This window comes from Catellatospora sp. KI3, assembly GCF_029948125.1.
GTDB lineage: Bacteria > Actinomycetota > Actinomycetes > Mycobacteriales > Micromonosporaceae > Catellatospora.
Genome location: NZ_JASAMB010000023.1, coordinates 57,672 through 114,196, shown reverse-complemented (window position 1 = coordinate 114,196; position 56,525 = coordinate 57,672). Strand labels below are relative to the sequence as shown.

Here is a 56,525-nt window from a genome sequence, read left to right as displayed (position 1 = left end):
GGCATCTCCGCGTCGGGGTAGACGTCGGCGCAGAGCCAGTCGACCTGGTCGTCGCCCGGGTAGTAGGGCTGGGCGCGGCCGTCGACGAAGCCGTCGGCGTGCGGGCACCAGACCCAGCCCGCGTTGGTCGCGCCGACCTCGGTGAAGATCTGCCGGACGTGCTTCCAGGCGGCGATGAAGTCCTCCGGCGAGTGCACCACCGGCTGCAGGTTCGGCCGGTCCATCTCCCACCGGTAGCGCAGCAGGATCGGCGCCCGGAACGCCAGCACCGCCTCGGCGCGGCGGCGGATCTCGTCGTCGTACACGCCGGTCAGCAGCGAGCGGGTGTCGGTGCCGGCCCAGGACAGCAGCAGCAGCTTGCCGCGGTGCACCAGCTCGTAGTCGTACGTCGAAGGGAAGTCCTCGCGCCACGGGTGGAACGAGTGGGCGATCGTCAGCTCGCGCCCGATGGACTGCTCGAACGCGCCGATCGCGTCGAGCCGGTCGCCGGTGCGCTGCGGCGCGTCGACGTACGCGCCGAACCAGGCGCCGTCGTCGGGCACCTCCGGTCCCCGGCCCGTGGTGGCGAACGGCCCTGTCGACGGCGGCGGCATCACGTTGGCGGTGCTGCGCGGACGCGGCGTCCGCGTGGCGACATCGTTGTCTTTGCCCGGCGCGCACGCGCCGAGGCCCGCGGTCAGGGCCAAGGTCAGCCCGACCGCCGGAATCGCTTTCCTCATCGCAGTGTCTTCTCCCCAGAAACCGCCGCATCCCCCAGCGACAGACTCTCCGGCTCGGACTCGGGTTCCGTCGCGCGCGCCGCTTTCCCGCCCCGGCGGCGCAGCCCCCGCAGCCCGGCCAGCTGCAGCGTCTGCCGGTTGTACCAGACCAGTGCCGCGTACGCGACCACGGCGACGAGCACCGCGGCCAGGTCGACCAGCACGTGGTCGCCGAGCACCGCCCGCGCCGCGAGCGGGATCGCGGCGAAGCAGCCCACGGCCGACCCCATCGCGATGAACCCGGCCCGGCACAGCGGCGACAGCTGGTGCCGCACCTGCAGCTGCACCAGCGGCAGCAGGTTCTTCAGCAGCAGCGCGGCGGCCCAGCCGAGCGCCGCGCCGAGGATGCCCAGCCGCGGGATCAGGATCAGGTCCAGCACCACGTTCACCGCGAGCGCGAGCATGGTCTGGAAGAAGGCGACCCCGGTGTTGCCCGCCATCTCCTGCACCGTGGAGACCATGCCGCAGGCGGTGGCGACCAGCATCGCCAGCGACAGCACCACACCGACCTGGCCGGCGGTGGCCCCGGCGGCGTAACCGTCGCCGAAGACCGCCATCAGCTGCGCGCCGAAGATCGCCCAGAGCAGGTAGAACGGCCACATCAGCGTGATCAGCCAGGTGGTCGTCATCTTGTACATCTGGTTGGCCTCGTCGTGCCGGTCCTGCGCGAGCAGCCCGGAGAACCGGTGCTGCACCGCCGTCGCCAGCGACTGCCCGCCGAGCTGCCCGATCACCAGGAACCGGGTGGCCGCGGTGTAGAGCGCGGCCTCGACCGGGCCGCGCAGCGCGGCGATCAGGACCACGTCCAGGCGCTGCAGGGCCAGCTGCGCCAGGCCGGTGCCGGCGCGCGGGGTGCTGTAGCGCCAGAAGCGCGTCCAGTCCTCCCGGACCGGCGGCTGCGGGCGCGGACCGCCGCGCACCGCGCCGCGCTGGAGCCGGACCGACCAGGCCAGGGCGATGACCACGCCGAGGGCGTACGGCAGGACCCAGGCCAGGGCCAGGGCCACCGAACCTGTCAGCCCCGCCGCGAGCACCGCGGCCGTGCCGACCAGCTGCATGCCGGGGCGCAGCACGCGGTCCACCAGCACCAGCGGGCGGGTGGTGCCCAGGCCCCGGCCGACAGCCAGGAACACCGAGGTCAGCGCCGAGGCGGGCAGGAAAACCGCGAACACCCGCACCGCCGCGACCGTCCCGGACGGGGCGTCGGGCAGCGTCGAGGCGACGAACCAGGGCGCGGCGAACCACAGCCCGGCCGCCAGCACGATGCTCGCCGCGGCCACCGGCGCGGCGGCCACGCGCACCGTGGCCCCGATCCGGTCGGTCGCGCCGGTCACCCGCTGCTGGGCGAGCAGGTACACCACGCCCGTCTCCGCGCCGAGCACAGCCGCCGCGGACAGGATCAGGAAGACCGAGGTGAGGCTGAACAGCACCCCCGCGACGTCGGCGGCGAAGCCGCGGGTCACCACGACCGTCAGCGCCAGCCCGGCGACCGCGGAGACGCCCGCGCCCACCAGGTTGAAGATGCCGGTGCGCATGATGCGCCCGCGGTCGACGCCGTACGTCGCCTGATGGGCGGGGGCCTCGGTGCTCATCGGCGCCAGCTGGGCGTGCGCCCGAGCCAGGCGGCCAGCCGCTCGTCGTACGGCGCGAAGTGCTCCTCCAGCCGCTGCTTCAGCTCGTCCGACATCGGGGTGCGGGAGCGGGCGTTGTGCTGGTCGTGCACGATGCCGGCCACGTCCGGGATGCCCAGGAACCGGCACACGTCGGCGAAGACCGCCTGCGGCTGGGCGAAGTAGTCCTCGCTGTCGATCACCAGCAGCCGCTCGCGGCCGACCAGCGACTCCAGGTGCAGCAGCTGGTCGATGTACTCGCCCCGGCCGAGGTGGGCCAGGTGCCGCACGGCGTGGCTGTGGTAGTTCGGGTCGGCCTTCATCCGCTCCCGCTCGCCGGCCATCCGCTGCGGCTCCAGCTCGACCGCGCGCTCGAAGGTCTCTGTCTCGAAGCCTCGGGCGTACTCGTGCGACCAGCCCGAGTAGGCGCGGCCGACCGGGTCGCGCAGCAGCACGATGAGCTTCACGCCGGGCAGGTCCTTGGCGATGCGCTCGGGCGCCAGCGGGTGCCACATGTAGTACGGGCTGGCCTCGCCGGTGATGGTCGGGTGCCCGGAGGCCTGCGCCAGCCGGGCCGCCTTCGCCCGGCTCGGGAAGTGGCCCAGGAACCAGCGGTGCCCCCGCTGGTAGTCCATGTCGAAGTAGTGCACGCCCTTGCGGAAGCGCGCCGGCAGGAACGACGGGTGCTGCGCCAGCGCCTTGTGCAGCGACGTGGTGCCGCCCCGCTGGGTCCCCACGATCAGGAACGACGGGGTCATCCGCCGGTCCGCCGTCAACCGCCCCGCCGAGCGGGCCAGCACCCCTGCCTGATGCGACAGGATCTTCCGTACGCGGCTACTCGCCATCGTTTTCCTCCCCCACCGGGCTCTTCCCCGCCAGAGCCGCCCAGTCTCTTCCCAGTCCGGCCAGTGCCGGTCGGATCCATTCGTCCACTCGGCCCATCGGCGTGCCGAAGCCGTCCTGCCGGTCACCGAGGTAGCGGCTGCCGATCTCGGTGAAGTACAGCGCCGCCACCATCGGGGCGACGTCGGCGTCGACCCCGAACGGTGCCAGCAGCTCGGCCGCGCGGGCGGCCACCTCGGCCCCGGCGACAGCCGGGACCGCGCCGTGCACGGTCACCGCCTCGTGCAGCTCGAAGTGCAGCACGTCGTAGCCGACCGGCACGTCGGCGGTGAACCGTTCGAAGTCCCACAGCAGCACCTCGCCGCCGCGGATCGACATGTTGCCGCCGTTCCAGTCGCCGTGCCAGCAGCCGTACGCCAGCTCGGCGCCGGCGCAGGCGGCGAGCACGGCCCGCATCAGGTGCGCGGCCGGGCGCTCGCCCAGCGCGTCGACCTGGGCGGCCAGCCGACCGGCGTAGGAGCTGCCGCCGAAGCGGGCGGCGTCGACGCCGCGGACGCGGGCCAGTGCGTGCATCGCGGCGACGGTGGCCTCGGCCGGGTCGAGCCGGGCGCCCTCGGTGTGCCATACCGGCAGCGCCTTCATGACCAGCAGCGTCGCGTCGCCCCACGGGCCGAAGTGCAGCAGCTCGGGGATGCGCGCGGGGGCCAGGTCGCGGTCGGCCAGGTCGGCCAGGGCCGCGTGCTCGGCCCGGATGAGCCGGGTGGTCAGCTCGTTGACGCCGACCTTGGCGTACGCGACGGTGTGCGCGTTCGCGTCGATCAGCTGGAGCACCGGCTTGCGGTTGGCGCGGGGCGGGCCGAAGCGCACGCTCATCCGCACCGGCGTGCCGACCACCTCGCTCAGGTGCTCGGCCAGCGTGCCGCCGCGGCGCACCGCGACCTGGTCCCGGAAGACCAGGCCGCCGACGCCGGTGGCGAAGACGCCGGACAGCACCCGCTGGCGCAGCCGGTCCTTGGCCGACCGGGGCGCGCTGGTGTGGCTGATCGCGGCGCTGGCGGCGCGGCGGTCGCCGTGCGGCACCAGCAGCCGGGGCGAGCCCGCGTTGGGCACCACGGTGTAGGTCTCGGCGGCGCCGGGCGCGCCGCGGCCGACGAAGACCTCGCCGGACGCCCCGTCGCCGCCCAGCAGGCGGCCGAGTTCGTGCAGGTATTCGCTCACCGATACGCCTTCGTCGTCGCGTTGCGCCACATCAGGCCCAGACCGGCCATCATGATCACCAGCGTCATGCCGCCGGAGTTGTAGATCGTCATGAACCACAGCGACAGGGGGACGACCAGGCCGCCCGCGATGCCGATCCAGGAGTGCTCGCGCCGGAACCGCCAGCCCATCCACAGGAAGAACACGATGTAGAGGGCGGCCCCCACGAAGCCCTGCGTGATCAGCAGCGCCCAGAGCTGGCCGTCGCTGCCGATGTCGCGGTTGCCGCACTGCTCGCAGCTGGCGCTCTGGCCGATGGCGATCGAGCGCTCGCTGCCGATGGTCTCCGCCTGCCCGCCGTACCCGATGATGGGCGAGCCCAGCGCGGCCGTCACCGCGGCGCCGTTGAGCGAGGCCCGGCCCTCGTTGGAGTGCGGGGTGTTGATCCGCTCCATCACCGTGTCGCCCAGCGGGGTGGTCAGCGTGATGATGCCGACCAGGGCCACGCCGACCATCACCCCGACGACGGGCAGCACACTGCCCCGGATCGCCAGCCGGACGGTCAGGTACGCCACCGCCAGGCCCAGCCCGACCCACATGCCGCGGTTGAGCGAGAAGACGGTCGGCACCATCGACAGCACCAGCACGCCGATCGCCCAGAAGCGCCGCCACAGCGACTTGGTGTTGTGCAGCGTGGCGATGAGGAACCAGGGCAGCAGCAGCACCAGGCACTGGCCCCAGGTGTTGGTGTACTGGAACGGCGCCGCCGGACGCGGCCGGGGCGCCTCCTCCAGGATGCTCTGCCACTGCGACAGCTCGATCTTGACCGAGGAGCGGACGAAGCCGTTGCTCATCAGGAACTTCGGCAGCACCTCGGCCAGCGGCGTGCTGATCGCGAACCGCGGCAGCACCATGCCCGCGATGCCGCCGACCACCAGCACCACGAACAGCCCGGCGAGCATCTTCACCACCCGCTTGGTGGGCAGCTCCCGCTCGGTGAGGTTGCCGATGTACAGCAGCACCACCCCGGCCGCGGCCAGGTCAGACATGCGCTGGACGTAGGCCAGGATCCGGCCGATGCTCATCTCGGGCGGCAGCGCGTCGGGCGGCTGGGTGCCGAGCATGGTCGAGCTGACCAGCCCCAGGAAGATCAGTAGTGCCCACAGCGCGAACGGGGCGGGCAGCTTCACCCGGCCGCGCCGGAACAGCTCCAGCGCCATCGGGACCGCCAGCAGCGGGATCCAGACCAGGGTGAGTCCGAGCAGCCAGCCGACCGGGTACAGCACGATCATGGCGAACAGGGCCCACTCGCGCAGCGGCATCGGGTCGCGCTGCCGGGCGCGGTGGCCCAGCAGCGGCGGCGCGGCCAGTGCCCGCGTCGGGGCCGCCGCGACGGCGCGGACCGACGAGTCCGGCTCGGGCGAGCGGGAGGGTATGGCGGTGGTCACGACACGGTCACCTTGGCGGTCGCGGGCAGCAGCAGCACCCAGGTCGGGCCGGTGGCCAGGCGCACCAGCGACTGCGACGGGCCGAGCAGGTTGAGCGCCGAGTCGAGCCCGCCCACCTTGCTCCAGGTGCTGGTCACCACCTGTCCGGCGCCGAACACGCGGGCGGTGCCGGTGCCGCCGATCTCGGCCAGCGAAACGGTCCGGTGCAGGGCGTTCACCTGCTTCTTCTTGTACGGCACCGTCATCAGCACCAGGTTGGCCGTCGCGACCGGCACCCCGCCGACGGTGGTCTGCCAGCGCTTGGTGGCCTCGTCGAAGCGCCAGGTCAGCGTCGCGTGCCCGGCCACCTGCACGGTGACCGCCGTGACGGCGTCGAGGCCGGTCGCGGCCAGCGACTCGCCCCGCTGGGCGTGCTGGAACAGCGCCGAGGGCAGCGCGCTGGCGGACGCCGTCGGGGACTGCAGGCTCGCCGCGTTCGCGTACACCCGGCCGGAGACCGTGGTGAACGCGGCCTTGCGGGTGCTCGGGGTGCCCGCGGGCAGGTTCGTCGACTTGAGCGTGTCCAGCCAGCCCTGGGCCACCGTGTGGTCGTGCGCCACGAACGGGCGCAGCTGGTTGAACAGCTTGAGGTCGGTCGGGCGCACCGCGGCGACCGGGCCGACCTTGGCGGCGGCCTGCGACTGGTACACCGCGGTGGCCCGCAGCAGGCTGCCCTCGGCGTACTCGAGCCCCACGAGGTCGGCCTTGTCCAGGCCGACCGGCGCGGCGGCGCCGGTGCCGATCTCGATCGGCACCAGCACCGACGTCCGGGCGGCGGACGCCTCGTCGGTCTCCACCCCGGTCAGCGGTGCGCGGGGCAGCGCCGCCGCGGGCGAGGGCAGGCTGAAGGTCGGCTGGGCGCTGGGGGCGCCGCCGGGCTTGGTCGGGTCGTCGATCGAGCAGCCGGCGGCCAGCAGCGTGACGGCGGCCAGCACCCCGGTGTACGCCCGCAGCGTCCGGCTCATCGCACGTCGGCCGAGGACTGACCCGTGCCGCTGTGGCTCTTGCCGCTCACCGGCTGCGTCTCGTTCTCGTCCGCGCCCGGCTGCCAGAAGGCGATCGGCTCGAACTCCTCGGAGGCGGCGGGCACCCGGTCCATGACCATCGTCATGTCGTGGTCGCGCACCGGCGGCAGCTTGGCCGGCTGGGGCGCGGTCAGCTGGGCCGGCACCGGCTTGGGCGCGCGGAACTTGCGGGTGTTGCGGGCAGCGCGCGGGTTGCGCACGACCAGCAGGCCCGCCAGCGCGCCCTGAACCCGGGCGATCTGCTCGATCGAGGACTCGACGTCGTCCATGCGCGCGGCGCGGGTCTCGACGACCAGCAGCACCGCCGCCGCGATCTCGCTCAGCGCCTGCGCGTCGACCGCGCTGCTGGGCGGAGCGGTGGCCAGCAGCACCCGGTCGGCCCGCTCCTGCAGCTCGACGAGCAGCTGGGAGACGACCGCGACGGGCAGCTCGACGCGCGGGTCGAGGTGGCCCGGGGTGAGCAGCGACACGTTGTGCATCGTCGGCACCTTGGTGAGCGCCCGGTCCACGTCTGCGGTCCCGGCGATCACGTCGCCGAGGCCGACGGAGGCGTTGACGCCCAGCATGCCGGGCAGGAAGGACTCGGGGTCGGTGGAGACCACGACCACCCGCTCCCCGGAGCGGGCGAACGCGGCGGCCAGGTTCGCCACCACGAACTCGACCGCACCGCCGCGGGCGGCGCCGCAGATGAGCAGCGCGTCGGTCGGCGACGGGCGGCCGCCGCGCGCGGTGCCCGCGGCGACGCGCAGCGTGTTGCGCAGCAGGCTGAACTCGCGGCCGAGGTGGGTGGCGGCGTCGGCGACGGCGGTCTTGTCCCGGCCGCGCTGCAGCTCCATCAGGATCGGCACGTCGACGCGGTAGGGCAGCTGGCGGCTGTTGTAGATCCGGCTGTCGAGGCGGTCGACCACCAGCGCGCCGGCCAGGCCGAGCAGCAGGCCGATGCCGATGCCGCTGATGAGGTACAGCTTCATGTCCGGTTTGGCCGGAGAGTCAGGCTTCGTGGCGGCAGAGAGGATGCTGCCCGGTTTGACCACTGCGGCCAGCAGCGGGATCATCCGGTTGTTCAGCGTGTTGATCTGCTGCGTCAGGATCTGCTGCTGCTGGATCGCCTGCTGCTTGTCGACCGAGTTGCCGACCAGCGCGGCGATGCGGCCCGCGACGTCGTTGAGCTGCTTGGTCAGCCCGGAGATCTCGTCCTTGAGCGAGGCGATCTGCACCTCGATGTTCTTGTTCGCGTCGGCGGCGCGCTGGTCCAGGTACGCCTGCGCGAAGGCCTGCGAGCCCGCCTGGGCCTCCTCGGCGGTCGGCGCCTCGAAGGCGATCGCCAGCACCGACGTGTTGGCCGGCACGGTCACCGCGACCCGCTCGATCAGCTCGTTGACCGGGGTGGAGCTGTTCAGCAGGTGCTGCGCCGACTCGGCGACGGTGGTGGAGCTGACGACCTGCGACTCGGTGTCCAGGTTCACCTTCACGGTGGTGTCGAGGCCGACCTGCATCACCAGGACCTTGGTCTCCGACACGTAGACCTTCTCCTGCACGGCGGCGACCACGAGGCCGCCCACGCCGCCCAGGAACAGGGTGAAGGCGACCAGCCACCAGCGGCGTACCAGCCATCCGACGTAGTCACCGATGGATGCCGTCTGCACCGAGGGTGAATTCGTTGCCATGTGCTCCCCTTGTTCACAACCTGTTGACACTCGGCTCGGTCGGCACTCGGCTGGTCCGGCCCTGGGCTGCTGCGCCCCTGGACCTCACCGGAGAGTGGCCACACGCAGGCGGTCATCCTAGGTAGACAGGGTTTCACGCTAGTCACCGGCTTGCATCACCCGGTCAGCCAAACGGCCACTTCTGTTCAGACCGGAGTTATTGGACGTCGCCGTGTCGTGGAACACGGCCCATTCCGCCCTCATCCGAACGGATCGCCCGCCGGTTAAACCGCAGGTCGTGCCCGTGTGCCCGAAATACGTACTGGCAACAGGGTGTTCGATGTCGGTGTACCGACAGTACACCGAGGCGAAATGTTAAATGGTGCCGTTAAGCTGCGGTCGTCTCTGAGAGGAAACTGGGATGGCCGAACATAAACACGCCCGCCACGTACTGCTGGTGGGGTCGTCCGGTGGCCACCTCGCGCAGCTGTACGCGTTGCAGCCGTGGTGGACCGACCGAGCCCGCACCTGGGTCACCTTCCCCACCCCCGACGCGCACAGCCTGCTCGCCGAGGAGAATGTCGTCTACGCCCACTATCCGACGACTCGCAACATTCCGAACCTGGTGCGCAACTTCTTCCTGGCCTTCGGCGTGATGCGGCGCACCCGGCCCGACGCGGTCGTCACGACCGGCGCCGGGGTCGCGCTGCCCTTCTTCGTGCTGGCCAAGCTGCGCCGGATCCCGACCGTGTACATCGAGGTGTACGACCGGCTGGAGACCCGGACGCTGACCGCGCGGCTGTGCCGCCCGTTCACCACGCGCATGCTGGTGCAGTTCAGCCAGCAGCTGTCCCTCTACAAAGGAGCGACGCTGGTGGGGCCGCTGCTGTGACCGCCGCCGAGACCCAGCGCGAACTGGTCGTTCCCGCGCAGCGAAACCCCGAATCCCCCCAGACCGGACGCGCGCCCCTGCTCGTCGTGGTGGGCACCGACGTGCACCCGTTCGACCGCCTGCTGGACTGGACCGCGCGGTGGGCCGAGGAGAACGGGGTGCCGTGCGTGATGCAGTACGGTTCATCCGCTCCGCGTGACCTGCCCGGCTCGTCCGCCTTCTTCGACCACGCCACCCTCGGCGTACGGCTGCGCGAGGCGGCCATGGTGGTCTGCCACGGCGGCCCGGCCACCATCACCGAGGCCCGCCGCGCCGGGCACATCCCGGTCGTGGTCCCCCGCGACCCCACCCTGGGCGAGCACGTCGACGACCACCAGCAGCGCTTCGCCGCGCACATGGGCGAGGCGGGCATGGTGCGGCTGTGCCGCACCGAGGAGTCGCTGCGCGCGGTGCTCGACGCCGCGCTGGTCGAGCCGGAGGCGCTGCGGCTGGACACCGCCGAGGCGAGCGCCGAGTCCGCCGCTGCGGTGCGCCGCGTGGGCGACCTCATCGACACCCTGGCCTCGGCCAGGCGCCGGCACGCCGACGAAGAGGTGCGGGTGCTGTTCATCGGCGGCTGGGGGCGCAGCGGCTCCACGCTGACCGACCGGCTGCTGGGCCAGGCGCCCGACGTGTGCGCGGTCGGCGAGGTGACCCACACCTGGGAGCGGGCGCTGCGCGACAACGAGCGCTGCGGCTGCGGCGTGCGGTTCCGCGACTGCGACTTCTGGGGCCAGGTCGGCAAGGTCGCCTACGGCGGCTGGGACACCCTGGACGTCGAGCACGTGCTGGCGCTCAAGCACCGCGTCGACCGGATGCGGTTCGTGCCGCGGCTGGCGCTGCCGTTCTGGGCCAACCGCCGCAAGCGGGACCTGCGCACCTACGGCGAGCTGCACCGCAAGCTGTACCAGGCGGTGGCCGAGGTGTCCGGGTCCTCGGTGGTGGTCGACTCCAGCAAGCACGCCTCGCTGGCCTTCGCGCTGCGGCACGCCCGCGGCATCGACTTCCGGGTGCTGCACCTGGTGCGCGACGGGCGCGCGGTGGCGTACTCGTGGAGCCGCGAGGTGCTGCGGCCGGAGATCGTCGACGCCGAGGTGTACATGCCGACGTACTCGACGGTCAGCTCGGGCCTGCACTGGCTGGTCCACAACGCGCTGTTCCACCTGCTCGACTGGGTCGGCACGCCGGTCCTGCGGATGCGGTACGAGGACTTCGTGGCCGCCCCCGCCGACGGCCTGCGCCGCATCCGCGGCTTCAGCGACCTGCCGACCGGGAAGATGGACATGCTGGACCGCCCGGCCGCCACCGCCGAGGGCCTGCCCACGGCGCAGCTGGCCGCGACGCACACCGTCGCCGGCAACCCGATGCGCTTCACCACGGGCGCCCTGACGCTGCGGCTCGACGCCGCCTGGCGGGCCAAGCTCGCCGCCCGCAAGCGCCGCGTGCTCAGCCTGATCACGTGGCCGCTCCGCGCCCGCTACGGCTACCTGGACTGGAGAAAGAAGTGACCGCGAAGGTCTCGGTGGTGGTGCCCACCCGCAACCGGCCCGAACTGCTGGCCAAGGCGCTCGACGCCATCCTCGGGCAGGAGTACCCCGGCCAGGTCGAGGTGATCGTGGTCTTCGACCAGAGCGAGCCCGACCTCTCGCTGCGCCGCGACGACGCGCACCGCCAGGTCCGGGTCATCACCAACACGCGCACCCAGGGCCTGGCCGGCGGCCGCAACACCGGCATCGATGCGGCCACGGGCGAGTTCGTCGCGTTCTGCGACGACGACGACGAGTGGCTGCCCGGCAAGCTGGCCGCGCAGGTGGCGCTGCTGGACGCCCGGCCGGAGTCGGAGCTGTGCTGCGCCGGTGTGGTCATCGACTACGACGGCCGCGACGTCGAGCGCACCCTGGGCAAGGACAGCATCACGCTGCCGGACCTGCTGCGCGACCGGCTGACCGAGCTGCACCCGTCGGGCTTCCTGTTCCGCCGCGACGCCCTGGTGAACGGGATCGGCCTGGTCGACGAGAACATCCCGGGCAGCTACGCCGAGGACTACGAGCTGCTGCTGCGCGCGGCGCGGCGGGCGCCGATCGCCAACACGCCTGGCGTGGGCGTGCGGGTGCGCTGGCACAAGCAGTCGTACTTCACCGCGCGCTGGGCCACCATCGCCGAGGCGCTGCAGTGGCTGCTGGAGCGGTACCCGGAGTTCGACACCGCGCCGCGCGGGCACGCCCGGATCACCGGGCAGATCGCCTTCGCCCAGGCCGCGGGCGGGCACCGCAAGGACGCCATCCGGTGGGTACGCAAGACGATCCGGCACAGCCCGCGCGAGGCGCGCTCGTACCTGGCGCTGGCCGTGGCCACCCGCCTCGTCTCGGCCGACTCGGTGCTGCGCAAGCTGCACAAGCGCGGCCGCGGCATCTGAACCTGGCGAAAGAGAGCGGGGCCGGAGGGTGATCCCTCCGGCCCCGCCCCCTTTCCTCAGCTCACCGGTCGCAGAAGTCGCGCCAGGCTCGCTGTGAGGCCGCGTCCCGCAGGCGGAAGTCGGCCGTCGACCAGTTGATGTCGAAGTACGTGATCCACAGGGCCCTGCCCGTGATCGCCTTGCTCGCCATCGCGGTCAGCCAGCTCGCCCGCCCGCTGCCGGACGTGTCGGTGGAGATCCGGGCGCTGCCCATCTCGGCGATGCCCCAGGGCTTCTTCTCGCCCTCGGAGATCGCCTGCACCCGTCCGACCAGGTCGTCGGCGCTGGTGTACTTCTTCTTGTCCCAGTTGTAGACGTCCCAGCCGAGCACGTCGATGACGTCGGCGCCCGGGTAGAAGTCGCGCCACTTGCGGCCCGACTGCGACATCAGGGTCCAGTCCATCAGCACCAGGGTGGCGTGCAGCTTCGGGTTGCCCGCCGAGTCGGCCAGCCCGGCCAGGCGCCGCCAGGCGGCCCGGTAGTCGGCCGCGGTGAAGACGCCGGACTCGATGTTGTCCTCGGGCTCGTGGTAGTAGACCCAGTACACGTCGCGGTCGCGGGGCGCGCCGGCGAACCAGCCGCGCAGGTACGAGTCGCGCGAGCCGTTCAGGATCTCCTTCGGGTTGTACTTGAACGACACGATCACGGTCCGCTTGGCGTTGCCCGCGCTGCCGGGCCAGTTGGCCGGCGCGCCCGGGTAGAACACCCGCGCCGCCTCCATCCCGCCGAAGTAGCCGTCCTCGCGCGCCAGCGCCTGCGTGTACGACTCGCCGTTCTCCTGGTAGAAGGAGGCGCCGCACAGCGTGGAGCCGGTCGGCAGGTTGGGCGGCGGACCGGTCCCGGTGGACGGGCTGGCGCCCGGCTCCGGCGTGCCGGACGGGGACGCCCCGGGCGACGGCGTGCCGGAGGGCTTGCGGCTCGGGTCGGGGCTCTGCCGCCCCTGGACCGCCTCGCGCATCTCCCGGTCGGTCGCACTGGCCTCGATGTAGGTCACCTCCAGCACCGCCCGCCCCTCGCCGTGCTCGCCGGCGTACAGGGTGAGCGGCTTGCTGTCGCTGGCGTTGGTGACGGCGAAGGAGTACTGGCTGGAGGTCGGGACCGGCTGCGTGAACGGCTGGATCGCGTTGTCGACGTTGAACGTGATCAGGTTCGAGTCCGACACGGTCGGGGTGTCGTTCAGCACGTCGCCCAGGCCGGGCCGGTGCGCGTAGGCGAGCTCCTTCTGGGTCCAGTCGCTGGACAGCACCGAGCGGGCCTTGACGTGGCCCGGCGGCTTCTCCTGCGCCTGCACCAGCAGCGACATCGCGGCGACGCGGTAACCGGTCGGGATGGGCACGTCGAACTTGAGGTAGGTCACGGCGTAGTAGTCGGGCTTGGAGACGGCGACCAGCTTGTCCTCGGCGCCGAAGGCGCTGTCGGGCTGCTCCCGTACGACGTAGGTGTCCTCACTGACTTTGATCTTCAGCGTCGTCGTCGCGGGCGGTTCGTCCCCACCGGCCAGCACCACCGCGGTGCCGATGAGGGCCGCACCGGCGACGGTGGCCGCGATTGCCGCCACGAGCATCCGGCCGCGGAACAGGCCCGCGGCCGGGCGTCTCGGCGGCCGGCGTAAGTCTCGCGGCGGGGGTATGCGACGTCGGGTCCGGTCTGTATAGGTCACTGTTGAGACTCCGAGCAGTTCCAGCGGCACGCGACCGCTTTCGAGGGATGGTGCACGGCAGCCTTGTGCGGCGCCACCGCGGGTGATCACCCGCAGCGCGCCGCACAGTGCACCGCCGCATGCCGATCACATTCGTGATCGTTGATCAGAATCGCGACTCCGACCAGGTTCACGGCAATGGGAAGAAAGCTATCCTTCCATGGAACTCGCCATGAACTGTATCGGTGTCACTGGCTATCCACAGCCCGGCCGCCGTGGCGTAGATGTCCTCCGTGCCCACGCCGCGGTCCTTGCCCGGGTTCCACGCCAGCGCCTTGCCGGTCACCGGGTTGATCGCGCCGACGCCCTCGGCGGGCACCGCGCCCGGCCCGGCGTCGTTGTGCCCCTGCGGATTGTCGAGCCAGCGCTGGTGGCCGCCGACGTACACGGCCGCCCCGGCGACCGAGACCGACAGCAGCGTGTCCCGGCCGGTGTAGTTCACCCAGGTCGGCTGCTTGCCCGAGGTCGCGGTGCCGAAGTCCCACCGGGCCGCGGTGTCGCACAGCGCACCGGTGCGCCCGCCGCCGCTGGTCACCACGGCGAACCAGCTGCCGTCAGCGGAGATGTCCACCCCGCGCATGTACGTGGGGAACGTGGCCAGGCACTGCTCGCGGTAGCGGACGGTGGCCCACGGCGACAGCGTCGCGGCCGTGCCGGTGAGGTTGACCACAGCGATCTGCTCGCGCAGCTGCCCCGCGACCCGGCTGAAGTTGCCGATGACGACCAGCCGGGTGCCGTCGGGCGTGATGTCCAGACCGGTCACCTTGATCGCCGAGGTGACTCCGGTGGTGGTGACCCGGGCGACGTCGACGTTCACGTTGAGGAAGTCGTCCCGGGCGCCGGTGGTGGCGTTCAGCGCGGCCAGGGCCCGCCGGGTGGCCCCGCCGACGGTCTGGAACCGGCCGCCGATGACGAGGCGGTTGCCCGACAGCTTCATGTCGTCGACGCCGCCCGCGATGTCGGGCACGGTGAAGCCCGCCCAGGACGCCCCGGTGGCCGCGTTGATCCGCTCGACGCCGCGCGAGCGCACGCCGTTGACGTTGGTGAAGTCCCCGGCCAGGTAGAGCGACTGCCCGTCCGGCGCCGCGACCAGCGCCCGCACCGCGCCGTCGACGACCGGCCGGAACGCGGTGTCGAGCGCGCCGGTGGCGGCGTTGAACGCGAACAGGCGCGGCTGGGCCGTCGCGGTGTTCGAGTTGTACGGCCGCACCCGCGTGAAGGTGCCGCCGACGTAGACGCGGTTGCCGATGGCGAGCACCTTGTACGCCGTGCCGTCGAGGGCGTGCGGCGTCCAGTTGACCGGGTCCTGCCCGACCAGCCTGGTGTGTTGCGCCGACACGGCCGAGGCGGAGGCGCCCAGGGCGACCGCGACCAGCGTCGCCGCCGAGGTGAGCGCGGCGAGCACGACGCGTCGCCGGCTCCTGGGGCGTACCAGTGAGAATCCGGACATGGCTCGGATGCTGCCAGTTCACAGATGTTAAGGCTGTCGCCGAACCGACTTGTGGACAGCCGTAACTATTGCCCTGAAACGGGATTCACGGCGCGAATCGACGTACCAAATCGGATCAGAAGCGACATCGGGTATCGGAAGTCGGCCGGACGGACCGTCTCCGCCGGACCGGTCGGGCCCCGAAACGTGCCGGACCGGCCACCAGAAGGTGGCCGGTCCGGTTACTGCGTACGGTGCTGCGTCAGCCGCGGATGAACGCGCCCGGCGAACGCCAGTCGACGCCGCCCAGCGACGGGCCGCTGACCGCGACCGCGGTGCCGCTGAACGCGGTGCCGTTGAACGCCCGCTTGATCAGGCGGCCGTCGGTGCCGCCGCGCGACCAGTACAGGTTCCCGCCGGAGAGGAACAGCACTCCGGAGGTGTCAGCCAGGTACTCCAGCGACGTGGCCGTACCGCTGCCCGCGATCTCGAAGCGCTGCGAGCCGGCGATGCCGCTGTCCGGGCTGAACCAGCGCCAGAACAGCTTGTTCTGCCCGGCGATGGTGTAGAAGAGCTTCCCGCCGCTGTAGAACATGCTGCGCACGTTCGGCAGCTCCGTGTAGAGAGCGGTCTTCACGCCGGCGTAGGTCACGCTGGTCGCGTCCTTCTCGTCCACGTGGATCGAGTCCCACCGCGGGTCCGAGTGCGGGTTGAGCACCGCGGCCGGACCGAAGGTGGTGCCGTCGAAGCTGCGGACGTACATGGTGCCGTTCGACATGCCGTAGAACAGCTTGTTGCCCACCAGGAAGGCGCCGCGGACGTTCGCCCACACGGTGCCGTCGGCGCCGCCGACCGGGGTCAGCGCACCGGCGGTGGTGCCGTCGTACGACCGCTTCGCCACGCCGCTGCCCGTACCGCCGCTGGTGCGGACGATCTCGATCGCTTCGATGCCCGGGTTCAGGGCCACGTGCCCGAAGTCGATGTTGACCGTGCCGTCACTGGTGACCGGGAAGGTCAGCGTGTGCCCGACCTTGTAGCCCACCTGGGCCACCGTGTCGTAGTCGTCGGCCTTCAGCACGCCGTCGATGCTGATGTCGAACACCCGGGCGCCCGGGTCGTGGTAGGCCCAGTCACGGGCGACGAAGGAGAGGCGCACCTCCACCTGCGTCCCGGTCGCGACCGGGAAGGACCAGCTCATCTCGGGAGCGGCCGCGGCGTCGTACCGCTGGTCGTTGAAGACCGCCAGCGGCGTGCTCGCCGCCACCGACCCGTCCAGCGTGATCGTGTTCGACGCGACCGTGTTCGGCGTGCTGCCCGTGTTGTGGTACGGACTCGGCGACACCGCGGTGTCGATGGTCCACGGCAGACCGCCGTCGGTCGCGGCGACCTCGGGACCGCCCGCGTTGACGCGGTACAGCACCTCGTTCGCCGGGATGCTGACGGTGTTGTTCGGGAAGAACACGTCGGTCGGCAGGTCGCCCACCGTGTCGGCCTGCGGCGTGTAGCCACCCGCGAGCGGGAAGTACGCGATCCGCTTGCGCTCGTACTCGAACGGGCCGATCCACTCGGTGTCCGAGCCGACGTACAGGCCGGTGTCCGACGCGTACAGCGCCGTGGCGCCGTAGCCGCGCGGGTGGCGACCCGGGTTCCACGCCTGCGGCAGGCCGCTCGCCGGCTCGAGCGCGGCCAGGCCCGGACGGGCCACCGCACCCTGCGCCGCCTTGTCGGTACCGTCGCTGTTGTTCAGCCAGCGCTGGTGCCCGCCGACGTAGACCGACGTACCCGTCACGGCCACCGACAGCAGCGTGTCGCCACCGGTCCAGTCGACCCAGGTCGGCTGGAGGAAGCTGGCGTTCGGGTAGGTCTCCCAGCGCGACGCGCTGTCGCACAGCGAGGTCACGCCGAACGGCGAACCGGTGGTGACCACGACGAAGTAGCTGCCGTCCGGCGAGAAGTCGACGTCGCGCACCCACTTGTCGAACGCCGTGCGCTTGCACACGTCGTCGAAGCGGTTGGTGTGCCACCACGCGATCGTGGGGGCGGCCGCACCCAGATTGATCTGGACGACCTGGTCGTAGTCGCCGCCGTTGGCCGTCTTGAAGTTGCCGATGACCACGGCGCGGGTGCCGTCGGGCGTGATGTCCAGGTCGGTCGCGCCGACCGAGGAGCTCGTCCCGGTGCCGTTGTAGTTGTGGTGCCCCACCAGCGGGATGTTCATGTACGGGTCGAACGCGCCCGTCGTCGCGTCCACCGTCGCCAGACCGTTGCGGGTGACGACCGTGCCGTTCGTGGTCACCGTGGTGAAGAAGCCGCCGACCAGCAGCCGGTTGCCGAACTGCTTAACCGTGTTCACGGCGCCGTTGAAGGCCGGGGCCTTGAACGTGGTGACCAGCGAGCCGTCACTGGTGTTGAGCAGCACCAGCTTGGCGTAGCCGCCGCCGGTGGTGTTGTTGACGGCGGTGAACCGGCCCGCGACGAGCACCGTGTTCGCGACCGGACCAGGCATGACCTGCATGACCTCGTCGTTGATGACCGGGGCGAACGCGGGGTCGACCAGACCCGTGGCGGCGTCGAACGAGAACAGGCGCGCCTGCGCGTAGCTGGTTCCCGAGGCGCCCTGGTTGGTCACGCCGGTGAACGTGCCACCGACGATGACCTTGTTGCCCACCTTCACGATGGAGTTGACCAGGCCGTCGTTGATGTTCGGCGTGGCGGTCGACGGGACAGCGGTCGGCAGGCTGGTGTAAACCGGCTGAACCGCCTGCGCTGGCCCGATGCCAAGCAGTGTGATGGCAAGGGCCGACAGCCCTGCCACCGAGGTGCGAGTAAGCCTTCGCACAGTTTTCTCCCACCCAGCACATAGAGAAGGGGTCGGCGTGGGCCAACCATTGCCCATACGCGACGACACGCGTCGGGGCGAAACACTAAACCTGAAGCTTCCGTGAGCCGGGTGCCCCAGGCAAGAGGCGAGCAGGCAAAGTGTCTGTTCGGCCGAGCCGCACAGACCGGCACGGCTCACCTCGCCATATGAACGCCCGCCCGACGCGAACCGCCCGTCGGCCGAGGTCAGCGGCCCGCCGTCGACCAGCGGCGGAACCGGCTACGCCGTTATCAACATGGCGACAGAACCGGTCGCGGACGCTTCTCGATAGGTGTGTCGGCGAACTGCCGAACGCCATTACACCGTCCAATTCGGAATGATGTACACGCCGACTTGCCGATAAAGGCGAGAGTTCTTGCAGAAGTTATCAGACCGCTTGCACCAGCGCGACCGCGACGGCCGCCAGCCCCTCGCCCCGCCCGGTCAGGCCGAGGCCGTCGGTGGTGGTGCCGGAGACGGTCACCGGCGCGCCGGCGGCCTCGGAGAGCACCCGCTGCGCCTCGTCCCGCCGCTTGCCGATCTTGGGGGCCACGCCGATCACCTGGATCGAGATGTTCCCGACGGCGAAGCCCGCCGCGCGTACCCGGCGGGCCGCCTCGGCGAGCAGCACCACCCCCGCCGCGCCGGACCACTCCGGCCGGTCGGTGCCGAAGTTCGCGCCCAGGTCGCCCAGGCCCGCCGCGCTGAACAGCGCGTCGCAGGCGGCGTGGGCGGCCACGTCGGCGTCGGAGTGGCCGGCCAGGCCAGGCACGTCCGGCCAGTGCAGGCCCGCGACCCAGCAGGGGCGCTCGGGGTCGAAGGCGTGCACGTCCGTACCGATACCGACTCTCACTGCCCGTCCCCCAGCTCCCGATGCCGAAACCGGCACCCCCGCACCCTAGAACACCCGCCGCCGCACCTCGCCTGACCCCGGCCGCCCGGTTCGTCCCGGCCGCGCGGGCGCCGCGGTCGTGCAGTTTCGGGGAAAGTGCAGGAATGCGGCTCAAGATTCGCGCAGTTTCCCCGAAACTGTCGCTTCCGTCGGCCCGGATGCGGCCTGGCGCACGCACGGACGCGGCCCGAACGCCGCGCGGACGACGCGCGAGGGTGAGGGTGAGGGTGGGACGGCGGGGCGGCGCAGAGTGAGGACGGCGTCAGAGGGAGAGGAGCGCGGCCGCGATGGCCAGGTCCAGCGGGCGGGTGATCTTGAGGGCATGGTCGGAGCCGGGCACGCAGTAGACAGGCAGGCCCAGCCGTTCGACCATGCCCGCGTCGTCGGTGTGCTCCGAGGCGGCCTCAGCGTGGGCCTTGGCCAGCACGCCGCGGCGGAAGCCCTGCGGGGTCTGCACCACTCGCAGCGCGGCCCGGTCGACCGTCTCCAGCACGGCGCCGGTGGCGTCGACCCGCTTGACCGTGTCGACCACCGGCAGCACGGGGATGACCGCGTCGTGGCCCGCGCGCACTGCGGCGGCCACGGACTCCACCAGCTCGGGCGGGGTGAGGGCACGGGCGGCGTCGTGCACCAGCACGATGTCGATCCCGGCGGGCACCGCCGCCAGGGCGTTGGCGACCGACTGCTGGCGGGTGGCCCCGCCGGGCACCACCGTGGCGTCCGGCAGCAGCTCGCGGACCGCGTCGACCTGGTCGGCCGGGGCGGCCACGACGATCAGCGCGACCGACGGAGCCTGCGCCAGCCGCGCGCAGGCGTGCACCAGCAGCGGCTGCCCGGCCAGCTCACGCAGCGCCTTGGGGACACCGCCGCCCAGGCGCAGACCCTGGCCGGCCGCAGGAACGAGAACCGCGACGTCCCGATGCTGCGGGACGTCGCGGTCTTCGATGTGTGAGGACATTGTCGATGGAACGGTCACGCCTCGGCGAGCACCTTGTCGAGGAGAACCTCGGCCCCGTCCTTCGTGCTCTTCTCAGCGAGCGCGACCTCGCCGACAAGGATGTCCCGGGCCTTGGCGAGCATCCGCTTCTCCCCCGCAGACAGACCGCGCTCCCGCTCGCGGCGCCAGAGGTCACGCACCACCTCAGCCACCTTGAGCGGGTTACCCGAGGCGAGCTTCTCGAGATTCGCCTTGTAACGCCGCGACCAGTTGGTCGGCTCCTCGGTGTGCGGGGCGCGGAGGACGTCGAAAACCTTGGACAGGCCCTCTTCGCCAACCACCTCTCGCACGCCGACGATCTCGGCGTTCTCGGCGGGCACCCGCACCGTCAGGTCACCCTGAGCAACCCGAAGGACGAGGTACAGCTTTTCCTCGCCCTTGATGGTGCGGGTCTCGATAGCCTCGATGAGTGCGGCCCCGTGGTGGGGGTAGACAACGGTCTCGCCGACACTGAAATCCATAGGTACGAAACCCCTTTCGCTGTGTCTAGGGTAACACGGACGTGCCGTGCAGTCCCAGCCCGTCTTGCACAGTTAGCGCAGCTCACCCCCGTTGTGAGCCGTATTTCTTCTGCTTGACACAGCGGCCGGGACTTCGGTGCACTACGCTCAGTGACCGCTTATCCACTCATTGGTGCGACTGGTGTCCGTTGTCCGTCTCGTCAACGAGACTCGATCTCCCTTCGATGTTGCCACTGGCGTGATCGGTTCGGACGCGCGACAGTAGAGGGACGCGGTGATACACGCGGAGGAGCCGGCGATGGGCACGCTGGGGAACGGACTGCCCGACCTGCCGCCCGAGTGGGGCGAGGTCGTCATTCCGGATGATCCCGCTGAGCTGGCCGAAGAGGCCGCCAAGGTACGCACGGAACTCAGGCGGGAAGCGCGGGCCCGGCGACGGGCCGCCCGACGCGCCCGCTGGCGCAAGCGGCTGCACCTGCCCGAACGCATCGACGACCCGGACGCCACCTCGCTGGCACTGCCGCTGATCGTGCTGTCCATAGCGGTCGTGATCACGCTGCTCAGCCTGCTGCTGATCGCCTGGCCCGGCCTGACCCGCCCGGCGCCACAGCAGCCCCTGCCGGGCTCGCCCGCGCCGGGTGTCTCCGCCCCCGCCGCCACCACTCCGGGGACGGTCCCGCCCAGCTGACGCGTCAATACGTCGGGATCGGCTCCCCCACGACGGCCCGCACATAGGCCGACCCGGAACCTCCCAGCGCCTCGAAGACGACGTCGCCGCCGGTCTTCCCGCCCACCAGGTCCAGCAGGTACAGGCCGTCGGCGTCGCAGAACATGTCCATCGACTGCGCCACCTCCCCGGTGACGGTCACCCGCACCGCCGTGTCCCCGGCGCAGACCGTACGCAGGCTGTAGCGCCCCGCCGGCAGGTCGAAGCGCTGCTGCCGGGAGCGCCCGGCGGTCAGCGCGAAGTCGGCCGTCCGCCGGCCCGAGCCGTCCGGCAGCAGCGACCGCAGCCGGTCCGCCCATGCCTCCCGGGGCACCTTCGGGGTGTGCGCGATGATCCGCCAGGCGACCACCGCGGAGTCGGCGTCCTCCAGCATCGTGGTCACCGTGGCCAGGCCGAAGCCGGCCGGGACGATCAGGCTGCGCTGCTGCCAGCCGACGTCGGTGGCGCAGGGCAGGGTCTGGTCCGGCAGGTCGGCGCTCGACTGCCCGAGCAGGGCCAGACGCAGCGTCCCGCCGGGTGCGACGCAGGTCAGGCGCAGCTCGTACGCCCCGGCGGGCAGGTCGGCCGAGCGCTGCTCCGGCTCGCGCTGAGCCGCGACGACCACCGGGTCGAGCACCGCGACCACCTCGGCGGTCTCCTGGCCCTGGTCGAGCAGCGCCGGCAGCGTCTGCAGCGCGTCGCGCATCTGGGGCGTCATCGGCGGCTCGGCCGGCACGGGGACGTCCGCCCGGCGCGGCGGCAGCGGGCCCGGGGCGGCGCGGTGCCACCAGAGGCCCCCGGCCGCCAGCAGGGCCGCCGTCAGCAGGACATAGGCGGCGGTCGGTACGCGACGGGGGTCCATGTGCGGCGAGATTACCGACGACGCGCCACACTGGCCAGATGTCACCGCTGCGGCTGCTGCGCGCCTGCCATCCGCTGCCCGCCCTCGCCGTCACCGCCGTGAGCGGGCTGCTGGCGCTCGGGATGGGCCACTCGCTGCGCGGGGCCGCCCTGGTCGCGGGCACGGTCGGGCTGAGCCAGCTCGCCGTGGGCTGGGCCAACGACGCCATCGACGCCGGGCGGGACCTGGCCGTGGGGCGGGCCGACAAGCCGCTGGCGGCGGAGCCCGGCGGGCGCCGTACCGTCGCGATCGCGGCCGTGCTGGCCACGGCCGCGACCGTCGCCGCCGCCCTGGCCTGGGGTTGGCCCGCGTCGGGCTGGTTCCTGCTCGCCCTGGTCTCGGCCCAGCTGTACAACTGGCCGCTCAAGGGCACCCCGGCCTCGATCGTGCCGTACCTGGTCTCGTTCGCGGCCCTGATCGCCTTCATCGGGGCGGCCCGGCCCGGATCGCCGCCCGCGCCCGGCTGGCTGCTGCTGGCGGCGGCGCTGCTCACCGGCGCCGCGCACCTGCTCAACGCGGTGCCCGACCTGGCCGACGACGCGGCCACGGGGGTGCGCGGCCTGCCGCAGCGCCTCGGCGCGCGGCGCAGTCTGCTGCTGGCGACCGTGCTGCTGATCGCCGCGATGGCCGTCCTGATCGCCGGAGCCCGGCCGCCGCTGTGGGCCGCGCTGGTGGTGTCGGTCACGGCCGTCGCGATGATTCCCCTCGGCCGGTACGCCGACCCGCGCACCGCCTTCCGCGCGCTGCTCGGCCTCGCCCTGGTGGACGTGCTGGTGCTGGTCGTCGCGGGGGTGCTGTGAACAGCGGCGGGTCGGGTCCGGCCCGCCCGGCGGCGGAGATTACGCTGGCGCCCGTGACGCGCTCGATCACCATGCTCTTCGCAGGCGGGGCCACCGCCGCCGCCCTGGCTCTGACCGGCTGCAGCGCCGGCATGCAGTCGCAGACCGCCGACCAGGTCGCGGCCGTGCCCGGTGCGGCCGGCGGCTCCATCGAGACCTCGCCCGGTGCCGGCAACATCGTGGTGCGCGACGCCATGGTCGCCTACCCCGGTCTGCAGGGCTACAAGGCCGGGGCGGACGCGCCGCTGCAGCTGCGCATCTTCAACAACACCAAGGAACCGGTCACCATCACCGGCGTCGAGTCGGCGGCAGCCGCCTCGGTCGAGCTGACCTCGGCCGGTGCGGTCAAGGCCACGCCGAGCACCGAGGCCTCGCCGTCGGCGGCCGCTTCGGCGTCGGCGTCGGCCTCCGCCAAGCCCTCGGCTTCCGCCTCGGTGGCGGCCTCCGCCTCGCCGAGCCCCAGCCCGAGCCCGGCCGCTCCGGCCGCGGCCGAGAAGATCACCATCGCGCCGTCCGGCTACGTCGACCTGCTGCCCACCAGCAAGCAGTTCTACGTCCTCAAGGGCCTGAAGGCCGCGCTGGCCAACGGGGCGTCGGTGCCGCTGACGATCAAGCTGTCCAACGGGCAGTCCATCGTCCTGCCGGCCGTTCCGGTCGCCACGCCGTTGGAGGCCATGCCGCGCAGCCCGATCGCCCTGCCCGAGGGCGAGGGCGAGGTCGTGACCCCCGGCGAAGGCCACTGATACCAGCACCTGTCGCAGCCACCCGGTAGGTTCATCCGCGTGACTGCGCGCAGCACGACGACGAAGACGGCCAAGCCCGCACGCCCCGGGTACGAATGCGACGCGTGCGGGCATCAGCCGCCCAAATGGGTCGGCCGCTGCCCCGATTGCGGCGAGTGGGGCTCCGTCGTGGAGTCGTCCGTCGGTCCGGCGCTGGGCGCCATGCGCACCGTCGCCCCCCGCTCCCCCGGTGAGCCCGCCCGCCCCATCGCCACCATCAGCGCCGAACCGGCCCGCGCCGTCGCCACCGGCGTCGGCGAGCTCGACCGCGTCCTCGGCGGCGGCCTGGTCCCCGGCGCGGTGGTGCTGCTGGCCGGCGAGCCCGGCGTGGGCAAGTCGACGCTGCTGCTCGACGTGGCCCAGCAGTGGGCCGCCGGCGCGGGCAGCAACTCCCTGATCGTCAGCGGCGAGGAGTCCGTCTCCCAGGTCCGCCTGCGCGCCGAGCGCATGAACACGCTGCACGAGCGGCTCTACCTGGCCGCCGAGACCGACCTCGGCGCGGTGCTCGGGCACCTGGACGCGGTCAAGCCCGGCCTGCTGGTGCTCGACTCGGTGCAGACCATCGCCATGCCCGGCAGCGACGGCGTGCCCGGCGGCGTCACCCAGGTGCGCGCGGTCACCGCCGCGGTCATCGCGGTGGCCAAGGAGCGCAACATCGCCACCGTGCTGGTGGGGCACGTCACCAAGGACGGCAACGTGGCGGGCCCGCGGGTGCTGGAGCACCTGGTCGACGTGGTGCTGCACTTCGAGGGCGACAAGCACTCGTCGCTGCGGCTGGTGCGCGGCCTGAAGAACCGGTTCGGCGCGGCCGACGAGGTCGGCTGCTTCGAGATGACCGAGACCGGCATCTCCTCCCTGCCCGACCCGTCCGGCCTGTTCCTCACCCGGTATGCCGAACCCGTCCCCGGCACCTGCGTCACCGTCGCCATGGAGGGCCGCCGCGCGCTGGTCACCGAGGTGCAGGCGCTGATCGGGGCGACCATGGCCGGTTCACCCCGGCGCACCGTGTCCGGCCTCGACTCGGCCCGGCTGGCCATGGTGCTGGCGGTGCTGGAGCGGCGGACCGAGCGGATGTCACTGCACGACAAGGAGGTCTTCGCGGCCACGGTCGGCGGCATCCGGGTGATCGAGCCCGCGGCCGATCTGGCGGTGGCGCTGGCGGTGGCCTCAGCCGGGCTGAACCTGGCGCTGGCGCCCCGGCTGGTCGCGATCGGCGAGGTGGGGCTGACCGGCGAGGTGCGGCGCATCGGCGCGGTCCCCCGGCGGCTGGCCGAGGCGGCCCGGCTCGGCTTCAAGTTCGCGTTGGTGCCGCCCGGCTGCGGCCCCGCCTCCACCGGCGTGGCGGCGCCCGGCATCCGCGTCGAAGAGGTGTCCGATCTGCGTACGGCACTGCACTGGGCTGCCCGGATGTCCGCTGAGTGACCGTCGCACCACGGGGCGCCAAGCGTCGCCGCAGGACCCCACTAGACTGTGCCCGTGCCGATCGATCGCGACAACACCTGGAACACCGCCGCTGTCGGCGGTGATCCATTGCGCGCCACCCTGGCACGGGTCGCCCCCGGCACGCCGCTTCGCGACAGCCTGGAGCGCATCCTGCGGGGCCGCACCGGAGCTCTCATCGTCCTCGGATACGACAAGGTCGTGGAGACCGTGTGCACCGGCGGGTTCCCACTCGACGTGGAGTTCTCCGCGACACGCCTGCGTGAGCTGTGCAAGATGGACGGGGCGGTCGTGCTGTCGGCCGACGGCGCCCGCATCCTGCGCGCCGCCGTGCACCTGATGCCGGACGCGTCCATCCCGACCGAGGAGTCGGGCACCCGCCACCGCACCGCCGAGCGGGTCTCCAAGCAGACCGGATACCCGGTCATCTCGGTCAGCCAGTCGATGCACATCATCGGCGTCTACGTCGCCGGGCAGCGGCACGCGCTGGACGACTCCGGGCAGATCCTGTCCCGGGCCAACCAGGCGCTCGCCACGCTGGAGCGGTACAAGCTGCGCCTGGACGAGGTCAGCGGCACCCTGTCCGCGCTGGAGATCGAGGACCTCGTCACGGTACGGGACGCGCTGGCCGTGGTGCAGCGGCTGGAGATGGTCCGCCGCATCTCCGACGAGATCGCCGGGTACGTCGTCGAGCTCGGCACCGACGGCCGCCTGCTGTCGCTGCAGCTCGACGAGATGATGGCCGGCGTCGACGCCGACCGCACCCTGGTCATCCGCGACTACCTGCCGCAGGCGCGCCGGGCCCGCACCGTCGACGAGGCCCTGGTCGAGCTGGACATGCTGTCGGCCAGCGAGCTGATCGACCTGGTGTCGGTGGCCAAGTCGATGGGCTACCCGGCCACCACCGAGGCGCTGGACGCGGCCGTCAGCCCGCGCGGGTTCCGGCTGCTGGCCCGGGTGCCGCGGCTGCCCGGCGCGATCGTGGACCGGCTGGTCGACCACTTCGGGAGCCTGCAGCGGCTGCTGGGCGCGACCGTCGAGGACCTGCAGGCCGTCGACGGCGTCGGCGACGCCCGCGCCCGCGGCGTACGCGAGGGCCTGTCCCGGCTCGCCGAGACCTCGATCCTGGAGCGCTACGTCTAGCGCGGCGCTGCATGGAACGACTCACCCCGCGCTGGTGATCACCGCCTGACGGCGCCCGAGCGGACTCTCGCACCGGGATGCGCGCTGGGAGCTGACCACAGATGGCGATCTTCGCGTCCCGTGCTCGTGGATGATCGCCGACTTGGGGCAGAAGCTGGGCTCAGGCCCCGGCGCCGCGCACCGAACTGACCACAGGTGGCGATCATCGCCATGCTCACCACCCATGATCGTCAGCTGTGGTCAGAACACGGCCCCACAGGCGAGGTTCTGACCGCGAACGACGATCAACGGGCCTGCGGCCAAGATCGTGCCCCAAGACGGCGATCACCGATCGCGCGAGCCGCGAGCCGTGGCCGCGCAAGCCGCGAGCCGAGCCGGGGCCGCGCAAGCCGCGAGCCGAGCCGGGGCCGCAAGCCGCGAGCGGGGCTGGGAGCCGTGGGCCGTGGGCCGTGGGTGGCAAGCCGCGAGCGGGGCTGGGGGCCGTGGGTGGCAAGCCGCGAGCAGGGCTGGGAGCCGTGGGCCGTGGGTGGCAAGCCGCGAGCGGGGCTGGGGGCCGTGGGCGCCGTGGGCCGTGGGCTGGGGCCGGGGTGTCAGGTGAGTTTGATGGTCACCGCGTGGCTGATCGCGGTGCCGACCCGGCCGAACAGCTGGTAGTCGCCGGCGTCGGGGATCGGGCCGTCGGGGGTGCGCTTCATAGTCTTGGCGCAGGCCGTGCTGGCGTGCCCGTTCCAGATCACCGTGTACGCCCGCTCGTGGTTGGGCGGGAACTGCCGCACCTCGTGCCCGCGCGGGCCGCCGCAGTCGTCGGAGGACCAGACCTTGGTCGTCCCGTCGAGCAGGCGCAGCTCCTGGAGGTCGGCGCCGACGTCGCGCAGGCAGGTGCGCCTGCCGACGTTCTTGATGAGCAGCGTGATGTACAGCTCCGTGCCGCGCTTGAGCGAGGTCTGCGCGGCCTTCGCCGTCACCTTGATCTCGTGGTCGCCGCACTGCTCCGGGTCGGTCACGGGCGACGGCGACGGGCTGGGCGACAGGTCCGACGCGGGCACGATGGTGTCGTCGGAAGGGCTGGGCGACGGCTCGGGGCTGGGCGGCTCGGCCAGGCTGGGCTCGGGCGAGGCGGTCGCGGCGGTGTTGGTCCGCGCCCCGTCGCTGCCGGTGCCGCGCGCCACCAGGGAGATCATGAGGACGGCGAGGAGCACCGCGCCGAGCACTATCGCTCGGCGACGCCAGTAGACGGCGGCGGGTAGTGGACCCACTATCAGTCTCATGATGTGCTCACGCTAGCGCCCTCGATCACGACACGCCCTGTGCGACACGCCTGACCGCGTCACAGATAGGTTTTGCGCTGGTAGATCGCGTGCGCGCCGCTTACTTTGTCCAAAAACAGCAGTCCGTTGCAGTGGTCGATCTCGTGCTGCAGCGCCCGCGCCTCGAACGCGTCCGTGGTGATGGTGACCTTGCGCCCGGTGCCGGGCAGCTCGCCCGCGACCACGATCCGCCCGGCCCGTTTCACGTCGCCGGTGAGGTCGGGGACGGACATGCAGCCCTCACGGCCCGGCCGCCACCGGCTGGCCTCCACGATCACGGCGTTGGCCAGCACGAACACGCCGTGGGTGGTGACCGTCTTCGGGTGGGTGGTGACGTCCAGGGCGAACAGCTGGGCGCTCACGCCGACCTGCGGCGCGGCCAGGCCGACGCAGCCGGGCGAGACCCGCATGGTGGCGACCAGGTCGGCCGCGAGCGCCACGATCTCGGGCGAGGTCGGGTCGACCTGCGGACCCGGGCGGCTGAGCACCGGGGCGGGCGCGGTGACGACCGGCAGCACCCGGCCCTCGCCCAGCGAGGCGAGGTCCCAGCCCTCGATGGCGGCGCTGACGCGCTCGTCCGGCTCGCTCATAAGACGTCCGCCCCGGCCGGGCGGAGGTTGACCTCGACGCCGAGTTCGTCGGCGACCTGGGCCAGCCGCTCGGTCAGCGGGCCGGGCACGCCGACGGGCAGGTCGACCTCGGCCACGAGCAGGTACAGCGGGCCGACCAGGCGGGTGGACAGGTCGGTGACGTTGCCGCCCGCGTCGGACACCACCCGGGTGACCGCGGCGACGATGCCGAGCCGGTCGGCGCCGTGCACGCTGAGCAGGTACGGCAGGCCGCCGTTGGCGGTGGACTCGTCCGGACCGACGTCGCGTACGGTCACCAGCAGCTGGCCGTCGGCGGACAGGTGCCTCAGCGCCGCCTCGACCTGCTCGGCCGGGGCCGGGGCGGTGCAGATCAGCGTCATCGCGAAGTGACCGCGCAGCCGGGTCATGGTCGAGTCGGTGAGGTTCGCCCCCAGCTTCGCCAGCGCCTCGGCGACGTCGGCGACGATCCCGGTCCGGTCCGGTCCGATCACGGTGACGGCGAGCTCCACCGCACTTGAGTTACCCATGCGGGCATTGTGCCCCAGTAGGGTGTGGCTCATGTCCGAAGTCGCCGCGCTGACCACTGCTTGGTATGACGCGAACGCGCGGGACCTGCCCTGGCGCGCCCCCGGCATCGGCGCCTGGCCCATCCTGATCAGCGAGGTCATGCTCCAGCAGACCCCGGTGGTGCGGGTGCTCCCGGTGTGGCACGAGTGGGTCGCGCGCTGGCCGACCCCGGCCGACCTGGCCGCGGACGAGGTCGGGGAGGCGATCCGCGCCTGGGGCCGGTTGGGCTACCCGCGCCGGGCGATGCGCCTGCACGCCTGCGCCGCCGCGCTGGTGCAGCGCCACGGCGGCGCGGTCCCGCGGCGGCTGGACCAGATGCTCGCCCTGCCCGGCGTGGGCGACTACACGGCGCGCGCGGTGCTGGCGTTCGCGTACGGGCAGCGGCATCCGGTGGTGGACACGAACGTGCGCCGGGTGGCGGCGCGGGCGGTGACCGGCCGGCCCGACGCCGGGGCGGCCACCACCCCGGCCGACCTGGCTCTGGTGGAGACGCTGCTGCCGCCCGAGGCTCCGGCGGCCGCGCGGGCGAGCGCCGCGCTGATGGAGCTGGGGGCGGTGCTGTGCACTGCCCGTAGCCCCCGCTGCGGCGACTGCCCGCTGGGCGGCGTCTGCGCCTGGCGGCGGACGGGCCTGGCGCTGCCGGAGGGCCCGTCGCGCAAGCCGCAGCGGTACGCCGGGACCGACCGCCAGGTGCGCGGGCTGCTGCTGGCGGTGCTGCGCGGCAGCGACGGCGCGGTGCCCAGGCAGGACCTCGACGCGGTATGGCCCCACGACGAGCAGCGCGAACGCGCCCTCACCAGCCTGCTCGCCGACGGCCTGGTGGTCCGGCAGCGCGAGCGCTACGCCCTGCCCGCCGGTACCGCCGATATCTGACCGTAAGCTGCCGCTATCCCGCCACCGGCAGGGGTTGAATCTCGGCGCCCGCTGGATAGAGTCCGGGCGTGGCATCCACCCCCGCTCGCCGCGTCCTTGCCGTGCTCCCGTTACTGGCTATGCTCGCGCTGAACGCCTGCGACAGAGCCGACCCGCCGACCTTCGCCGGTCCGGCCTCGCCCAGCGCGAGCCCCTCGGATACGGTCCCGCCCAGCGCTTCGGCGGTGCCCTCGCCGAGCGCCTCGCCGAAGCCGGCCGGCAGCCCGAAGACGCCGAAGACGCTGGACTGGTACCTGTCGCAGGTGCCGGACTTCGCCGACGCGCCCGCGCCGAAGCGGGTCCATGTCACCGAGAGCAGTTCGTCGGTGTTCTGGTTCCGGGTGCCGACCGACCAGAAGGTCGCCTTCATCACGATCGACGACGGGGCGCTGTCGCGGCCGCCGATGGTGCCGGAGTTCATCCGGCGGGCGAAGATCCCGGTGACGCTGTTCCTGAACTCGCCCGCGGCGGCGAAGTACACCGGGTACTTCAAGGCGATCGAGGACGCGGGCGGGGTGGTGGAGAACCACACGATCACGCACAACTCGCTCAAGGGCAAGTCCTACGACTACCAGAAGCACGAGATCTGCGGGGCCGCCGACAAGCTGGAGGCCCTGTTCGGCAAGCGGCCGACGCTGTTCCGGCCGCCGTACGGCAACCGCGACGCGACCACGCTGCGGGCCGCGCACGACTGCGGCATGCACGCCTCGTTCTACTGGACGCAGACCGTCGACAAGGGCATCGTGCGCTACCAGACCGCGCAGAAGGTGGTGAAGCCCGGCGACGTGCTGCTGATGCACTTCCGCCCGGCGCTGATGGACGACCTGCTGGCCGCGCTGAAGGCGATCTACCGGTCCGGGCTGACCCCGGCGCTGCTGGAGGACTACGTCGACTTCGACGCCCGGTGACGGGCACGAAGAAGGGGGCACCGCGCTCGCGGTGCCCCCTTCTTCGTTGTGACTACGTCACGCGGCCGCGGCGGGCTCGGCCGGAGCCTCCGGCGCCGCTTCGGCGGGGACGGCGCGCTGCGAGGCGGTGAAGGTGATCTTCGCCGTCTCGATCTGCTCCGGGTCGCCCTCGCAGTCGACCAGCACGTGCTGGCCCGGCTTGAGCTCCTGGAACAGGATGCGCTCGCTGAGCGTGTCCTCCAGCTCGCGCTGGATGGTCCGGCGCAGCGGCCGGGCGCCCAGGACCGGGTCGAAGCCCTTCTTCGCCAGGTAGCGCTTGGCGTTGTCGGTCAGCTCCAGGCCCATGTCCTTGTTGCGCAGCTGGGTCTCGATCCGCTTGATCATGATGTCGACGATCGAGAGGATCTCCACCTCGGTGAGCTGGTGGAAGACGATGGTGTCGTCGATGCGGTTCAGGAACTCCGGGCGGAAGTGCTGCTTCAGCTCGTCGTTGACCTTGACCTTCATCCGCTCGTAGTTCGACTCGGCGTCCTCGGACTTCTGGAAGCCCAGCGACACGGCCTTGGCCACGTCGCGGGTGCCCAGGTTGGTGGTCAGGATGATCACCGTGTTCTTGAAGTCCACGATGCGGCCCTGGCCGTCGGTCAGGCGACCGTCCTCCAGGATCTGCAGCAGCGTGTTGAACACGTCCGGGTGCGCCTTCTCGATCTCGTCGAAGAGCACCACGGAGAACGGCCGACGGCGCACCTTCTCGGTGAGCTGGCCGCCCTCGTCGTAACCGACGTACCCGGGCGGGGCGCCGACGAGGCGCGACACCGTGTAGCGGTCGTGGAACTCGGACATGTCGAGCTGGATGAGCGCGTCCTCGCTGCCGAACAGGAACTCCGCCAGCGCCTTGGACAGCTCGGTCTTACCGATACCCGAGGGGCCGGCGAAGATGAACGAGCCCGAGGGGCGCTTGGGGTCCTTCAAGCCGGCCCGCGTACGGCGGATCGCCTTGGAGACGGCCTTGACCGCGTCGATCTGGCCGACGACCCGCTTGTGCAGCTCGTCCTCCATGCGCAGCAGGCGGGAGGTCTCCTCCTCGGTCAGCTTGTACACCGGGATGCCGGTCCAGTTGGCCAGGACCTCGGCGATCTGCTCGTCGTCGACCTCGCTGACGACGTCCAGGTCACCGGCCTTCCACTGCTTCTCCCGCTCGCCCTTCTGGCCCAGGAGCTGCTTCTCCTTGTCACGCAGCTGCGCGGCGCGCTCGAAGTCCTGCGCGTCGATCGCGGACTCCTTGTCGCGGCGCACCTGGGCGATCTTCTCGTCGAAGTCGCGCAGGTCCGGCGGCGCGGTCATCCGGCGGATGCGCATCCGGGCACCGGCCTCGTCGATCAGGTCGATCGCCTTGTCCGGCAGGAAGCGGTCGGAGATGTACCGATCGGCCAGGTTCGCCGCCGCGACCAGGGCCGCGTCGGTGATGGTGACCCGGTGGTGCGCCTCGTAGCGGTCGCGCAGGCCCTTGAGCATCTCGATGGTGTGCGCCACCGAGGGCTCGCCGACCTGGATCGGCTGGAAGCGCCGCTCCAGCGCCGCGTCCTTCTCCAGGTGCTTGCGGTACTCGTCGAGCGTGGTCGCGCCGATGGTCTGCAGCTCGCCGCGGGCCAGCATCGGCTTGAGGATGCTGGCGGCGTCGATCGCGCCCTCGGCGGCGCCCGCGCCGACCAGGGTGTGGATCTCGTCGATGAAGAGGATGATGTCGCCGCGGGTGCGGATCTCCTTGAGCACCTTCTTCAGGCGCTCCTCGAAGTCACCGCGGTAGCGCGAACCGGCCACCAGGGCGCCCAGGTCGAGGGTGTAGAGCTGCTTGTCCTTCAGCGTCTCCGGCACCTCGCCCTTGACGATCTTCTGGGCCAGGCCCTCGACGACCGTCGTCTTGCCCACGCCGGGCTCGCCGATCAGCACCGGGTTGTTCTTGGTGCGACGGGACAGCACCTGCATGACCCGCTCGATCTCCTTCTCCCGGCCGATCACGGGGTCGAGCTTGCCCTCCCGCGCCGACTGGGTCAGGTTGCGACCGAACTGGTCCAGCACCAGGCTGGTGGACGGGGCCGCCTCGCCGGTGGCGGTGCCGGCGGCCGCCGGCTCCTTGCCGCCCTGGTAGCCCGAGAGCAGCTGGATCACCTGCTGGCGCACGCGGTTGAGGTCGGCGCCGAGCTTCACCAGCACCTGGGCCGCGACACCCTCGCCCTCACGGATGAGGCCGAGCAGGATGTGCTCGGTGCCGATGTAGTTGTGGCCGAGCTGCAGCGCCTCACGCAGCGACAGCTCCAGCACCTTCTTGGCCCGCGGCGTGAACGGGATGTGCCCGCTCGGCGCCTGCTGGCCCTGGCCGATGATCTCTTCTACCTGCTGGCGCACACCTTCGAGCGAGATGCCGAGACTCTCCAGCGCCTTCGCCGCGACGCCCTCACCCTCGTGGATGAGGCCGAGCAGGATGTGCTCCGTGCCGATGTAGTTGTGGTTGAGCATCCGGGCCTCTTCTTGGGCCAGGACGACCACCCGACGCGCCCGGTCGGTGAACCGCTCGAACATTCCCGCTCCTCACCTACGCCTCAGTTCCTCGACCTCCACCTGGAGGTGCGGGGCGGCGAAGCTGTTTCACTCACTCTAACGCCAGACCCCGACGGTGTCGGCCCACCGAAAACGCTCGCCAGGTCACCGTTGGGTAACCGTAACGTCGCTCACCGTCGGTCGAAATTCGGATATTCGCGGGCAAACTGCCCGCTATATCGCCGTTGGGGAAGACATCTGAGCCAACCATGCCTGTCCCCGGGCTGTTCCGCATCCACGGGCGCTACGCGCACAGCGAAATATCCGGATCGGTGCCGGGCCCCGCGGTCGGCGGCGCCGGGGGCGGACAGCACAAAGCGGTACAACACGAAAGGTCGTCAAAACCTTCCGTGCTGCACCGCTCTGGGAGTTGCGGACGGCGCGCGGCCCCGGCCCGGGCCCGCACCGGGTGAGATCAGCGCAGTCCCGCCGCGAAGTACTTCTCGATCAGCTTCGCCGGGACGCGGCCCCGGTCGTTGACCTCTTCGCCCTGACCCTTGGCCCACTCACGCACGCGCTGGTTGAAAGCCCGCTGCTCAGCGGCGGTCGGTGCCTTCGCCTTCGCCGCCACCGCCGGACCCCGGCGGCTCGACTCCTTGCGCGCGGCGGCCACGAACGGCGCCAGCGCCAGCGCCAGCTTGTCGTGGTTCGCCGGGCCCAGGTCGATCTCGTAGCTGTTTCCCTCGAACCCGAACTTCACGCTGCGGACGTCGCCCTCGGAACCATCGAGGTCGTCTGCCAGCACCACAATCTCGCGCCTGGCCATGCCTGACTTCCTTTCTTCGCCGCCTCTGGCCTCCCCGTCAGTCGAGGCGCCGAATTCAACTACGGGAACGCGGACAGGATAGCTTGGCCATCGCGTTCCGATCAATTCTGCGTCGCCATTATTGCGCGTCCCACGAAATGCGTTCCACGCCATCCTAGGGCACGCACCGCGCAAAATCGGAGGTCCGCGCCCCTGACAAGGGGAAATAGAATGCCCTGTCAATTGGGAACGCACCTGCGCGGCATGGCCGTAACGCCGGGACGCATGTGACACCGGCCCACCGCCGACCGGATTCCGGGCCGCCGCACGGACCACTGGCACGCCTCGGATCGCCCCCGGCAATGGTGCCGTGACGGCGGGTGAGCAAGGCGGCGCGCGGTACCGGCACGCGGTCGGCGACCAGACCAGGCCGATCCGCCGACGGTCGGCAAAGGCGCGAGCCGCTGTCATTCGTCGGGCGTCGGCAATGACCGCCGAGGCGTCGGCACCGCCGCGTACCGGGCCGTTCGCGGGTGGACGGAGTCGGCACCGGCGGCGCGTTTGGGGCGGCCTCTGAGTGGTGCCGCGCGGGCGCCACCGGCCTGCGGGCTTCCCGCCGCGATTGAGACACTGGATTCGCGCTACCGGGGGCAGTCGCCCAATCGCTGTGCGCTGCGATCCGCCGACGCCTATCGCCCCACCGCCGGCACCGGCGCATCACCATGCGAGACGATACAGTGTGCCACCAAGATCGCTTGAAATCGGGGGTACGACATGACGGGACTCGAACATCATCGCCTTTCGTTCGGCGCCGCCGCGCGGACCTATGCCGCCGCCCGCCCCACCTATCCGGCCGCCGCGCTGGACTGGGCGCTGGGCCGCGCGCCGCTGCGCGTGGTGGACCTGGGCGCCGGCACCGGCCTGCTCACCCGGGTCGCCCTCGCGGCCGGGCACGACGTGGTGGCGGTGGAGCCCGACCCGGGGATGCGGGCCGAGCTGACCCGGACCACCCCGGGTGTCGAGTGCCTGGCCGGGTCGGCCGAGGCGATCCCGCTGCCCGACGGCGGCGCCGACGCCGTGGTGGTCGGCACGGCCTTCCACTGGTTCGACCCCGCCGCGGCGTACCCGGAGCTGGCGCGGGTGCTGCGGCCCGGCGGCGTGCTGGCGCCCCTGTGGAACAACCGCGACCTGGGGCTGGACTGGACCCGCCGCCTCGACGCGATCGTCCGGTCGGCGCGGCAGCACCGGGCGGGCCTGGACTCGCTGCGGCCCAGCCCGCTGTTCGAGCAGGCGGAGACGGCCGAGTTCGCGCACAGCGTCACCCAGACGCCGCAGGGCCTGCTCGACCTGGTCCGGTCCCGGTCGTGGTACCTGACCGCCGCACCGCCGGAGCAGCAGCGGCTCCTGGACGAGGTGCGCACGCTCTGCGCCACCCATCCGGACCTGGCCGGGCGGGACAGCTTCGAGCTGCCGTACACGACGGTGGCCTACCGCCTGCGGCGCGCGGCCTAGACGTTGCGCTCGTAGACCATGCGCAGGCCGATGAGGGTGATCATCGGCTCGTGATGGGTGATGGTGCGGCACTCGCCGATCACCACGGGCGCCAGCCCGCCGGTGCCGATCACCGCCGTCACCCCGCCCAGCTCGTCGATCATGCGGTTGACCACGCCGTCGACCTGACCGGCGAAGCCGAACACCACGCCCGACTGCAGGCACTCGACCGTGTTCTTGCCGATCACCCGGGCCGGTTTGACCAGCTCGACCTTGCGCAGCTGCGCGGCGCGGGCGGCCAGCGCCTCCACCGAGATCTCGATGCCGGGGGCCAGCACGCCGCCGAGGAACTCGCCCCGGGCGCTGATCGCGTCGAAGTTGGTGGAGGTGCCGAAGTCGACCACGATCGCCGGGCCGCCGTAGAGGGTGTGCGCGGCCAGCGTATTGACCACGCGGTCGGCGCCGACCTCCTTGGGGTTGTCGATGGCCAGTTGGACGCCGGTCTTGACGCCCGGCTCGACCACCACCGCGGGCACGCCCGGGTAGTAGCGGCTGAGCATGGTGCGCAGCGAGCGCAGTGCCGCCGGGACGGTCGAGCAGGCGGCCACGCCCGTGATCTCGACGTTGTCCCCGGCGAGCAGGCCCCGGAACATCAGGCCCAGCTCGTCGGCGGTGTTGCGGGCATCGGTCTTGACCCGCCACGAGTGCACGATCTTCTCGCCCTCGAAGGTGGCGAGCACCGTATTGGTGTTACCGATGTCGATGCAGAGCAGCACGTGCCGTCACTTCCGCGGTCGGAGGTCCAAGGCGATGTCCACGATAGGGGACGAGTGGGTGAGCGCCCCCACCGACAGGTAGTCGACGCCGGTGGCGGCGTACTCGGCGGCGACGGCCAGGGTGAGGCCGCCGGTCGCCTCCAGCTCGGCCCGGTCGCCGACGGCGGCCACCACCTCGCGCAGCAGCTCCGGGGACATGTTGTCGCACAGCAGGAACGTGGCGCCCGCGGCGACCGCCTCGCGCGCCTCGGCCAGGGTGGTCACCTCGACCTGCACCAGCACGTCCGGGAACGTGGCGCGGACCAGCTCGTACGCGGCGGTGATGGAGCCCGCGGCGAGCTTGTGGTTGTCCTTGATCATGGCGACGTCGTAGAGGCCCATGCGCTTGTTGGTGCCGCCCGCCGCGCGGACGGCGTACTTCTCCAGCGGGCGCAGCCCCGGGGTGGTCTTGCGGGTGTCCAGCACCAGCGCCTTGGTCCCGGCCAGCTGCTCGACCCAGCGGCGGGTGTGGGTGGCCGTGCCCGACATCCGGCACAGCAGGTTCAGCGCGGTGCGCTCGGCCGACAGCAGCGTGCGGGTGGGGCCGGTGACCGTGGCGAGCACGTCGCCCCGGGCCACGGTGTCGCCGTCGGCGGCGTGCACGGTCACTTCGGCGCCCGGCCCGGCCAGCTCGAACACCAGCTCCGCCACGGCCAGCCCGGCCACCACGCCGGCCTCGCGGGCGATCAGTTCGCCGGTGTCGACCTGGCCGGCCGGGATCGTCGCCACACTGGTGACGTCCAGGCCGTCCGGGCCCAGGTCCTCGCGCAGCGCGTTCTCGACGATGCGCCGTACCTCGTCGGGGTCCAGGCCCGCCTTGTCCAGGCGGGCCCGCGTCGACTCCTTCACGCCATCTCCTCCCACTTCGCCGTGAGCCCGCCCGCGGCGTCCGGCTGCGGGAACAGGTGCCCGCGCCAGGCCGCGTCGGCCTCCGGATGATCCTCGCGCCAGTGGCAGCCGCGCGTCTCGGCGCGCAGCGACGCCGAGGCGACCAGCGCCGACGCCACGGTCAGCAGGTTCGCGAACTCCCACCCGGCGGTGCGGCCGGCCAGCGGCGGCGCGCCGACCTCGGTCAGCACCGCGGCCGTCCCGGCCAGGGTCTCGGCGCTGCGCAGCACGCCCGCGCCGCGGGTCATCGCCCGCTGCAGCCGGGCCCGGCGCGCCGCGGTGTCCGTGCCGACCGCCTCGGCGGTGTCGGCGACGGCGTCTGCCGCGGCCAGGCCGCCGATCGTGGCGACCTGGTCCAGCTCGACCGGGCCCTGCGGGGGCAGCTCGCGGGCGATGTCCACCGCGATGCGGCGGGCGAAGACCAGGCCCTCCAGCAGCGAGTTCGAGGCCAGGCGGTTGGCGCCGTGCACGCCGGTGCAGGCGACCTCGCCGCAGGCGTACAGGCCGGGGATGCTGGTCCGGCCGGACAGGTCGGTGCGCACGCCGCCGGAGGCGAAGTGGGCCGCCGGGGCCACCGGGATCAGGTCGTGCACCGGGTCCACCCCGGCCGCCAGGCAGTACGCGGTGATGGTCGGGAAGCGGTGGGTCACGTCGTGCACGTGCCGGGCGTCGAGGTAGACGTGGTCGGTGCCCGACGCCAGCAGCTGCCGGTGGATGCCCTTGGCGACCACGTCGCGCGGCGCCAGCTCGGCCAGCTCGTGCTGCCCGACCATGAACCGCTTGCCGTCCCCGTCGACCAGGTACGCCCCCTCGCCCCGCAGCGCCTCGCTGACCAGCGGCTGCTGCGCGCTGCGGTTGCCAGGAAGGAACAGCGAGGTCGGGTGGAACTGGACGAACTCCAGGTCGGTCACGGCCGCGCCGGCGCGCAGCGCCAGGGCCACGCCGTCGCCCGTACTCACGACGGGGTTGGTGGTGGAGGCGAAGACCTGGCCCATGCCGCCGGTGGCCAGCACCACCGCGCGGGCCAGCACCGCGCCGACGCCGTCCTCGGTGCCCTCGCCGAGCACGTGCAGGGTGACCCCGCAGGCGCGGCCGTCGGCGTCGCGCAGCAGGTCCAGCACCAGTGCGTGCTCGACCAGGCGGATCCAGGGGTCGCGGCGCACCGCGGCGTGCAGGGCGCGCTGGACCTCGGCGCCGGTGGCGTCGCCGCCCGCGTGGATGATCCGGTTGGCGTGGTGGCCGCCCTCGCGGGTGAGCATCAGCGAGCCGTCGGGGTGGCGGTCGAACTCGGCACCCATCTTGATCAGCTCGCGCACCCGGGCCGGACCCTCGGTGACCAGCACGTCGACGGCCTCGGGGTCGCACAGGCCGACCCCGGCGACGAGGGTGTCCTCGGCGTGGGCGGCCGGGGTGTCCAGCGGGTCGAGCACGGCGGCGATGCCGCCCTGGGCCCAGCGGGTCGACCCGTCATCGATGTTGACCTTGGTGACCACCGTGACGTGCAGGCCCGCCTCGCGCAGGTGCAGCGCGGCGGTCAGGCCGGCGATACCGGACCCGATCACCACCACGTCGGTGGGCTCGGCCCACGACGCCGCCCGCGCGGGCAGCGCCCGGGGCAGCACCGGAAGTCCGACCGGAACGTCAAAAGCCTCGCGCACACGCACAGTCAACCGCGCCGCGGCCCCCCATTCACCCCCAACCGGGCGTGACGCCCGACACTCGGCGCTGAACAGGGCGAAAAAGAAGATCGCCGCCCTGGCCAGCTGGCCGGAGCGGCGATCTCCGCAGTCAGGAGGTTACGCGTAGTTGATGGGGAGACCGCTGTTGCCGGTGCCCTTCAGGGAGCGGGTGACCTTCTTCTTCGACAGCCAGATGTGGCAGCGCACGCCGTGGTCGCCGGCGAGCCAGTCGGCCTCCGACGGCCAGTCCCACACCACACCGGTGCGGTACTTCATGTTGCCGTCGGCGGGGACCTTCACGTACCGGGCGATCACCTTGCGGCACTCGCCGGCGATCTTGTCGCCGGACGAGTTCAGCTTCGTGTAGGCGAGGCTGCCCGCGTTCCAGATGCCCGCGAACTCGGTGTTGTGCGACTTCTTGCAGTCGATCGCGACCAGGCTGCTGCCGTACTGGTAGCAGCCGTACTTCAGCGGGGAGGCCTTGGTGAACTCGCCCTTGAGCGAGCTGGTGCGCGAGGCCGGGTCGCCGTACGGGCGCTCCAGGGCCGACAGCACGCAGACGTACCAGCGCGAGCCGCCGGTCCAGCTGACCGTGGCGGGCAGCGAGAGGCCGATCGACAGCTGGCCGCCGCGCCAGTCGGCGCCGACGAACGTGGTCGCCTTCTTGTCGCAGTCGCTCCAGGCGGCGCGCATCGCCGCCGAACCGGCCTGCGGAGCCTCGGCGGCCTCGGCGACGGCACCCGTGAACTGGCTGATCGACACGATCTCGTAGTTGTGGCTGCGGTCACAGTCCACCGGCTCGTACATGCTGCGGGACATGTAGTCGTGCAGCACGCTGAGGCACTTGTCCGCGTCGGGCTTCCAGCCCACCGGCGCGACCATGGCGGGCCACTGGTCGGTCAGGTTCCCGTCGATGTGCTTCGGCAGCTCCGGCGTACAGGCCGTGGCGGCGAGCAGTGTCACCGCACCGAGCATCAGTCCGGCGACTACCCGGCTCATCCCACGTCGCATGGGATGCCCTCCCCCGATCTAGGCCAACGTGAATGGCGAGCATAGTTCATACGCGCCACCCATCGCGTCCCGCCTGCGGTCGGGTCTGATCAAGACCTCAGGACGGGATGCCCTTGCCCTTGGTGTCCTTGGCCGAACCGGTCATCTTCTTCTGCTCCAGCCACAGGTAGCAGCGCACGCCCCGGTCGCCGCCGGCCCAGGTCGCCCGGCTGTACGGCCAGGAGATGACGCCGTAGCGGGTGGTCGCGCTCTGGGTGATGCCCACGTACGTCGCGATCACCTTGCGGCAGTTGTCGTGGAAGTAGTCCCAGTCCTTGTCGGCGGCCGGGTAGGCACGGGAGCGGGTGGCGGCGAAGGACCCGACGTACTCGGCGTTGTGCGACTTGGCGCAGTCGGCCGCCTCCATCTTGTCGACGCCGCTGGTGCCGGTCTCGACGAAGCACCCCAGCAGCACGTCGCCCGCCAGGTCGCCGCGCAGCGAGCTCTTGCGCTCGACCCAGTCGGCGTCGCCGGTGACCGTGGTCAGCTCGTTCAGCTCGCAGCGGTACCAGCGGGCGCCGCCCTGCCAGGCCGCCGCCGAGGGCAGGGTGAGGTCGAGGGTGAGGCGGCCGTCGCGCCACTGCCGGCCCACGTACGCGGTGGCGCGCTCGTCGCACTCGGCGTAGGCGGCGGCCACGGCGGCCGTGTTCGGCTCCGGCGGGGCGGCCAGCTCGGTCGCCGCCCCGGTCAGGGTGCCGACGTACACCGTCTCGCCGAAGTGGGGCTGGGTGCAGTCGACCGGCTGGTAGGCCGTGGCGCGGCCGGTCTGCTCGTATGTCTTCGGGTGGCAGACCTCGGCGCCGGGGGTGAACACCTGGGCCTCGGGCAGCGCGGACCAGTCGTCGGTCAGCTTGCCGTCCGTGCCGGCCACCGACGCGGAGCATCCGGCCAGCGCCGGTGCCAGCAGCGCGCACATGGCGGTGCCGGCGGCGATCCACCGCCTCATCGACATCGTCCCCTCCTCCAGGCCGGTCCGCCCGGAGCCTAACGGACCGGCGGGCGCCGCAAAACCGGCCGAGGGGGCTACCGCGCCACCGCCAGTGGGCTGGGCACCGGGTCGCCGGCCATGCCCGCCACCGCCTCGGCGGGGTCGCCGCCCAGCGAGATCACCCGGTTGTCGGCGTCGACGTGGACCACCTTGGGGGTGTAGGCGTGCGAGGTCACTTCATCCATCTGGGCGTACGAGATGAGGATGACCAGATCCCCCGGCTTGACCAGGTGCGCCGCCGCCCCGTTGATGCCGATGACGCCGGTGCCGCGCTCGCCGGGGATCACATAGGTCTCCAGCCGGGCGCCGTTGGTGATGTCGACGATCGCCACCTGCTCGCCGGGGAGCAGGTCGGCGGCGTCCATCAGGTCCTCGTCGATCGTCACCGAGCCCACGTAGTGCAGGTCGGCCTGGGTCACCACGGCGCGGTGGATCTTCGACTTGAACATGGTGCGCAGGAACATCGGTTCAGCTCTCCCGGGGGTTCGGCGCGTCCAGGCGCACCGGCATGTTGTCGATCAGTCGGGTCGTACCCACGCGGGCCGCCACCAGCAGCCGCGCCGGACCCGCAGCCGGCTCCTCGGCCAGGTCCTCGCCGCGCAGCGCCAGGTAGTCCACGTCCAGCCCGGACAGCTCGGCCGCGGCGGCGGCCAGCACCTCGGGGGCGGTGTGCCGGGCGGCTCCGGCGCGCAGCGCCCGCGACAGCGCCAGCGAAGCCTCCCGCTGCGCCTGGTCGAGGTAGCGGTTGCGGCTGGACAGGGCCAGGCCGTCGGGTTCGCGGACCGTCGGCACGCCGACGATCTCCACCCCGAGCTCCAGGTCGCGCACCATGGCCCGGATCAGGGTCAGCTGCTGGTAGTCCTTCTCCCCGAAGAACGCCAGGTCGGCCCCGGTCAGCCGGAGCAGTTTGCACACCACGGTCAGCACGCCCGCGAAGTGGCCGGGCCGCACCGCGCCCTCCAGCACCGAGCCCAGCGGCCCGGGGTGCACGGTCACCTCCGAGGCGCCGTGCGGGTACATGACCTCGGGGGTCGGCGCGAACAGCACGTCCACGCCCTCGGCCGCGCACACCGCGAGGTCCGCCTCGAACGTGCGCGGGTAGCGGGTGAAGTCCTCGTTCGGCCCGAACTGCAGCGGGTTCACGAACACGGTCGCGAGCAGGTGGTCGGCGCTCTTGCGGGCCTCGCGCAGCAGCGTCGCGTGCCCCTCGTGCAGCGCGCCCATGGTCATCACCACGGCCACGGTGCCGGGCAGCGCGGCGCGCGCCGCGGCCAGCTCGGCCCGCGTACCCACGACGTCGGTCACGGCCGTACCTCCGCTCATCGGGTGGTCTCGCCGATCTCTGTGTACCCCGCGTCGGTGGCGGACTGGGCCAGAACGCCCAGCAGCGGCTCGGCGTCACGGGGCCGCAGGCGGCCGCCGGCGATGGCGCGGTCGGCGGTGCGCCGGGCCAGCGCCACGTACGCGGGCAGCGAGTCGGGCGCCGTCTCACGCAGCACCCGCACGTGCCGCGACACCGTGCCCGCGTCGCCGCGCGACACCGGGCCGGTCAGCGCCGCGTCGCCCAGCCGCAGCGAGTTGTCGAGCGCGGCGGTCAGCAGCGGCCCGAGCACCTTGGCCGGGTCGAGCACGCCCGCGTCGCGCAGCCGGTCGGCGGCCTCGTTCACCAGCGTCACCAGGTGGTTCGCGCCGTGCGCCAGGCCCGCGTGGTAGAGGGCGCGCTGCTGCTCGCCGATCCACTCCGGGCTGCCGCCGAGGTCGGCGACGAGCTGGGCGGCCACTTCCCGCACGGTGGGGTCGGGCGCGGTCACGCCGTACGAGATGCCGCGCAGGCGGCGCAGGTCACCGGCGCCGCCGGTGAAGGTCATCGCGGGGTGCAGGGCCAGCGGTCGGGCGCCGACCGCGGCGGCGGGGGCCAGCACGGCCAGCCCGTGCGCGCCGGAGGTGTGCGCCACGATCTGGCCGGGGCGCAGCGCGCCGGTGGCGGCCAGTCCGGCCACCACCCCCGCGAGCGCGTCGTCCGGCACCGCGATGAGCAGCAGGTCGTCGGCGGCGCGGGCCACCTCGTCGGCGGGCAGGTTCCGGGCACCCGGGAGCAGGGTGCTGATGCGGTGCTTGGCGGCGGCGGACACGCCGGATGCGGCGACCACGTGGTGTCCGGCGGCCCGCAGGGCGGCGGCGAGGACCGCGCCCACCCGGCCGGCGCCGATCACACCCACGGTGAACTCGCGCGTTGCGCTCATGTCGATCCAGTCCTCTGCGTCGGGGTACCGGTCGAGGCAAGTATGCGTCCGTGTCCCAGTTGCCCGACAGCGACTGTGCGAAACCGCACTGACCCTTGGACTTAACAGACCGGGCGTACGGCATCATCGGCTGATGCGGTGGCGGGAGGCGATGGCGCGGGCACTGTACGGCCCGGACGGGTTCTTCGTGCGCGAACGCCCCGCCGACCACTTCCGCACCAGCGCCCACGCCTCCCCGCTGTTCGCCGCCGCGCTGGCCCGCCTGGTCTGCCAGGTCGACACCGCCCTGGGCGCACCGGCCGTGCTCGACCTCGTCGACGTCGGCGCGGGCCGCGGCGAGCTGCTCACCGCGCTGCTGGCCGAGCTGCCCGCACCGGTCCGCGGCCGGGTCCGCCCGGTCGGGGTCGAGGTCGCGGCGCGGTCCGCCGGCGGCATCTCCTGGCGTACCGACCTCCCGCGCGGCCTGACCGGCGTCCTGCTCGCCACCGAGTGGCTGGACAACGTCCCGCTCGAGCTCGCCCGCGACGGCCGCTACCTCGACACCGACCTCGATCCCGGCGACCCGCTCTCGCCCGCCGACGCGGCCTGGGCGGCCCGCTGGTGGCCCGCCGGACCCGACGACGTGATCGAGCTCGGCCGGACCCGCGACGAGGCCTGGGCCGACGCGGTGACCGCCGTATCAGCCGGGCTGGCCCTCACCGTCGACTACGGCCACCTGAGCGGGCAGCGGCCGCCGCTGCCCACCGCCACCGGCTTCCGGCACGGCCGCGAGGTCCCGCCCGCCTTCGACGGCAGCACCGACATCACCTGCCACGTGGCCATGGACTCCGCCGCCGCGGCGGCCGGGGCCGGGCACGTCCTGCTGCGCCAGCGCGACGCCCTGCGCCGCCTCGGCGTCGACGGCCGCCGCCCGCCGCTCGCGCTGGCCTCGACCGATCCGGCCGCGTACGTGCGCGCGCTGTCCGCCGCCTCGGCCGCCGCCGAGCTGACCGCGCCCAGCGGCCTCGGCGGCCACTGGTGGCTGGCCCACCCGATCGGGCTGCCCGAGCCCCTGCCCGCCCTCAGCTGAGGCTCGCGGCGCCGGTCACTTGTCGATGTCGCCGACGACGAAGAACATCGAGCCGAGGATGGCGATCAGGTCCGGGACCAGGGTGCCGGGCAGCAGCGTGGACAGCGCCTGGACGTTGGCGTACGACGCGGTGCGCAGCTTCATCCGCCACGGCGTCTTGTCGCCGCGCGACACGAGGTAGTAGCCGTTCACGCCCAGCGGGTTCTCGGTCCACGCGTACGTGTGCCCCTCGGGCGCCTTGACCACCTTCGGCAGCCGTACGTTCACCGGCCCGGTGATCCGGTCCACCCGGTCCAGGCAGGTCCGCACGAGCCGCAGCGACGCGTACACCTGGTCCAGCAGCACCTCGAACCGCGCGTGGCAGTCCCCGGCGGTACGGGTCACCACCGGCACGTCCAGCTCCCCGTACGCCAGGTACGGCTCGTCGCGGCGCAGGTCGAAGTCGAGCCCGCTGGCCCGCCCCACCGGACCGGAGGCGCCGTACGCGGCGGCGTCGGCGGCGCTGAGCACGCCCACCCCGACCGTGCGGGCCAGGAAGATGTCGTTGCGCCGGATCAGGTCGTCCAGCGCGGGCATGCGCGACTCGACCAGGTCGACGGCCTCCCGGGCGCGCCGGGTCCAGCCCGCCGGGACCTCCTCCTTCAGCCCGCCGATGCGGTTGAACATGTAGTGCATGCGCCCGCCGGTGGCCTCCTCCATCACCGCCTGCAGCACCTCGCGCTCGCGGAACGCGAAGAACATCGGCGTGATCGCCCCGATCTCCAGCGGGTACGACCCGAGGAACATCAGGTGGTTGAGGATCCGGTTCAGCTCGGCCATCGCCGTACGCAGCCAGACGGCCCGCTCCGGGACCTCCAGGCCCATCAGCCGCTCGACCGCCATCGCCGCGCCCAGCTCGTTGCTGAACGCGCTCAGCCAGTCGTGCCGGTTGGCCAGCACCAGGATCTGCCGGTAGTCGCGCACCTCGAACAGCTTCTCGGCGCCCCGGTGCATGTACCCGACGACCGGCTCGGCCGACAGCACCTTCTCGCCGTCGAGCACCAGCTTGAGCCGCAGCACGCCGTGGGTCGACGGGTGCTGCGGACCGATGTTGAGGACCATGTCGGTGCCGAGCTGCTGCGCTCCCGCGCCCGCGCCGACCGTCAACTCCCGCGTGCCGCCCGCATCCGCCATGGCCGCCATCGTAAGCCAGCGCCCCGCCCCGCACCCGCTTCCGCAGGCCCCCCTTGCGCCGACGGCGCGCGGTACAGCGTGCAGTTTCGGGGAAAGTGCTCGAATCCTGGTCCGGATTCCAGCACTTTCCCCGAAACTGCCGCCAAGGCGGTGGGGTGGGTGGGGTCAGCGGTAGCGGTCGCGGTCTCGGTCGCGGTCTCGGTCTCGGTCGGTGCGGGACTCGTAGTCGGACCAGCGCTCCTCGCGGTCGGAGGAGGACGAGATGGCGCGCGGGCTGTCGCGGCGGTCCTGGTCGCGCAGCGGGAAGCCGCCGCGCGGCTCGTCCAGGCGGTCGTCGTCGTACGGGAAGCCGCCGCGTTCGGCGTCGCGGCGCACCGCGGCCCAGCGGTCCTCGATCCGCAGCTCGGTGCCGCCCGAGCCGTCACTGCGCAGGTCGGCGCGGCGCTCGCCCATGCGCAGCTCGCGGCCCCGGTCGTCGCTGCGGATGCTGGCCCAGCGGTCGCCCGCGCTTACGTCGGGGCGGCGGTCGTCCTCGTCGTCGGCGTAGCGGCGGCCGGATTCGGCGCGCCCGCCGCGGCGGTCGTCGTCCCGCTCCTCGCGGTCGTCGCGGCTGCTCCAGCGGTCGGCCGAGACCGGCTCGGCCGCGTCGCGGCGCCGCTCCAGCTGCTCGCGCAGGCGCTGCTCGGTCCAAGACTCCTCGCGGTCGCGGTCGCGGTCGCGCTCGCGGTGCCGCTCGGACCGTGGGCGCTGCACCTCGATGCGGGGCTGGGCGGCGTAGTCGCCGTCGGCTCGGCTGCGGTCGAAGCCGCCGTACACGGTGCCGCGCTGGGCGTCCTCGGCGTGCGGGTCCACGATGGTCTGGCGGGTGGTGACCTGGACGGTCTCGGTGTGCCGCACGACGCCGCCGGGCACGCCCGGCCGCGCGCCGGGTCCGGGCTGGTGCGGGGCCGGCGCGGCGCCGGAGCGGTTGGCCGCGGGCGCGGGCGAGCCGGCGCGGGCCAGGTCGGCACGCATGGCCTCGACCTGGGCACGGGTGGCGTCGAGCTCGTGCCGGGTGGCTTCGAGCTGGTCCACCAGGTACTGGAACTTCTCGCCGAAGCCGCGGTGGGTGGCGTGGGCGGCGGTGGAGATGTCGTCGCGCACGTCGGCGCGCAGCGTGTCCATCTCGTCCAGCATCATGTCCTCAAGCTCTATGCGTACCGTTTCGGTATCGCGACGCAGAGTGATGGACAGACCAATCAAGATCACCGATAGGATCACGATGCCGATGGCGGCCCGCAGCGCGGTGCTTCCATCGGCCATGAACAGGAACAACGCGGCGAGCGGGGCCAGACCGACGCCGCCCCAGAAGAGCACGGGAAGCAGGCGCCCGCTCCGCTGATCGTCTCGCGTATCGGAATCCGGCATGGTGCTAGAGGCTACCGACAGTTGCCGCCCAGGGGAATGCTCCACGGCCGGTGAATGCGAGAGCCTTTTGCCGGAGGACCTGCGCCGCCCCGTCCGGAACAGGCCCTGGAACCAGGAGAACGACGCCCGTCGCGCCGGTAACCGCCGCACATTCGTCACGTGAGGTTAACGAGCGCGGACAGGCTGGGCACGGGTTGCCGCGCGGCCGCGCGGCAACCCCCCGAAAGTGTGCGGTCAGCGCAGCGACGACCAGCGGTCGTCGTCGCCCCACTGGTCGGTGCGCGGCGGTGCCGGCTGCGCGGGCAGGTTCGCCCAGGTGTCGCCGCTGCCGGTGGACCACGACGAGGTCGCGGGCACCCCGACGTCGGACCAGTCGTCCGGGTCGTCGACGGGCAGCGGGCGGCCGAACGTCTCCACCAGCCGGGTGACCACCAGGCCGACCGCGAGCGCCCCGGCGGCCAGCGCGTACTGCGACATCTTCCAGTCGGCGGCGACGGCGTACCACATCACCAGGCCGAGCAGGGCGGTCGCGAGCAGGGTGCCGAACACGCCGCCGCGGCGGCCGAAGGCGCTGACCCCGCCGACCAGCGCGGCGCCGACGGCCAGGCCGGTGAGGTCGAAGCCGAGCGTCGGCACGACCACCTGCTCCTGCGCGCCGTACAGGGCGGCCAGCAGCACGCCCGCGACGGCGGCGAGCGCGGTCGAGCCGATGATCGCCAGCGCCGCCACCGTCCCGGCCAGGCCGCCCCGGCGGTCGGCCGGGTCGCCCACGGGACGGAACCGGCCGATGCCGCGCCGCAGCGAGCGGATCGCGCCGAGCAGGCCGCCGACCAGGCTCAGCGCCGCGAAGCCGCCGATCAGGTAGTACGCGTGCGGGACGGGGGTGTACTCGCCCGCGACGGTCAGCGGCGTCGTCGGCTGCTTCTGGATCCACACCACGGCCAGCAGCGCCGCGCTGAGGCTGCCCGCCCAGCCGGGCACATGGAAGCCGACCACCACGAGCGCGATGACCGCGCCGAGCGCCGCCGCGAACGCCACCGCCACCGCGGCGGTGGGGACGATGCCGTCGTTGCCGTGCTGGGCGTAGAAGACCGCGGCGGCCGCGGCGACCGGGCCGAGCGCGAGGTTGACCGCGCCGACCCGCAGCGTCATCGAGGCGCCGAGGGCGAGCAGGCCCAGCACCGAGACGAAGACGAGCAGCTCCCGGAAGGAGGTGCCCCGCAACTGGTCCACGTGGTTGCGGAAGAGCAGGTAGCCGATGGTCACGACGCCGAGCGCGAGCACGCCCTCCCAGGCGAAGTGGACCCCGAGCCGGTCCCGGCCGACCGCGCCGTGCGTCGGGTCGTCGAAGACGTCGTCGAGGTTGCCCGCCGCGGCCGGACGGCTGTGGTGGAACCCGCTGTCGCGGCTGGACACGACGGCATGCTGGCCGGTGCCGCCGCCGTCGCGGAACTCCGGCTCCTCGTGGAAGCCCGGTTCACCGCGATAGCGCCGCTGCCCGGTCGTCTCCGCCGCGTCATTGTCGTAGGCCATGACTCGCGCCTCCGGAGTCGGCTCACCACCGGTCGCGGGGTACGACCGGGTTACCCGACGCACCGTACCGGCTGAAACGTGAATGCGACAGAGTCTTGCGCATGTGTTCGAACGGCTGCCCGACGGTCGTTCCGGAGGGTTCGGGGGCCGTCGCGCTCTGTGTCAGGGTTGCTCGGAGTTGTCCTGGTCCGGCTGCTTGGGCACCCGGCAGGCGCGCTCCAGCCACAGCGCCGCCCCGACCAGCGCCGCCGAGCAGGCGACCGAGACGACCGCCGGCGGCAGGTCGCGGTCGGCCGCGGCCAGCCGCTGCCCGTCGACGAGCAGCCACAGCGCCAGCCCGGAGAAGAAGCCCAGGAAGATCGCACCGGCCAGCGAGGACGCCTTGGCCAGCACCACGTACCGCGCGACGGCCAGCGGCTCGACGCGGGGGCGGCCGGGGCGGCGCTCGATGCGGGCGCGGGTCTGCTGGGCGAGGGTGAACTCGACGATCGCCAGGGCGAGCAGGGTGAAGGCGGGCAGCCACGGCAGCTGCGGCATCTTGCCGTACCAGTTGCTGATGACCAGCCAGGCGACCGCGGCCGCGGCGAGTGCCGCGACCACCAGGGTGGCCGCGCTGGTGGGTTGCAGCCGCGGCTCCGGCGGGGGTTGCTGGCTCACTGCTCGGCTTCCCTTCTGGCGTTCGCGGCCCGGCGCGCCCGCGGTCTACGACTCTACTTCGAGCCGGACCTCGGGCAGGGCGGTCATCGCGGCGACCTCCGCCGCCATCGCATCGGCGAGCACGAGATCGTTGACCCAGCCGTGCCCCGGGAGCTGCGCGTACGGCTGGACCTCCAGCCACGGGCGCAGCACGAACGCCCGCTGGTGGGCGTGCGGATGTGGCAGGGTCAACTCCGGTGTGGTCCGCAGAATGGGACCGCCCTCGTCGGTCCAGGCCGCCACCAGGTCCACGTCGAGCGTGCGCGGGCTGTACCGCCGCGCCTGGTGGCGCACCCGGCCCGCCTCGTGCTCGATGCGCTGGGCGTGCAGCAGCCACTCCTCGACCGAGTGGTCGCCGGTCATCAGCACGACCGCGTTGTAGTACGCGGGCTGCTCGGTGTCGCCCCACGGCGGTGTCTCGTACACCCCGCTGACCGCGCGGACCTCGCCCAGTTCGGCCAGGCGGCGCACCGCGAAGCGCAGGTGTTCGGCCCGGTCGCCGAGGTTGCTGCCGATCGAGAAGACCACGGAAGTCACGCCCGATATTCTCGCAGCGTGGTGCTCGACCTGATGCGCGCGACGCCGCCGGTGGTGATGGGCGTTCTCAACGTGACGCCGGACTCCTTCTCCGACGGCGGCCTCTACACCGACCTCGACAGCGCGGTGCGGCACGGCGTCGAGCTGCGCGGGCAGGGTGCGCACCTGGTGGACGTGGGCGGCGAGTCGACCCGGCCGGGCGCGCTGCGGGTGGACGCCGAGACCGAGACCGCGCGGGTCGTCCCGGTGATCCGGGCGCTGGCCGAGGCGGGGGTGGCGACCAGTGTGGACACCACCCGCGCCGCCGTCGCCGCCGCCGCGTTGCGCGCCGGTGCCGCCCTCGTCAACGACGTCTCGGGCGGCCTGGCCGACCCGGACATCCGCCGCGTGGTGGCCGAGGCCGGCTGCCCGTACGTGATCATGCACTGGCGCGGGCACTCCGACCGGATGCAGGAGCTGGCGACCTATCACGACGTCGTCGGCCAGGTGCGGGCCGAGCTGTCCGAGCGCGTCGACGAGGCGCTGGCCGCCGGGGTGCGCCCCGACCAGCTCATCCTCGATCCGGGCCTGGGCTTCGCCAAGACGGCCGAGCACAACTGGGCCCTGTCGCGGCGGCTGGACGAGCTGGTGGGGCTGGGCTTCCCGGTGCTGTTCGCGGCCAGCCGCAAGTCATACCTGGGGCTGCTGCTGGACGGGCGGCCCGCGCCCGAGCGCGACGCGGCCACCACCGCCACGAGCCTGCTCGCGGTGGCGGCGGGCGCCTGGGGGGTACGGGTGCACGACGTGCTCGGCACCGCCGACGCGATCGCGGTGTGGCGGGCCACCGGCAGTCCCCGCCTACGCTGGTGACCATGGGTCTCATCCGGCTTACCGGCCTGCGCGTGTTCGGCCACCACGGCGTCTTCGACTTCGAGCGGCGCGACGGGCAGGACTTCATCGTCGACGTGGAGCTGGAGCTGGACCTGGGCATCGCCGCCGCCACCGACGACGTGGCCGACACGGTGCACTACGGCGAGCTGGCCTCGCGTCTGGCCGTGATCGTGGCGGGCCCGCCGGTGAACCTGCTGGAGACACTGGCCGAGCGCCTGGTGGCGGCGTGCATGGACGACGACCGGGTCGCCCGGGCGACGGTCACCGTCCACAAGCCACAGGCGCCGATCCCGCTGTCCTTCGCCGACGTGAGCGTCACGGTCACCGGACGCAGGTGACGCGCGGACATCCGACACCCGCCGCATGCTGCGCGGCTTGTCGGGCCGCAGGGTGCACCGTACTCTCTGCTATGGATCGGACACCGGTCCGAGACATCGAAACATCCCCGGCGCTCACTACCAGTTACTCGACACGAAGCAGGGTGTTACTCGGCGCATCCCACCGATGAGCACCCCCATCGGTAAGGCTTAGGCAATATGCAGCGCCGGGTCGCGGCGGGGAGGTAACGAATGATCGCCATGGAGCTCGCCCAGGCGGCGTGGACGCACGTCGCATCGACGCTGAGCCCGCTCGCCGACACCGTCCTGGCCGCACCGGGCGACCCCAAGGGCGAGATCGCGACCGAGAGCATCCTCACCTTCTTCGCGACCAAGATCTCCCCGATCCTGCTCGCCATCCTCGGCGTGATCTTCATCGGGCGCGCCAGCAAGGGCGAGGTCTCGAAGGTGCTCACCAGTTCCGCGATCGCCATCATCGGCATCGCCTTCATCGTCGGCGCCGGTGCGCTGCTGCTGGTCGGGGAAAACCTCGTCAAGATCATGTTCGAGTAGGCGGAACCATGCGGTTGCGTACGGACGACGACATCTACCGGGCCCGCCTCGTCTATCTCGGACCGCCCGGCTACACCCTGCCGGTGCAGCTGCCGTACGCGCAGTACGGCCTGTTCGTGCTGCTCGTGCCGCTCTACATGGGCATCCACTGGCTGTTCAGCCAGCAGATCGAGGTCTTCCCCGCGTGGGAGATCGCGCTGGCCATCGTCTCCACGTCGTACGTCTTCCGCCACGTCGACCCCGACCGGCCCGCGCGCATGGTCATCCGGACCGCGCTAACCGACTGGCGCCGCACCCGCGAGGCGGGCGCCGAACACCATGACGCGCGCCTGGTCGCGCGCCGGGTCGTCGTGCGGCGGGCGATCACATGACCGGCCACGATACCGAGTACGACCTGGACGACACCGTCTCCGACGTCGTCCCGTCCGTCGACGGCCCGGCCACCCAGGGCCCCGTGGCCGTGTTCCAGCCGCCCCGGCGCCGCGAACCGGCCGCACCCGAGCAGACCTCCGCCGGCGACGGCCGCCCCGAGGCCCGCGCCGACGGCGCCCGCGGCGACCTGCGCAGCGACCTGCAGAGCGCGGCCGACCGCCGCGCCGCCGAGCTGCGCGCCGCCGCCGACCGCGCCACCCAGGCCCAGCGGGAACGGCTCGCCAGCGCCCGCCGCGACGCCGAGCCGCCACCGCCGACCGCGCCGCTGGGCCCGGACATCGAGTCGCCCTTCCTGGAGCTGTTCGACGCCGAGGCCGCCGAGCCCGGCGCCGTCACCCGGGGCGGCACCATGCCCCGCACCGCGCCGACCCGGGCCGCCCAGCCGCCCGTGCCGCCGCCCCCGCAGAACCCCGCCCCGAACTTCGTCCCGCTGCCGCCCGACCCGTCGCGGCCTGCCTCGACCCCCGGTCGCACGCAGAGCCAGCCGGGCACGACCGCGCAGGGTCACCCGCAGAGCCAGCCTGGCGCTGCTCCCGGCCAGCCGCAGGGCCAGACCGGCGCGCCCGGTCGCACCTCCGGCGCCGAGTCGGCCGGCGGCCGTTCGACCAGCTCCGGCCTGTCCGGACACCGCCCCGGCGGCCCCGCCGGACCCGCACGCCCCAACGCCGCCACGGGCCGTCCAGCGGCCACCCCGCACACCGCTCCGGTCAGCGGCGTGCCCGTCAGCGGCATCCCGATGCGGCCGCCGCCGGACCTGCGCCAGCGCCCGGTCAGCTCGGTGCCGGTGAGTTCGGTGCCGGTCAGCACCGTGCCTCTGAGCAGCCGACCCCTGGCGCCGCAGGGTGCACCGCCGCAGACCGGGCGCCACGCGGCACCGGCTGCGCCGTCGCGCACGGGCAGCCGGGCCGGCGCCAAGCCGGTCAAGGCCGCGACGCCGCCGAAGCAGAAGCGCGACCGCGACGCCGCCCAGGAGATCGCGATCACCGAGATCGCCGGTCACCTCACGTTCACTCCGCACGCGGTGACCGCCTGGTACCTGCTGCCCGAGGTCCGCTGGGCGTTCCGCCCCGACGCCGAGCGCGAGGCGCTCCTGTCGGCCATCAGCGAGCAGTACGCGGGCCTGGCCGGGTTCCGGCTGCACCTGCGGCGTACCACCCGGCCGTTCCCGGCCGACCAGTGGGCGCAGCAGCTCGACCAGCTCACCACCCGCCCGCTGCCGGCCGTGCCCGGCGCCCCCGGCTGGGGCGACCACCTGGTCAACGCCCAGCGGCACCTGCTCGACATCAACCACAGCGAGGGCCAGACCTTCCTCGGCGTCACCTTCGCCCGCCGGGCGCTGGGCGACTCGTTCAGCGAGAAGCTGCTGCGCGCCTTCGGCAAGGGCACCGCCGACTCCGAGCGCAAGAAGCTCGGCAAGCAGGTCGAGCAGTTCGACGAGGTCCTGGCCGCGTTCGGCATGCGCGGCCAGCGCGCCGCCGCCTCCGACCTCGAATGGCTGCTCTACCGGTCCGTCGCGCTCGGCATGAGCCCGCCCAGCATGATGGGCTCCGTCGGCCACGGCCGCTGGGAGGAGGGCGACCTGCTCGCCCTCACCGAGCAGATCGAGCGCTACCGCGCGCCGTACGGCAGCACGGTCAAGCTGGTCAACCGGATGACGGGCGAGGAGCGGCACGTCGCCGTGCTCACCGTCGGCCGGATGGAGCCGCTGGACATCCCCGAGCGGCACGAGCCCTGGCTGCACTTCCACGAGCGCCTGCCGTGGCCGATGGAGCTGTCGTCGCGGGTGGACATCCTCGGCCCGCAGGACAGCTTCCGCAACCTCGAACACCGGCTGCGCATGATCCGTTCGCAGCAGCTCGACTACCTCGAGCACGGCATGGACGCCCCGCCCGAGCTGGAGCGCCTGGCCAGCCGGGCCCTCGTCATGGGCGACGAGATGACCACCGGCCTGCCCGTCGACTCCGCCCGCGCGCACGGCTGGCACCGCATCGCCATCAGCGGCGCCACCCGCGACGAGTGCCTGGAACGGGCCCGGTCGGTCATCGCCGCGTACAGCCGCGACCTGCGGGTGGCCCTGCAGCACCCCAAGCAGCAGGACCAGCTCGCCCGCGAGTTCATCCCCGGCGAGCCCATCGCCAACACCGGCTACCTGCGGCGCATGCCCGTACGGCTGCTCGCCGCCGCGCTGCCCCAGGCTGCGTCGACCGTCGGCGACCGCCGCGGCGACCTGCTCGGCCGCACCGCCGGCACCTGCCGCCGCCCCGTCTTCCTCGACCCGCACTTCCCGATGGAGGTGCGCGAGCGCTCCGGCCTGTCCGTCATGGTCGCCGAGCCCGGTGGCGGCAAGTCGACGCTGCTCGGCGCGATGGGCTACCTCAACGCCCGCCGCGGCGTCCAGGTCACCCTGCTCGACCCGAGCGGCCCGCTGGCCCGGCTGGCCAGCATGCCGGAGCTGCGGCCGTACTCGCGCGTGCTCAACCTGACCGGCGGGGAGCAGGGCACGCTCGCGCCGTACTCCCTGATCCCGACCCCGCAGCGCACCGAGTTCCCACCCGGAGCCAACGGCGACCGGGAGTACGAGATCGCCGTCAGCAACGCCCGCGCCGAACGCCGCATGCTCGTGCAGGACATCTGCGCCATGCTGGTGCCGCCGCAGGTCGCCCGCGAGGCGTCCACCGCCACGCTGCTGCGCCACGCCGTCCGCACCGTCCCCGCCGAGGAGACCGCGACCCTCGACGACGTCGTACGCTGCCTGGCCGGCATCGACGACACCGGGCGCGAACTGGCCAACCTGCTGCTCGACACCGCCGAGATGCCGCTGGCGCTGCTGTTCTTCGGCACCCCGCCCGGCGACCTGCTCAGCACCGACGCGGCCCTCACCGTCATCACCATGTCCGGCCTGCGCCTGCCCGACCTCAAGATCGAGCGGGAGTACTGGTCGGCGGAGGAGGCGCTGGCGCTGCCGATGCTGCACACCGCGCACCGGCTCGCCGTCCGCCGCTGCTACTCCGGCGACATGCACCAGCGCAAACTCGTCGGCCTCGACGAGGCGCACTTCATGGAAGGCTGGCGGTCCGGACGCTCGTTCCTGGTCCGGCTCGCCCGCGACAGCCGCAAGTGGAACCTCGCCGCGCTCGTCGCCTCCCAGAACCCGAAGGACATCCTCGGGCTCGACGTGCAGAACCTCGTCTCGACCGTATTCGTGGGGCGCATCGCGCAGGACCCGGAGATCGCGTCCGAGGCGCTGCGGCTGCTGCGGGTGCCTACCGAGGTGGGTTACGAGGAGGTGCTGGCGTCGTTGTCGGCGCCGGACGCCAACAGCGCGGGGCGGCTGGGATACCGCGAGTTCGTGCTCCGGGACGTGGACAGCCGGGTGCAGCGGGTGCGGGTCGACGTGTCGTACGTGCCGGGGCTGCTGGAGACGCTGGACACGACGCCGACCGGGCAGGCCGAGGCACGGGCCGCGCAGGGAGGGGCACGGTGAGGCGGCTGGGGGCGGCGACGGTCGCGACGGTGGTGCTCGCGCTGGGGACGCTGTTCGGGGCGCCGGTGCAGGCTGCTGCGGATACGGCTGCGGCGGTGCAGGCTGCTCCGGGGGACAAGCTGTGCTCGCTGGAGGAGTGGACCAAGCGCGGCCTCGACGAGTGCATCTCCCGGCTCCAGGAGGTCAGCGCCGCACGCGCCCAGTGCCTGTCGGCGCCGAACCCGGCCGCCCCCGACTCCGGTCTGGCAGGCTGGTTCGTCTCCAAGCCCACCTGGGACACCAGAGGACCGGCGGGCAAGTACGCACGTTACGGCTATGCGGGGTACGACTACACCACGTATGACATCAACTGCGTGCAGACCGTCATGCACCCCGACTACAAGATCGAGAACACGATCGCGAACGGCGAGTTCATGTTCGCCAGTGGCATCGTGGGCGTGTCGAACGCGCTCCGGGAGCGGGCCTGGGACCCCAGCGAGATGTGGGGATGGGCGGACCCGCTGGTCGAGAAGGCCACCCAGTCGCTGTACACCCAGGTCTTCACCGTCTTCGGCGTGATCACTCTGGCGGTGATCGGCGTGTACCTGCTGTGGCGATCCCGGCAGGCGCAGATGTCCATGGCGCTGACCACCGTGGGCTGGGCGATCCTCGTCATGGTCGGCGTGACCGCCCTGGCCAGCTGGCCGGTGCAGTCCGCCAGAGCCGCCGACGGCACGCTTGTAGGTGTTCTGAGTGTTGTGCACGATGCGGTTGGGCCTCGCTCAGCACCTACCACGACCACGTGTAGCGACCCGGCGCCTGGAGCATGTGACGACCACCGTCCGCCTGCGGTACGCGCTGGAGACACCGCTGTAGAGGCTCTGCTGTACCGGAACTGGCTTCGCGGCCAACTCGGATCCGCGGACAGCGAGACGGCCAAGAAGTACGGCCCCGCGCTGCTCAGGGCGAAGTCGCTGAGTTGGCAAGAGGTCGAGCAGATCAATGACACGCCGAATGCCGATGCCAGGCAGCAGCTTCGAGACGGGTTGATCCGGCAGAAGCAGAGCGACTGGATGAAGGTCGCGGAACAGATCCGCACCGAGGACCCGCAGGCGTACCAGTACCTGCAGGGCACCAAGGGCATGGAACGGATCGGTGCCGGCTTCGTCGCCATTCTGTCGGCGATCTCCTTCGCCGCCTTCGACGTCATCGCGTCCATTCTTGTTCTGCTCGGATTCCTGATCATCCGGTGGGCAGTCATCGCCGCTCCCGCGCTGGGCACCGTCGGGCTCCTTCGACCGGCGAGCGCCGGGCTCCGTCGGCTGGTCAACTCGGTTCTGGCTGCGCTGTTCAACATCGCGATCTTCGGCACCGGCGCCGCCGTATACCTGTTCGCCGTCGATCTGATCATGAGTACCGCGTCACTGGCAGGATGGCTGCAGGTGACCCTCGTCCTCCTTTGCGGCGTGGTCGGCTGGATCCTGCTCCGGCCGTACAGCCGCATCACTCAGCTTGCTGGCGGCAGCAGCGGGACCTCGTTGCTCACAGCGCGGCCCACTCCGGCCGCCAGCAG

The 56,525-nt window shown here is 72.4% G+C and carries 50 protein-coding genes (2 of these 50 cut by a window edge); 18 read left to right on the top strand and 32 right to left on the bottom strand.

Annotated elements, in window-relative coordinates:
- The 7 genes in view from QEZ54_RS29635 to QEZ54_RS29605 are tightly spaced (each overlapping or abutting the next) and all read right to left on the bottom strand, a layout consistent with a single transcriptional unit that may run on beyond the window.
- Positions 1-719: the 5' portion of a beta-mannanase gene (locus tag QEZ54_RS29635; RefSeq protein ID WP_281308028.1), read on the bottom strand. Its footprint begins 295 nt before the window's first position; 719 of the gene's 1,014 nt are visible here — the first part of the coding sequence; its start codon is at positions 717-719; its stop codon lies beyond the left edge, outside the window.
- The gene (locus QEZ54_RS29630) at positions 716-2,350 is read right to left on the bottom strand and encodes a polysaccharide biosynthesis C-terminal domain-containing protein (RefSeq protein WP_281308027.1); all 1,635 of its coding nucleotides are present in this window, start codon (positions 2,348-2,350) and stop codon (positions 716-718) included. The genes QEZ54_RS29635 and QEZ54_RS29630 overlap by 4 nt, the downstream gene beginning before the upstream one ends.
- Positions 2,347-3,213, bottom strand: coding sequence for a sulfotransferase domain-containing protein (locus QEZ54_RS29625; protein WP_281308026.1), 867 nt, complete (start codon positions 3,211-3,213; stop codon positions 2,347-2,349). Before QEZ54_RS29625 ends, QEZ54_RS29630 begins: the two co-directional genes overlap by 4 nt.
- Entirely contained in the window at positions 3,203-4,429 is a 1,227-nt protein-coding gene (locus tag QEZ54_RS29620; protein WP_281308025.1) for a hypothetical protein, read from the bottom strand. The genes QEZ54_RS29625 and QEZ54_RS29620 overlap by 11 nt, the downstream gene beginning before the upstream one ends.
- Positions 4,426-5,856 (bottom strand): O-antigen ligase family protein, encoded by a 1,431-nt coding sequence (locus QEZ54_RS29615; RefSeq protein ID WP_281308024.1) that lies wholly within the window; start codon positions 5,854-5,856, stop codon positions 4,426-4,428. The genes QEZ54_RS29620 and QEZ54_RS29615 overlap by 4 nt, the downstream gene beginning before the upstream one ends.
- Positions 5,853-6,860, bottom strand: coding sequence for a DUF3048 domain-containing protein (locus QEZ54_RS29610; RefSeq protein ID WP_281308023.1), 1,008 nt, complete (start codon positions 6,858-6,860; stop codon positions 5,853-5,855). Before QEZ54_RS29610 ends, QEZ54_RS29615 begins: the two co-directional genes overlap by 4 nt.
- A complete protein-coding gene (locus tag QEZ54_RS29605; protein ID WP_281308022.1) occupies positions 6,857-8,587 on the bottom strand; it encodes a Wzz/FepE/Etk N-terminal domain-containing protein in 1,731 nt (576 codons plus the stop codon). Before QEZ54_RS29605 ends, QEZ54_RS29610 begins: the two co-directional genes overlap by 4 nt.
- Positions 8,588-8,987: 400 nt before the next feature.
- Here QEZ54_RS29605 and QEZ54_RS29600 point away from each other — a divergent pair, with 400 nt between their 5' ends.
- From QEZ54_RS29600 to QEZ54_RS29590, 3 genes are read left to right on the top strand one after another with little or no spacing between them, the layout of a single operon-like run.
- On the top strand, positions 8,988-9,458 hold the full coding sequence (locus tag QEZ54_RS29600) for a UDP-N-acetylglucosamine--LPS N-acetylglucosamine transferase (protein WP_281308021.1): 471 nt from the start codon (positions 8,988-8,990) through the stop codon (positions 9,456-9,458).
- Positions 9,455-11,005, top strand: coding sequence for a glycosyltransferase (locus tag QEZ54_RS29595; protein ID WP_281308020.1), 1,551 nt, complete (start codon positions 9,455-9,457; stop codon positions 11,003-11,005). The genes QEZ54_RS29600 and QEZ54_RS29595 overlap by 4 nt, the downstream gene beginning before the upstream one ends.
- Entirely contained in the window at positions 11,002-11,913 is a 912-nt protein-coding gene (locus QEZ54_RS29590; RefSeq protein WP_281308019.1) for a glycosyltransferase family 2 protein, read from the top strand. Before QEZ54_RS29595 ends, QEZ54_RS29590 begins: the two co-directional genes overlap by 4 nt.
- Before the next feature lie 61 nt (positions 11,914-11,974).
- Here QEZ54_RS29590 and QEZ54_RS29585 read toward each other — a convergent pair whose 3' ends face one another.
- The 6 genes from QEZ54_RS29585 to QEZ54_RS29560 all read right to left on the bottom strand — a co-directional run bounded on the left by QEZ54_RS29585 (position 11,975) and on the right by QEZ54_RS29560 (position 20,290).
- Positions 11,975-13,516 (bottom strand): DNRLRE domain-containing protein, encoded by a 1,542-nt coding sequence (locus tag QEZ54_RS29585; RefSeq protein WP_281308018.1) that lies wholly within the window; start codon positions 13,514-13,516, stop codon positions 11,975-11,977.
- 265 nt (positions 13,517-13,781) lie between these two features.
- A complete protein-coding gene (locus tag QEZ54_RS29580; RefSeq protein WP_281308017.1) occupies positions 13,782-15,101 on the bottom strand; it encodes a hypothetical protein in 1,320 nt (439 codons plus the stop codon).
- Between the two features lie 241 nt (positions 15,102-15,342).
- Positions 15,343-17,919, bottom strand: coding sequence for a malectin domain-containing carbohydrate-binding protein (locus tag QEZ54_RS29575; RefSeq protein ID WP_281308016.1), 2,577 nt, complete (start codon positions 17,917-17,919; stop codon positions 15,343-15,345).
- Positions 17,920-18,328: 409 nt separating this feature from the next.
- Positions 18,329-18,793, bottom strand: a complete 465-nt coding sequence (ispF, locus tag QEZ54_RS29570; protein ID WP_281308015.1) for a 2-C-methyl-D-erythritol 2,4-cyclodiphosphate synthase — start codon at positions 18,791-18,793, stop codon at positions 18,329-18,331.
- Positions 18,794-19,094: 301 nt separating this feature from the next.
- Positions 19,095-19,790, bottom strand: a complete 696-nt coding sequence (gene ispD / locus QEZ54_RS29565; protein WP_281308014.1) for a 2-C-methyl-D-erythritol 4-phosphate cytidylyltransferase — start codon at positions 19,788-19,790, stop codon at positions 19,095-19,097.
- 14 nt (positions 19,791-19,804) lie between these two features.
- Positions 19,805-20,290, bottom strand: coding sequence for a CarD family transcriptional regulator (locus tag QEZ54_RS29560; protein ID WP_120317389.1), 486 nt, complete (start codon positions 20,288-20,290; stop codon positions 19,805-19,807).
- A 298-nt stretch (positions 20,291-20,588) separates the two neighbouring features.
- On the opposite strand from QEZ54_RS29560, the gene QEZ54_RS29555 reads away from it, so the two are divergent.
- Positions 20,589-20,978, top strand: coding sequence for a hypothetical protein (locus tag QEZ54_RS29555; protein WP_281308013.1), 390 nt, complete (start codon positions 20,589-20,591; stop codon positions 20,976-20,978).
- Positions 20,979-20,982: 4 nt separating this feature from the next.
- Here the strand turns inward: QEZ54_RS29555 and QEZ54_RS29550 are convergent, their stop codons facing one another.
- Positions 20,983-21,858, bottom strand: a complete 876-nt coding sequence (locus QEZ54_RS29550) for a DUF6023 family protein (protein ID WP_281308012.1) — start codon at positions 21,856-21,858, stop codon at positions 20,983-20,985.
- Positions 21,859-21,896: 38 nt separating this feature from the next.
- Between QEZ54_RS29550 and QEZ54_RS29545 the strand changes: the two genes are divergently transcribed.
- From QEZ54_RS29545 to disA, 4 genes are read left to right on the top strand one after another with little or no spacing between them, the layout of a single operon-like run.
- Positions 21,897-22,697 (top strand): UbiA family prenyltransferase, encoded by an 801-nt coding sequence (locus tag QEZ54_RS29545; RefSeq protein WP_281308011.1) that lies wholly within the window; start codon positions 21,897-21,899, stop codon positions 22,695-22,697.
- A gap of 53 nt (positions 22,698-22,750) precedes the next feature.
- The gene (locus QEZ54_RS29540; protein WP_281308010.1) at positions 22,751-23,479 is read left to right on the top strand and encodes a hypothetical protein; all 729 of its coding nucleotides are present in this window, start codon (positions 22,751-22,753) and stop codon (positions 23,477-23,479) included.
- Between the two features lie 33 nt (positions 23,480-23,512).
- Positions 23,513-24,940, top strand: a complete 1,428-nt coding sequence (radA, locus tag QEZ54_RS29535; protein ID WP_281308039.1) for a DNA repair protein RadA — start codon at positions 23,513-23,515, stop codon at positions 24,938-24,940.
- Positions 24,941-24,988: 48 nt separating this feature from the next.
- Positions 24,989-26,101: a DNA integrity scanning diadenylate cyclase DisA gene (gene disA / locus QEZ54_RS29530; RefSeq protein ID WP_217399661.1), complete on the top strand. Its 1,113-nt coding sequence runs from the start codon at positions 24,989-24,991 to the stop codon at positions 26,099-26,101.
- Positions 26,102-26,691: 590 nt separating this feature from the next.
- Here the strand turns inward: disA and QEZ54_RS29525 are convergent.
- Genes QEZ54_RS29525 through QEZ54_RS29515 form a run of 3 tightly spaced genes read right to left on the bottom strand, consistent with a single transcriptional unit; the run spans position 26,692 to position 28,525 of the window.
- On the bottom strand, positions 26,692-27,369 hold the full coding sequence (locus tag QEZ54_RS29525) for a hypothetical protein (RefSeq protein WP_281308009.1): 678 nt from the start codon (positions 27,367-27,369) through the stop codon (positions 26,692-26,694).
- Positions 27,370-27,428: 59 nt separating this feature from the next.
- Positions 27,429-27,998: a peptide deformylase gene (locus QEZ54_RS29520; RefSeq protein ID WP_281308008.1), complete on the bottom strand. Its 570-nt coding sequence runs from the start codon at positions 27,996-27,998 to the stop codon at positions 27,429-27,431.
- Positions 27,995-28,525: an ACT domain-containing protein gene (locus tag QEZ54_RS29515; protein ID WP_281308007.1), complete on the bottom strand. Its 531-nt coding sequence runs from the start codon at positions 28,523-28,525 to the stop codon at positions 27,995-27,997. Before QEZ54_RS29515 ends, QEZ54_RS29520 begins: the two co-directional genes overlap by 4 nt.
- Before the next feature lie 31 nt (positions 28,526-28,556).
- Here QEZ54_RS29515 and QEZ54_RS29510 point away from each other — a divergent pair, with 31 nt between their 5' ends.
- Together QEZ54_RS29510 and QEZ54_RS29505 are read left to right on the top strand one after the other, a co-directional pair.
- Positions 28,557-29,438, top strand: a complete 882-nt coding sequence (locus tag QEZ54_RS29510; protein WP_281308006.1) for an A/G-specific adenine glycosylase — start codon at positions 28,557-28,559, stop codon at positions 29,436-29,438.
- Positions 29,439-29,557: 119 nt separating this feature from the next.
- On the top strand, positions 29,558-30,385 hold the full coding sequence (locus QEZ54_RS29505; protein ID WP_281308005.1) for a polysaccharide deacetylase family protein: 828 nt from the start codon (positions 29,558-29,560) through the stop codon (positions 30,383-30,385).
- Positions 30,386-30,442: 57 nt separating this feature from the next.
- Here QEZ54_RS29505 and QEZ54_RS29500 read toward each other — a convergent pair whose 3' ends face one another.
- Both QEZ54_RS29500 and QEZ54_RS29495 read right to left on the bottom strand, forming a co-directional pair.
- Positions 30,443-32,965, bottom strand: a complete 2,523-nt coding sequence (locus QEZ54_RS29500; RefSeq protein WP_281308004.1) for an ATP-dependent Clp protease ATP-binding subunit — start codon at positions 32,963-32,965, stop codon at positions 30,443-30,445.
- A 433-nt stretch (positions 32,966-33,398) separates the two neighbouring features.
- Positions 33,399-33,749 (bottom strand): Lsr2 family protein, encoded by a 351-nt coding sequence (locus tag QEZ54_RS29495; protein ID WP_281308003.1) that lies wholly within the window; start codon positions 33,747-33,749, stop codon positions 33,399-33,401.
- Between the two features lie 753 nt (positions 33,750-34,502).
- On the opposite strand from QEZ54_RS29495, the gene QEZ54_RS29490 reads away from it, so the two are divergent.
- Positions 34,503-35,240 (top strand): class I SAM-dependent methyltransferase, encoded by a 738-nt coding sequence (locus tag QEZ54_RS29490; protein WP_281308002.1) that lies wholly within the window; start codon positions 34,503-34,505, stop codon positions 35,238-35,240.
- Here the strand turns inward: QEZ54_RS29490 and QEZ54_RS29485 are convergent.
- The 8 genes from QEZ54_RS29485 to QEZ54_RS29450 form a co-directional block, all read right to left on the bottom strand.
- Positions 35,237-35,995 carry a type III pantothenate kinase gene (locus tag QEZ54_RS29485; RefSeq protein WP_281308001.1) on the bottom strand — a complete coding sequence of 253 codons (759 nt, stop codon included), beginning with the start codon at positions 35,993-35,995 and terminating at the stop codon, positions 35,237-35,239. The genes QEZ54_RS29490 and QEZ54_RS29485 overlap by 4 nt on opposite strands.
- Positions 35,996-36,001: 6 nt before the next feature.
- The gene (gene nadC / locus QEZ54_RS29480) at positions 36,002-36,883 is read right to left on the bottom strand and encodes a carboxylating nicotinate-nucleotide diphosphorylase (protein ID WP_281308000.1); all 882 of its coding nucleotides are present in this window, start codon (positions 36,881-36,883) and stop codon (positions 36,002-36,004) included.
- Positions 36,880-38,580 (bottom strand): L-aspartate oxidase, encoded by a 1,701-nt coding sequence (locus QEZ54_RS29475; RefSeq protein ID WP_281307999.1) that lies wholly within the window; start codon positions 38,578-38,580, stop codon positions 36,880-36,882. Before QEZ54_RS29475 ends, nadC begins: the two co-directional genes overlap by 4 nt.
- A gap of 138 nt (positions 38,581-38,718) precedes the next feature.
- Positions 38,719-39,612: a septum formation family protein gene (locus tag QEZ54_RS29470; RefSeq protein ID WP_281307998.1), complete on the bottom strand. Its 894-nt coding sequence runs from the start codon at positions 39,610-39,612 to the stop codon at positions 38,719-38,721.
- A 97-nt stretch (positions 39,613-39,709) separates the two neighbouring features.
- A complete protein-coding gene (locus QEZ54_RS29465; RefSeq protein WP_281307997.1) occupies positions 39,710-40,603 on the bottom strand; it encodes a septum formation family protein in 894 nt (297 codons plus the stop codon).
- A gap of 71 nt (positions 40,604-40,674) precedes the next feature.
- Complete coding sequence (gene panD / locus QEZ54_RS29460) at positions 40,675-41,103, bottom strand: aspartate 1-decarboxylase (protein WP_281307996.1); 429 nt, start codon at positions 41,101-41,103, stop codon at positions 40,675-40,677.
- Between the two features lie 4 nt (positions 41,104-41,107).
- Positions 41,108-41,944 (bottom strand): pantoate--beta-alanine ligase, encoded by an 837-nt coding sequence (gene panC / locus QEZ54_RS29455; RefSeq protein ID WP_281307995.1) that lies wholly within the window; start codon positions 41,942-41,944, stop codon positions 41,108-41,110.
- Between the two features lie 14 nt (positions 41,945-41,958).
- Entirely contained in the window at positions 41,959-42,882 is a 924-nt protein-coding gene (locus QEZ54_RS29450; RefSeq protein WP_281307994.1) for a Rossmann-like and DUF2520 domain-containing protein, read from the bottom strand.
- Between the two features lie 133 nt (positions 42,883-43,015).
- Between QEZ54_RS29450 and QEZ54_RS29445 the strand changes: the two genes are divergently transcribed.
- Entirely contained in the window at positions 43,016-43,951 is a 936-nt protein-coding gene (locus QEZ54_RS29445; protein WP_281307993.1) for an SAM-dependent methyltransferase, read from the top strand.
- A 15-nt stretch (positions 43,952-43,966) separates the two neighbouring features.
- Here the strand turns inward: QEZ54_RS29445 and QEZ54_RS29440 are convergent, their stop codons facing one another.
- The 5 genes from QEZ54_RS29440 to folK all read right to left on the bottom strand — a co-directional run bounded on the left by QEZ54_RS29440 (position 43,967) and on the right by folK (position 49,297).
- Positions 43,967-45,124 (bottom strand): NADH-quinone oxidoreductase subunit D, encoded by a 1,158-nt coding sequence (locus QEZ54_RS29440; protein WP_281307992.1) that lies wholly within the window; start codon positions 45,122-45,124, stop codon positions 43,967-43,969.
- 165 nt (positions 45,125-45,289) lie between these two features.
- Entirely contained in the window at positions 45,290-46,303 is a 1,014-nt protein-coding gene (locus tag QEZ54_RS29435; protein ID WP_281307991.1) for a hypothetical protein, read from the bottom strand.
- A 462-nt stretch (positions 46,304-46,765) separates the two neighbouring features.
- Entirely contained in the window at positions 46,766-48,064 is a 1,299-nt protein-coding gene (locus tag QEZ54_RS29430; RefSeq protein WP_281307990.1) for an ABC transporter permease, read from the bottom strand.
- Positions 48,065-48,226: 162 nt separating this feature from the next.
- Complete coding sequence (locus QEZ54_RS29425; RefSeq protein WP_281307989.1) at positions 48,227-48,721, bottom strand: DUF3180 domain-containing protein; 495 nt, start codon at positions 48,719-48,721, stop codon at positions 48,227-48,229.
- Positions 48,722-48,766: 45 nt separating this feature from the next.
- A complete protein-coding gene (gene folK, locus QEZ54_RS29420) occupies positions 48,767-49,297 on the bottom strand; it encodes a 2-amino-4-hydroxy-6-hydroxymethyldihydropteridine diphosphokinase (protein ID WP_281307988.1) in 531 nt (176 codons plus the stop codon).
- Positions 49,298-49,318: 21 nt separating this feature from the next.
- Here folK and folP point away from each other — a divergent pair, with 21 nt between their 5' ends.
- The 6 genes from folP to QEZ54_RS29390 form a co-directional block, all read left to right on the top strand.
- Positions 49,319-50,146: a dihydropteroate synthase gene (gene folP, locus QEZ54_RS29415; RefSeq protein WP_281308038.1), complete on the top strand. Its 828-nt coding sequence runs from the start codon at positions 49,319-49,321 to the stop codon at positions 50,144-50,146.
- A gap of 2 nt (positions 50,147-50,148) precedes the next feature.
- Positions 50,149-50,505 carry a dihydroneopterin aldolase gene (folB, locus tag QEZ54_RS29410; RefSeq protein WP_281307987.1) on the top strand — a complete coding sequence of 119 codons (357 nt, stop codon included), beginning with the start codon at positions 50,149-50,151 and terminating at the stop codon, positions 50,503-50,505.
- A gap of 231 nt (positions 50,506-50,736) precedes the next feature.
- Positions 50,737-51,057 carry a hypothetical protein gene (locus QEZ54_RS29405; RefSeq protein ID WP_281307986.1) on the top strand — a complete coding sequence of 107 codons (321 nt, stop codon included), beginning with the start codon at positions 50,737-50,739 and terminating at the stop codon, positions 51,055-51,057.
- 8 nt (positions 51,058-51,065) lie between these two features.
- Entirely contained in the window at positions 51,066-51,428 is a 363-nt protein-coding gene (locus QEZ54_RS29400; protein WP_281307985.1) for a hypothetical protein, read from the top strand.
- Entirely contained in the window at positions 51,425-54,973 is a 3,549-nt protein-coding gene (locus tag QEZ54_RS29395) for an ATP-binding protein (RefSeq protein ID WP_281307984.1), read from the top strand. The genes QEZ54_RS29400 and QEZ54_RS29395 overlap by 4 nt, the downstream gene beginning before the upstream one ends.
- Positions 54,974-55,092: 119 nt before the next feature.
- On the top strand, positions 55,093-56,525 hold the 5' portion of the coding sequence (locus QEZ54_RS29390) for an MFS transporter (RefSeq protein WP_281308037.1). It continues 325 nt past the right edge of the window; 1,433 of the gene's 1,758 nt are visible here — the first part of the coding sequence; it begins with the start codon at positions 55,093-55,095; its stop codon lies beyond the right edge, outside the window.

Excerpts from the sequence above, each read along its gene's own strand:
- QEZ54_RS29625 (WP_281308026.1), bottom strand. The coding sequence starts at position 3,213 with ATGGCGAGTAGCCGCGTACGGAAGATCCTGTCGCATCAGGCAGGGGTG.
- QEZ54_RS29545 (WP_281308011.1), top strand. The coding sequence starts at position 21,897 with ATGTCACCGCTGCGGCTGCTGCGCGCCTGCCATCCGCTGCCCGCCCTC.
- QEZ54_RS29505 (WP_281308005.1), top strand. The coding sequence starts at position 29,558 with ATGCTCGCGCTGAACGCCTGCGACAGAGCCGACCCGCCGACCTTCGCC.
- QEZ54_RS29405 (WP_281307986.1), top strand. The coding sequence starts at position 50,737 with ATGATCGCCATGGAGCTCGCCCAGGCGGCGTGGACGCACGTCGCATCG.
- QEZ54_RS29600 (WP_281308021.1), top strand. The coding sequence starts at position 8,988 with ATGGCCGAACATAAACACGCCCGCCACGTACTGCTGGTGGGGTCGTCC.
- QEZ54_RS29610 (WP_281308023.1), bottom strand. The coding sequence starts at position 6,860 with ATGAGCCGGACGCTGCGGGCGTACACCGGGGTGCTGGCCGCCGTCACG.
- QEZ54_RS29395 (WP_281307984.1), top strand. The coding sequence starts at position 51,425 with ATGACCGGCCACGATACCGAGTACGACCTGGACGACACCGTCTCCGAC.
- QEZ54_RS29400 (WP_281307985.1), top strand. The coding sequence starts at position 51,066 with ATGCGGTTGCGTACGGACGACGACATCTACCGGGCCCGCCTCGTCTAT.
- QEZ54_RS29560 (WP_120317389.1), bottom strand. The coding sequence starts at position 20,290 with ATGGATTTCAGTGTCGGCGAGACCGTTGTCTACCCCCACCACGGGGCC.
- QEZ54_RS29520 (WP_281308008.1), bottom strand. The coding sequence starts at position 27,998 with ATGAGCGAGCCGGACGAGCGCGTCAGCGCCGCCATCGAGGGCTGGGAC.
- QEZ54_RS29495 (WP_281308003.1), bottom strand. The coding sequence starts at position 33,749 with ATGGCCAGGCGCGAGATTGTGGTGCTGGCAGACGACCTCGATGGTTCC.
- QEZ54_RS29445 (WP_281307993.1), top strand. The coding sequence starts at position 43,016 with ATGCGGTGGCGGGAGGCGATGGCGCGGGCACTGTACGGCCCGGACGGG.
- QEZ54_RS29465 (WP_281307997.1), bottom strand. The coding sequence starts at position 40,603 with ATGTCGATGAGGCGGTGGATCGCCGCCGGCACCGCCATGTGCGCGCTG.
- QEZ54_RS29430 (WP_281307990.1), bottom strand. The coding sequence starts at position 48,064 with ATGGCCTACGACAATGACGCGGCGGAGACGACCGGGCAGCGGCGCTAT.
- QEZ54_RS29470 (WP_281307998.1), bottom strand. The coding sequence starts at position 39,612 with ATGCGACGTGGGATGAGCCGGGTAGTCGCCGGACTGATGCTCGGTGCG.
- QEZ54_RS29440 (WP_281307992.1), bottom strand. The coding sequence starts at position 45,124 with ATGGCGGATGCGGGCGGCACGCGGGAGTTGACGGTCGGCGCGGGCGCG.
- folB (WP_281307987.1), top strand. The coding sequence starts at position 50,149 with ATGGGTCTCATCCGGCTTACCGGCCTGCGCGTGTTCGGCCACCACGGC.
- QEZ54_RS29435 (WP_281307991.1), bottom strand. The coding sequence starts at position 46,303 with ATGATGCTGGACGAGATGGACACGCTGCGCGCCGACGTGCGCGACGAC.
- QEZ54_RS29515 (WP_281308007.1), bottom strand. The coding sequence starts at position 28,525 with ATGGGTAACTCAAGTGCGGTGGAGCTCGCCGTCACCGTGATCGGACCG.
- QEZ54_RS29510 (WP_281308006.1), top strand. The coding sequence starts at position 28,557 with ATGTCCGAAGTCGCCGCGCTGACCACTGCTTGGTATGACGCGAACGCG.
- QEZ54_RS29630 (WP_281308027.1), bottom strand. The coding sequence starts at position 2,350 with ATGAGCACCGAGGCCCCCGCCCATCAGGCGACGTACGGCGTCGACCGC.
- QEZ54_RS29500 (WP_281308004.1), bottom strand. The coding sequence starts at position 32,965 with ATGTTCGAGCGGTTCACCGACCGGGCGCGTCGGGTGGTCGTCCTGGCC.
- panD (WP_281307996.1), bottom strand. The coding sequence starts at position 41,103 with ATGTTCCTGCGCACCATGTTCAAGTCGAAGATCCACCGCGCCGTGGTG.
- QEZ54_RS29550 (WP_281308012.1), bottom strand. The coding sequence starts at position 21,858 with ATGGACCCCCGTCGCGTACCGACCGCCGCCTATGTCCTGCTGACGGCG.
- QEZ54_RS29450 (WP_281307994.1), bottom strand. The coding sequence starts at position 42,882 with ATGAGCGCAACGCGCGAGTTCACCGTGGGTGTGATCGGCGCCGGCCGG.
- QEZ54_RS29585 (WP_281308018.1), bottom strand. The coding sequence starts at position 13,516 with ATGCTCGTGGCGGCAATCGCGGCCACCGTCGCCGGTGCGGCCCTCATC.
- QEZ54_RS29525 (WP_281308009.1), bottom strand. The coding sequence starts at position 27,369 with ATGAGACTGATAGTGGGTCCACTACCCGCCGCCGTCTACTGGCGTCGC.
- QEZ54_RS29580 (WP_281308017.1), bottom strand. The coding sequence starts at position 15,101 with ATGTCCGGATTCTCACTGGTACGCCCCAGGAGCCGGCGACGCGTCGTG.
- QEZ54_RS29555 (WP_281308013.1), top strand. The coding sequence starts at position 20,589 with ATGGGCACGCTGGGGAACGGACTGCCCGACCTGCCGCCCGAGTGGGGC.
- QEZ54_RS29605 (WP_281308022.1), bottom strand. The coding sequence starts at position 8,587 with ATGGCAACGAATTCACCCTCGGTGCAGACGGCATCCATCGGTGACTAC.
- QEZ54_RS29490 (WP_281308002.1), top strand. The coding sequence starts at position 34,503 with ATGACGGGACTCGAACATCATCGCCTTTCGTTCGGCGCCGCCGCGCGG.
- ispD (WP_281308014.1), bottom strand. The coding sequence starts at position 19,790 with ATGTCCTCACACATCGAAGACCGCGACGTCCCGCAGCATCGGGACGTC.